Source organism: Mycobacterium sp. NGS51 (assembly GCF_059812525.1).
Genome location: NZ_JCALCV010000015.1, coordinates 54,950 through 109,404 on the forward strand (window position 1 = coordinate 54,950; position 54,455 = coordinate 109,404).

General features: G+C 66.1%; 60 protein-coding genes (2 of these 60 running past the window's edge). 29 read left to right on the forward strand and 31 right to left on the reverse strand.

The features are described 5' to 3' along the window. Positions 1-69: the 5' end (the start) of a DUF349 domain-containing protein gene (locus tag AC5Y5W_RS18085; protein WP_500009280.1), read on the reverse strand. The gene continues 1,242 nt to the left of window position 1, outside the view; only the first 69 of its 1,311 coding nucleotides appear in the window; the start codon lies at positions 67-69; its stop codon lies beyond the left edge, outside the window. A gap of 395 nt (positions 70-464) precedes the next feature. Between AC5Y5W_RS18085 and AC5Y5W_RS18090 the strand changes: the two genes are divergently transcribed. The 6 genes from AC5Y5W_RS18090 (at position 465) to AC5Y5W_RS18115 (ending at position 6,986) form a co-directional block, all read left to right on the forward strand. Continuing rightward, entirely contained in the window at positions 465-1,376 is a 912-nt protein-coding gene (locus AC5Y5W_RS18090; RefSeq protein WP_499897160.1) for a DMT family transporter, read from the forward strand. Between the two features lie 49 nt (positions 1,377-1,425). Then, positions 1,426-2,112: a class III extradiol ring-cleavage dioxygenase family protein gene (locus AC5Y5W_RS18095; RefSeq protein ID WP_500009281.1), complete on the forward strand. Its 687-nt coding sequence runs from the start codon at positions 1,426-1,428 to the stop codon at positions 2,110-2,112. After that, positions 2,109-3,014, forward strand: coding sequence for a tRNA (adenosine(37)-N6)-dimethylallyltransferase MiaA (gene miaA, locus AC5Y5W_RS18100; RefSeq protein WP_500009282.1), 906 nt, complete (start codon positions 2,109-2,111; stop codon positions 3,012-3,014). The genes AC5Y5W_RS18095 and miaA overlap by 4 nt, the downstream gene beginning before the upstream one ends. 4 nt (positions 3,015-3,018) lie before the next feature. Next, the gene (gene dapF, locus AC5Y5W_RS18105; RefSeq protein ID WP_500009283.1) at positions 3,019-3,891 is read left to right on the forward strand and encodes a diaminopimelate epimerase; all 873 of its coding nucleotides are present in this window, start codon (positions 3,019-3,021) and stop codon (positions 3,889-3,891) included. Positions 3,892-3,937: 46 nt separating this feature from the next. Beyond that, a complete protein-coding gene (gene hflX, locus AC5Y5W_RS18110) occupies positions 3,938-5,353 on the forward strand; it encodes a GTPase HflX (protein WP_500009285.1) in 1,416 nt (471 codons plus the stop codon). 265 nt (positions 5,354-5,618) lie between these two features. Next, positions 5,619-6,986 carry a DEAD/DEAH box helicase gene (locus AC5Y5W_RS18115; RefSeq protein WP_500009286.1) on the forward strand — a complete coding sequence of 456 codons (1,368 nt, stop codon included), beginning with the start codon at positions 5,619-5,621 and terminating at the stop codon, positions 6,984-6,986. A gap of 7 nt (positions 6,987-6,993) precedes the next feature. On the opposite strand, the gene AC5Y5W_RS18120 is transcribed toward AC5Y5W_RS18115, so the two are convergent. Beyond that, the gene (locus AC5Y5W_RS18120; RefSeq protein ID WP_500009287.1) at positions 6,994-7,497 is read right to left on the reverse strand and encodes a hypothetical protein; all 504 of its coding nucleotides are present in this window, start codon (positions 7,495-7,497) and stop codon (positions 6,994-6,996) included. A gap of 87 nt (positions 7,498-7,584) precedes the next feature. Here AC5Y5W_RS18120 and AC5Y5W_RS18125 point away from each other — a divergent pair, with 87 nt between their 5' ends. Continuing rightward, a complete protein-coding gene (locus AC5Y5W_RS18125; RefSeq protein ID WP_500009288.1) occupies positions 7,585-8,745 on the forward strand; it encodes an acyl-CoA dehydrogenase family protein in 1,161 nt (386 codons plus the stop codon). Here the strand turns inward: AC5Y5W_RS18125 and AC5Y5W_RS18130 are convergent. Then, positions 8,742-9,929 (reverse strand): TerC/Alx family metal homeostasis membrane protein, encoded by a 1,188-nt coding sequence (locus tag AC5Y5W_RS18130; RefSeq protein ID WP_500009289.1) that lies wholly within the window; start codon positions 9,927-9,929, stop codon positions 8,742-8,744. The two genes, AC5Y5W_RS18125 and AC5Y5W_RS18130, sit on opposite strands and share 4 nt — an antisense overlap. 153 nt (positions 9,930-10,082) lie before the next feature. Between AC5Y5W_RS18130 and AC5Y5W_RS18135 the strand changes: the two genes are divergently transcribed. Then, positions 10,083-12,095, forward strand: coding sequence for an LGFP repeat-containing protein (locus tag AC5Y5W_RS18135; RefSeq protein WP_500009290.1), 2,013 nt, complete (start codon positions 10,083-10,085; stop codon positions 12,093-12,095). Between the two features lie 7 nt (positions 12,096-12,102). Here AC5Y5W_RS18135 and lexA read toward each other — a convergent pair whose 3' ends face one another. Further along, positions 12,103-12,804: a transcriptional repressor LexA gene (lexA, locus tag AC5Y5W_RS18140; protein WP_499885826.1), complete on the reverse strand. Its 702-nt coding sequence runs from the start codon at positions 12,802-12,804 to the stop codon at positions 12,103-12,105. 198 nt (positions 12,805-13,002) lie between these two features. On the opposite strand from lexA, the gene AC5Y5W_RS18145 reads away from it, so the two are divergent. The 3 genes from AC5Y5W_RS18145 to AC5Y5W_RS18155 all read left to right on the forward strand — a co-directional run bounded on the left by AC5Y5W_RS18145 (position 13,003) and on the right by AC5Y5W_RS18155 (position 14,613). Further along, positions 13,003-13,458, forward strand: coding sequence for a LysM peptidoglycan-binding domain-containing protein (locus tag AC5Y5W_RS18145; protein WP_500009291.1), 456 nt, complete (start codon positions 13,003-13,005; stop codon positions 13,456-13,458). Positions 13,459-13,620: 162 nt separating this feature from the next. Continuing rightward, the gene (gene nrdR, locus AC5Y5W_RS18150; RefSeq protein ID WP_499886343.1) at positions 13,621-14,085 is read left to right on the forward strand and encodes a transcriptional regulator NrdR; all 465 of its coding nucleotides are present in this window, start codon (positions 13,621-13,623) and stop codon (positions 14,083-14,085) included. A 42-nt stretch (positions 14,086-14,127) separates the two neighbouring features. Further along, positions 14,128-14,613, forward strand: a complete 486-nt coding sequence (locus AC5Y5W_RS18155; RefSeq protein WP_500009292.1) for a peroxynitrite isomerase — start codon at positions 14,128-14,130, stop codon at positions 14,611-14,613. A 10-nt stretch (positions 14,614-14,623) separates the two neighbouring features. Here AC5Y5W_RS18155 and AC5Y5W_RS18160 read toward each other — a convergent pair whose 3' ends face one another. The 3 genes from AC5Y5W_RS18160 to AC5Y5W_RS18170 form a co-directional block, all read right to left on the reverse strand. Then, positions 14,624-15,310: a PhzF family phenazine biosynthesis protein gene (locus AC5Y5W_RS18160; RefSeq protein ID WP_500009293.1), complete on the reverse strand. Its 687-nt coding sequence runs from the start codon at positions 15,308-15,310 to the stop codon at positions 14,624-14,626. A gap of 46 nt (positions 15,311-15,356) precedes the next feature. After that, complete coding sequence (locus AC5Y5W_RS18165) at positions 15,357-16,376, reverse strand: alpha/beta fold hydrolase (RefSeq protein WP_500009360.1); 1,020 nt, start codon at positions 16,374-16,376, stop codon at positions 15,357-15,359. Between the two features lie 109 nt (positions 16,377-16,485). Next, on the reverse strand, positions 16,486-17,463 hold the full coding sequence (locus AC5Y5W_RS18170; protein ID WP_500009294.1) for a proteasome assembly chaperone family protein: 978 nt from the start codon (positions 17,461-17,463) through the stop codon (positions 16,486-16,488). 205 nt (positions 17,464-17,668) lie between these two features. Between AC5Y5W_RS18170 and AC5Y5W_RS18175 the strand changes: the two genes are divergently transcribed. Beyond that, positions 17,669-18,457: a trypsin-like serine peptidase gene (locus AC5Y5W_RS18175; RefSeq protein ID WP_500009361.1), complete on the forward strand. Its 789-nt coding sequence runs from the start codon at positions 17,669-17,671 to the stop codon at positions 18,455-18,457. Between the two features lie 16 nt (positions 18,458-18,473). On the opposite strand, the gene sthA is transcribed toward AC5Y5W_RS18175, so the two are convergent. Further along, positions 18,474-19,880 carry a Si-specific NAD(P)(+) transhydrogenase gene (sthA, locus tag AC5Y5W_RS18180; RefSeq protein ID WP_500009295.1) on the reverse strand — a complete coding sequence of 469 codons (1,407 nt, stop codon included), beginning with the start codon at positions 19,878-19,880 and terminating at the stop codon, positions 18,474-18,476. 146 nt (positions 19,881-20,026) lie between these two features. Here sthA and AC5Y5W_RS18185 point away from each other — a divergent pair, with 146 nt between their 5' ends. Then, positions 20,027-21,085: a DUF4192 domain-containing protein gene (locus tag AC5Y5W_RS18185; protein WP_500009296.1), complete on the forward strand. Its 1,059-nt coding sequence runs from the start codon at positions 20,027-20,029 to the stop codon at positions 21,083-21,085. Between the two features lie 15 nt (positions 21,086-21,100). Here the strand turns inward: AC5Y5W_RS18185 and AC5Y5W_RS18190 are convergent, their stop codons facing one another. The 3 genes from AC5Y5W_RS18190 to AC5Y5W_RS18200 all read right to left on the reverse strand — a co-directional run bounded on the left by AC5Y5W_RS18190 (position 21,101) and on the right by AC5Y5W_RS18200 (position 23,502). Then, the gene (locus AC5Y5W_RS18190; protein ID WP_500009297.1) at positions 21,101-21,793 is read right to left on the reverse strand and encodes an iron-dependent transcriptional repressor DtxR; all 693 of its coding nucleotides are present in this window, start codon (positions 21,791-21,793) and stop codon (positions 21,101-21,103) included. A gap of 178 nt (positions 21,794-21,971) precedes the next feature. Further along, positions 21,972-22,961, reverse strand: a complete 990-nt coding sequence (gene sigB, locus AC5Y5W_RS18195; RefSeq protein ID WP_499897191.1) for a sigma-70 family RNA polymerase sigma factor SigB — start codon at positions 22,959-22,961, stop codon at positions 21,972-21,974. 118 nt (positions 22,962-23,079) lie between these two features. Beyond that, a complete protein-coding gene (locus tag AC5Y5W_RS18200) occupies positions 23,080-23,502 on the reverse strand; it encodes a DUF3099 domain-containing protein (protein ID WP_500009298.1) in 423 nt (140 codons plus the stop codon). 84 nt (positions 23,503-23,586) lie between these two features. Here AC5Y5W_RS18200 and AC5Y5W_RS18205 point away from each other — a divergent pair, with 84 nt between their 5' ends. Continuing rightward, the gene (locus AC5Y5W_RS18205; protein ID WP_499885851.1) at positions 23,587-23,826 is read left to right on the forward strand and encodes a DUF3039 domain-containing protein; all 240 of its coding nucleotides are present in this window, start codon (positions 23,587-23,589) and stop codon (positions 23,824-23,826) included. Here the strand turns inward: AC5Y5W_RS18205 and AC5Y5W_RS18210 are convergent. Both AC5Y5W_RS18210 and AC5Y5W_RS18215 read right to left on the reverse strand, forming a co-directional pair. Then, on the reverse strand, positions 23,813-24,775 hold the full coding sequence (locus AC5Y5W_RS18210) for a YihY/virulence factor BrkB family protein (protein ID WP_500009299.1): 963 nt from the start codon (positions 24,773-24,775) through the stop codon (positions 23,813-23,815). The genes AC5Y5W_RS18205 and AC5Y5W_RS18210 overlap by 14 nt on opposite strands. Positions 24,776-24,838: 63 nt before the next feature. After that, positions 24,839-25,033 carry a DUF7455 domain-containing protein gene (locus tag AC5Y5W_RS18215; protein WP_499885854.1) on the reverse strand — a complete coding sequence of 65 codons (195 nt, stop codon included), beginning with the start codon at positions 25,031-25,033 and terminating at the stop codon, positions 24,839-24,841. Between the two features lie 126 nt (positions 25,034-25,159). Here AC5Y5W_RS18215 and AC5Y5W_RS18220 point away from each other — a divergent pair, with 126 nt between their 5' ends. Further along, a complete protein-coding gene (locus AC5Y5W_RS18220; protein ID WP_500009362.1) occupies positions 25,160-25,531 on the forward strand; it encodes a DUF952 domain-containing protein in 372 nt (123 codons plus the stop codon). A 49-nt stretch (positions 25,532-25,580) separates the two neighbouring features. Here the strand turns inward: AC5Y5W_RS18220 and AC5Y5W_RS18225 are convergent, their stop codons facing one another. Both AC5Y5W_RS18225 and ppgK read right to left on the reverse strand, forming a co-directional pair. Beyond that, a complete protein-coding gene (locus AC5Y5W_RS18225; RefSeq protein WP_500009300.1) occupies positions 25,581-27,143 on the reverse strand; it encodes an RNA polymerase sigma factor in 1,563 nt (520 codons plus the stop codon). 189 nt (positions 27,144-27,332) lie between these two features. Beyond that, the gene (gene ppgK / locus AC5Y5W_RS18230) at positions 27,333-28,142 is read right to left on the reverse strand and encodes a polyphosphate--glucose phosphotransferase (RefSeq protein WP_500009301.1); all 810 of its coding nucleotides are present in this window, start codon (positions 28,140-28,142) and stop codon (positions 27,333-27,335) included. Positions 28,143-28,237: 95 nt separating this feature from the next. Here ppgK and AC5Y5W_RS18235 point away from each other — a divergent pair, with 95 nt between their 5' ends. Next, positions 28,238-29,113 (forward strand): inositol monophosphatase family protein, encoded by an 876-nt coding sequence (locus tag AC5Y5W_RS18235; RefSeq protein ID WP_500009302.1) that lies wholly within the window; start codon positions 28,238-28,240, stop codon positions 29,111-29,113. Positions 29,114-29,175: 62 nt separating this feature from the next. Here the strand turns inward: AC5Y5W_RS18235 and cei are convergent, their stop codons facing one another. After that, on the reverse strand, positions 29,176-29,826 hold the full coding sequence (cei, locus tag AC5Y5W_RS18240) for an envelope integrity protein Cei (RefSeq protein ID WP_500009303.1): 651 nt from the start codon (positions 29,824-29,826) through the stop codon (positions 29,176-29,178). Positions 29,827-30,066: 240 nt separating this feature from the next. On the opposite strand from cei, the gene AC5Y5W_RS18245 reads away from it, so the two are divergent. Beyond that, positions 30,067-30,369, forward strand: coding sequence for a DUF4193 domain-containing protein (locus AC5Y5W_RS18245; RefSeq protein ID WP_045382353.1), 303 nt, complete (start codon positions 30,067-30,069; stop codon positions 30,367-30,369). A gap of 10 nt (positions 30,370-30,379) precedes the next feature. Here the strand turns inward: AC5Y5W_RS18245 and AC5Y5W_RS18250 are convergent, their stop codons facing one another. Beyond that, a complete protein-coding gene (locus AC5Y5W_RS18250; protein WP_500009304.1) occupies positions 30,380-30,856 on the reverse strand; it encodes a DUF3093 domain-containing protein in 477 nt (158 codons plus the stop codon). A 25-nt stretch (positions 30,857-30,881) separates the two neighbouring features. On the opposite strand from AC5Y5W_RS18250, the gene dut reads away from it, so the two are divergent. Continuing rightward, a complete protein-coding gene (gene dut / locus AC5Y5W_RS18255; RefSeq protein ID WP_500009306.1) occupies positions 30,882-31,346 on the forward strand; it encodes a dUTP diphosphatase in 465 nt (154 codons plus the stop codon). Next, a complete protein-coding gene (locus AC5Y5W_RS18260; RefSeq protein ID WP_500009363.1) occupies positions 31,346-32,089 on the forward strand; it encodes a DUF3710 domain-containing protein in 744 nt (247 codons plus the stop codon). Before dut ends, AC5Y5W_RS18260 begins: the two co-directional genes overlap by 1 nt. Here the strand turns inward: AC5Y5W_RS18260 and AC5Y5W_RS18265 are convergent. Further along, positions 32,086-32,784: an alpha/beta hydrolase gene (locus AC5Y5W_RS18265; RefSeq protein ID WP_500009307.1), complete on the reverse strand. Its 699-nt coding sequence runs from the start codon at positions 32,782-32,784 to the stop codon at positions 32,086-32,088. The genes AC5Y5W_RS18260 and AC5Y5W_RS18265 overlap by 4 nt on opposite strands. A 170-nt stretch (positions 32,785-32,954) precedes the next feature. Here AC5Y5W_RS18265 and AC5Y5W_RS18270 point away from each other — a divergent pair, with 170 nt between their 5' ends. Further along, positions 32,955-33,326, forward strand: coding sequence for an OB-fold nucleic acid binding domain-containing protein (locus AC5Y5W_RS18270; RefSeq protein ID WP_500009308.1), 372 nt, complete (start codon positions 32,955-32,957; stop codon positions 33,324-33,326). 27 nt (positions 33,327-33,353) lie between these two features. Further along, complete coding sequence (locus AC5Y5W_RS18275) at positions 33,354-34,022, forward strand: DUF3159 domain-containing protein (RefSeq protein WP_500009309.1); 669 nt, start codon at positions 33,354-33,356, stop codon at positions 34,020-34,022. Here the strand turns inward: AC5Y5W_RS18275 and AC5Y5W_RS18280 are convergent. Beyond that, positions 33,973-34,635 (reverse strand): potassium channel family protein, encoded by a 663-nt coding sequence (locus tag AC5Y5W_RS18280; RefSeq protein ID WP_500009310.1) that lies wholly within the window; start codon positions 34,633-34,635, stop codon positions 33,973-33,975. The two genes, AC5Y5W_RS18275 and AC5Y5W_RS18280, sit on opposite strands and share 50 nt — an antisense overlap. Continuing rightward, positions 34,632-35,303, reverse strand: coding sequence for a potassium channel family protein (locus AC5Y5W_RS18285; RefSeq protein ID WP_500009312.1), 672 nt, complete (start codon positions 35,301-35,303; stop codon positions 34,632-34,634). Before AC5Y5W_RS18285 ends, AC5Y5W_RS18280 begins: the two co-directional genes overlap by 4 nt. A gap of 77 nt (positions 35,304-35,380) precedes the next feature. Here AC5Y5W_RS18285 and AC5Y5W_RS18290 point away from each other — a divergent pair, with 77 nt between their 5' ends. Then, positions 35,381-37,375 (forward strand): APC family permease, encoded by a 1,995-nt coding sequence (locus AC5Y5W_RS18290; RefSeq protein WP_500009313.1) that lies wholly within the window; start codon positions 35,381-35,383, stop codon positions 37,373-37,375. Then, positions 37,372-38,550 carry a class I SAM-dependent RNA methyltransferase gene (locus tag AC5Y5W_RS18295; RefSeq protein ID WP_500009314.1) on the forward strand — a complete coding sequence of 393 codons (1,179 nt, stop codon included), beginning with the start codon at positions 37,372-37,374 and terminating at the stop codon, positions 38,548-38,550. The genes AC5Y5W_RS18290 and AC5Y5W_RS18295 overlap by 4 nt, the downstream gene beginning before the upstream one ends. Here AC5Y5W_RS18295 and AC5Y5W_RS18300 read toward each other — a convergent pair. Further along, positions 38,547-38,996: a GbsR/MarR family transcriptional regulator gene (locus tag AC5Y5W_RS18300; RefSeq protein ID WP_499885886.1), complete on the reverse strand. Its 450-nt coding sequence runs from the start codon at positions 38,994-38,996 to the stop codon at positions 38,547-38,549. The genes AC5Y5W_RS18295 and AC5Y5W_RS18300 overlap by 4 nt on opposite strands. A 152-nt stretch (positions 38,997-39,148) precedes the next feature. Here AC5Y5W_RS18300 and AC5Y5W_RS18305 point away from each other — a divergent pair, with 152 nt between their 5' ends. Genes AC5Y5W_RS18305 through AC5Y5W_RS18320 form a run of 4 tightly spaced genes read left to right on the forward strand, consistent with a single transcriptional unit; the run spans position 39,149 to position 43,055 of the window. Further along, the gene (locus AC5Y5W_RS18305) at positions 39,149-40,054 is read left to right on the forward strand and encodes an ABC transporter ATP-binding protein (protein WP_500009315.1); all 906 of its coding nucleotides are present in this window, start codon (positions 39,149-39,151) and stop codon (positions 40,052-40,054) included. After that, positions 40,051-40,761 carry a fluoroquinolone export ABC transporter permease subunit gene (locus AC5Y5W_RS18310; RefSeq protein ID WP_500009316.1) on the forward strand — a complete coding sequence of 237 codons (711 nt, stop codon included), beginning with the start codon at positions 40,051-40,053 and terminating at the stop codon, positions 40,759-40,761. Before AC5Y5W_RS18305 ends, AC5Y5W_RS18310 begins: the two co-directional genes overlap by 4 nt. After that, positions 40,761-41,525 (forward strand): Rv2686c family ABC transporter permease subunit, encoded by a 765-nt coding sequence (locus tag AC5Y5W_RS18315; protein WP_499885890.1) that lies wholly within the window; start codon positions 40,761-40,763, stop codon positions 41,523-41,525. Before AC5Y5W_RS18310 ends, AC5Y5W_RS18315 begins: the two co-directional genes overlap by 1 nt. A gap of 27 nt (positions 41,526-41,552) precedes the next feature. After that, entirely contained in the window at positions 41,553-43,055 is a 1,503-nt protein-coding gene (locus AC5Y5W_RS18320; RefSeq protein ID WP_500009318.1) for an FAD-dependent monooxygenase, read from the forward strand. Positions 43,056-43,159: 104 nt separating this feature from the next. On the opposite strand, the gene AC5Y5W_RS18325 is transcribed toward AC5Y5W_RS18320, so the two are convergent. From AC5Y5W_RS18325 to AC5Y5W_RS18350, 6 genes are all read right to left on the reverse strand, one after another. Beyond that, complete coding sequence (locus AC5Y5W_RS18325) at positions 43,160-44,674, reverse strand: DUF389 domain-containing protein (protein ID WP_499885894.1); 1,515 nt, start codon at positions 44,672-44,674, stop codon at positions 43,160-43,162. A gap of 72 nt (positions 44,675-44,746) precedes the next feature. Continuing rightward, on the reverse strand, positions 44,747-46,048 hold the full coding sequence (locus AC5Y5W_RS18330) for a PPE family protein, SVP subgroup (protein ID WP_500009319.1): 1,302 nt from the start codon (positions 46,046-46,048) through the stop codon (positions 44,747-44,749). 14 nt (positions 46,049-46,062) lie between these two features. Further along, positions 46,063-46,362 carry a PE family protein gene (locus AC5Y5W_RS18335; protein WP_499885897.1) on the reverse strand — a complete coding sequence of 100 codons (300 nt, stop codon included), beginning with the start codon at positions 46,360-46,362 and terminating at the stop codon, positions 46,063-46,065. A gap of 901 nt (positions 46,363-47,263) precedes the next feature. Then, positions 47,264-47,389, reverse strand: coding sequence for a hypothetical protein (locus tag AC5Y5W_RS18340; RefSeq protein WP_500022430.1), 126 nt, complete (start codon positions 47,387-47,389; stop codon positions 47,264-47,266). A gap of 38 nt (positions 47,390-47,427) precedes the next feature. After that, a complete protein-coding gene (locus AC5Y5W_RS18345; protein WP_500009320.1) occupies positions 47,428-48,717 on the reverse strand; it encodes an ArsB/NhaD family transporter in 1,290 nt (429 codons plus the stop codon). Between the two features lie 40 nt (positions 48,718-48,757). Continuing rightward, positions 48,758-49,195, reverse strand: coding sequence for a CBS domain-containing protein (locus AC5Y5W_RS18350; RefSeq protein WP_499885900.1), 438 nt, complete (start codon positions 49,193-49,195; stop codon positions 48,758-48,760). Between the two features lie 200 nt (positions 49,196-49,395). Between AC5Y5W_RS18350 and dxs the strand changes: the two genes are divergently transcribed. Together dxs and AC5Y5W_RS18360 are read left to right on the forward strand one after the other, a co-directional pair. Then, complete coding sequence (gene dxs / locus AC5Y5W_RS18355; protein ID WP_500009321.1) at positions 49,396-51,309, forward strand: 1-deoxy-D-xylulose-5-phosphate synthase; 1,914 nt, start codon at positions 49,396-49,398, stop codon at positions 51,307-51,309. A gap of 13 nt (positions 51,310-51,322) precedes the next feature. Next, positions 51,323-51,703, forward strand: a complete 381-nt coding sequence (locus AC5Y5W_RS18360) for a glyoxalase superfamily protein (RefSeq protein ID WP_500009322.1) — start codon at positions 51,323-51,325, stop codon at positions 51,701-51,703. Here the strand turns inward: AC5Y5W_RS18360 and AC5Y5W_RS18365 are convergent. From AC5Y5W_RS18365 to AC5Y5W_RS18380, 4 genes are all read right to left on the reverse strand, one after another. Further along, entirely contained in the window at positions 51,700-52,962 is a 1,263-nt protein-coding gene (locus AC5Y5W_RS18365) for an HRDC domain-containing protein (protein ID WP_500009323.1), read from the reverse strand. The two genes, AC5Y5W_RS18360 and AC5Y5W_RS18365, sit on opposite strands and share 4 nt — an antisense overlap. A gap of 1 nt (position 52,963) precedes the next feature. Continuing rightward, positions 52,964-53,500 (reverse strand): DUF3000 domain-containing protein, encoded by a 537-nt coding sequence (locus AC5Y5W_RS18370; protein ID WP_499886349.1) that lies wholly within the window; start codon positions 53,498-53,500, stop codon positions 52,964-52,966. Between the two features lie 110 nt (positions 53,501-53,610). Beyond that, on the reverse strand, positions 53,611-54,435 hold the full coding sequence (locus AC5Y5W_RS18375) for an enoyl-CoA hydratase/isomerase family protein (RefSeq protein WP_500009324.1): 825 nt from the start codon (positions 54,433-54,435) through the stop codon (positions 53,611-53,613). A 10-nt stretch (positions 54,436-54,445) separates the two neighbouring features. After that, positions 54,446-54,455, reverse strand: the end of a protein-coding gene (locus AC5Y5W_RS18380) for a GMC family oxidoreductase (protein ID WP_500009325.1). Its footprint extends 1,679 nt past the window's final position; the window shows 10 of its 1,689 coding nt (coding positions 1,680-1,689); its start codon lies off the right edge, out of view; its stop codon occupies positions 54,446-54,448.

Here is a 54,455-nt window from a genome sequence, read left to right on the forward strand (position 1 = left end):
CCTGGGCCCAGGTCGTGGCCCCGGCCGCGGAACCGGTCTGGACTCAGTGCTACGGGGCTCTTCCACCATCACCGTCACCTACCCTTCGCGCGGGTCCCGCGCACCTGCCGCGCATATTGCGGCGCCGACTGCTGCACCTCGGGAGTGCCCGTGCCCCTCGACGGGTTCCCCAATCAGTATTGAAGCAGCTTGCCAGGCGGCGCGCCCCCTCCTTTCGCGTTGCCGCCTGAGTGACCACTCCGTGGGATGTTGGCAGGCAACCGGTCGTGCTGACCGCGGCCCTGGCAGACCCGCGTTTGCATAGCAGATACATAGGCTATGGAGAGCGCGTAATGCCGTACGTGGCGAACGGGTTCGGCTAATGTTCGCGCGTTGTCCACCGCACTAGAGTGGCCACGGAGTGTGAACGAACAGCATGGATAGGTAACGGCTTCCGGGCCGAAAGACGGCCAAGGAGGTCTGTGATGTGGAGGGCTGATCTTGCGATCTTCCTCGCACTGTGCGCCGCGCTGGCATCCGCGTTCGGCGATGTGATCCGGCAGCGTTCCGCTCAGGAGATCACCGACAAGCAGGTCGGCCACCTCGAGTTGTTCCGCATGTCGTTGCGCGACACTCGTTGGTGGCTGGGCGGTATGGGCGCCGTCGCCAACTATGCGCTGCAAGCGGGAGCGTTGGCCCTGGCCTCGGTGATGTTGGTGACGTCGCTGCAGGTGGCGTCGCTGTTGTTCGCCCTGCTGATCTACGCGCGTCTGGCCCGTTACCGGGTGACCCGCTGGGAGTGGATGTGGGCGCTGGTGCTGGCTTGTGCGCTGGCCCTGGTCGTCAGCGTCGGTGACCCGACCGCCGGTCACTCACGGGCCTCGTTGGGCACCTGGATTGTGGTGGCCATCGTGATGGGCCCGGCGCTGGTGTTGTGTGTGCTGGCGGCGCGGATCTGGTCGGGCGGTCCGGCGGCGGCGGTGCTGCTGGCGGTGGTGGCGGGGTCGTCGTTGGCGGTATTCGCGGTGCTGACCAAGGGTGTCGTGGAACTGCTTGAAGGCGGCTTCGGACCGGTGCTGCGGGCGCCCGAGTTCTACGCGTGGATATCGGCCTCGCTGGCCGGGATGATCTTCCAGCAGTCGGCGTTTCGCGCCGGTGCATTGACTGCGTCGTTGCCGACGATCACCGTGGCCAAGCCCGTGGTGGCGTCGGCGCTGGGGGTTTTGGTGCTCGAGGAGAGACTGCAGGTCGACGGGCCGGAAATCTTCGTGCTGATCGCGGCGGTCGCGGTGGTGATCACCGCGACGGTGGCGTTGGCCCGTGGCGAGGCTGCCACCATCGCGTCCGGCGCCGGTCGCGATGTGAAAGGCACTTACGAGTCGACGGCGTCCGCATAGCGCCAGCCCTCCGAGACCTCACGCGCGGTGCGGAGGTTAGTTTGATGGCGTGTTGGGCGCCATCGCGATCATCCCCTCGGCGCCGGTGCTGGTTCCCGAGTTGGCCGGAGCCGCAGGCGCCGAAGTGGCCGATCTGCGGGCCGCGGTGATCGCAGCGGCCGCCGCGCTGCCGCCGCGCTGGATCGCGGTGGGCATGGGCGGCGCCGAGGCCGTCGTCGATGCATCCGCCGTAGGTACGTTCGCGGGGTTCGGCGCCGAGGTCATCGTCCGGCTCTCGCCGGGCGAGGACCGCGACCCGGTGGCGTTGCCGCTGTGCGCGTTGTTCACCGGCTGGGTACGGGAGCAAGCACAGCCTGACGCCTGCGCCGAGGTGCGGGTGTATGGCGCCGATCTCGACGTCGACGCCGCGCTGACCGCCGGCCGCCGATTGCGGGACGAGATCGAGCAGGCGCCAGATCCAATCGGCGTCCTGGTCGTCGCCGACGGCGCCAACACCTTGACCGCCGCCGCGCCCGGCGGTTACCGCCCCGGCGACGTCGAGGTGCAGCGGGCCCTGGATGACGCGCTGGCGGGCGGCGACGTGGCCGCCCTGGCCCAACTGCCCGACCAGGTCGTGGGACGGGTGGCGTTCCAGGTGCTGGCCGGCGTGACCGAGCCGGCACCACGATCGACCAAAGAGCTCTACCGCGGAGCGCCCTACGGCGTGGGCTACTTCGCCGGTCTCTGGCAGCCGTGAGGCCGCTGGCCGTCGTCGGCCCGACCGGCACCGGCAAGTCGCAGCTGGCCCTCGAGGCCGCCGAGCGGCTCGGCGGCGAAATCGTGAATGCCGACGCGATGCAGCTCTACCGCGGGATGGACATCGGCACCGCCAAACTGCCCGCCGCCGAGCGCCGCGGCATACCGCACCGTCAGCTCGACGTTCTCGACGTCACCGAGACCGCCACGGTTGCCCGCTACCAGCGCGAGGCGGCCGCCGACGTGGAAGCGATCGCTGCCGGCGGCGCGGTGCCGATCATCGTGGGCGGGTCGATGCTGTACATCCAGTCGCTGCTCGACGATTGGTCGTTCCCGGCGACCGACCCGGCGGTCCGGGCCGGCTGGGAGCGGCGGCTCACCGAGCTGGGGGTGGCCGCGCTGCATGACGAGCTGGCGGCCCGCGACCCGGCGGCGGCGGCGTCGATTCTGCCCACCGACGGCCGCCGTATCGTGCGGGCGCTGGAGGTCGTCGAGCTCACCGGACAACCGTTCGCCGCGTCGGCGCCGAGCATCGGCGCCCCCCGCTGGGACACCGTGATCATTGGGTTGGATTGCTCCACCGACATACTCGACGAGCGGCTGGCCCGGCGCACCGATGCGATGTTCGCGTCCGGCCTGGTCGAGGAGGTCATCGCCCTGCTCGGACAAGGGCTGCGCGAGGGCGTCACCGCGTCGCGGGCACTGGGCTATGCGCAGGTGATCGCCGACCTCGATGCCGGCGGCAACGGCGAGGGTGCGCGTGAGCCGACGTTTATCGGCACCCGGCGCTATGTACGACGGCAGCGGTCCTGGTTTCGCCGCGACCACCGCATCCACTGGCTGGACGCAACGGCCGGCGACCTCGCGGGTGACGTCGTACAGGCCTGGCGGCACGTATCCTGAGCAGGTGATCTTCTCGAAGGGTCACGGCACGCAGAACGATTTCGTGCTGCTGCCCGACCTCGACGCCGAACTGGCGCTGCGCCCCGAAGCGGTGGCCGCACTATGCGACCGCCGGCGCGGGCTGGGCGCCGACGGGGTGCTGCGGGTGAGCACCGCGGGCGCGGTGCTGACCGCCGGCGCGCTGGAGCGGCTGCCCGACGGTGTCAGCGCCGACGACTGGTACATGGACTACCGCAATGCCGACGGTTCCGTCGCCGAGATGTGCGGCAACGGCGTTCGGGTGTTTGCACACTATCTGCGGGCCAGTGGCCTGGAGTCGCGCGACGAGTTCGTCGTCGGGTCACTGGCCGGCCCGCGGCCGGTCGTGCTGCACGGGTTCGACGCCACCCACGCCGACGTCACCGTCGACATGGGCAAGGCCAACCGGCTCGGGGCGGGGGAGGCGGTCGTGGGGGGCCGCCGGTTCGAGGGCATCGCCGTCGACGTGGGCAACCCACATCTGGCGTGCGTCGATGAGCAACTGACCACCGAGGCGCTGGCGGCGCTGGATGTCGGCGCTCCGGTGACCTTCGACGCGGCGCAGTTCCCGGATGGGGTCAACGTCGAGGTTCTCACCGCGCCCACTGACGGCGCGGTCCGCATGCGGGTGCACGAGCGGGGTGTAGGCGAAACCCGCTCCTGCGGCACCGGGACAGTTGCGGCCGCCGTCGCCGCGCTGGCCCACGCCGGGACGGCCAGCGGCTCACTGATCGTGCGGGTGCCCGGCGGCGACGTCGTCGTCACCATCACCGAAGCCACCAGTTACCTGCGCGGGCCGTCGGTTCTGGTGGCCCAGGGCGAAATCAGCGAGGAATGGTGGCAGGGCGCGCAGCGTTAATTCGGATGCACGTCGCCGATTCGGCGTGCACCATGTGTTATTGCCTATGACATATCCGGAATTTCCCGAAGAGAACACTCCCAGCACGGGTGAGCTTGCGCTCGACGACCGGTCGGCGCTGCGCCGCGTCGCTGGGCTGTCCACCGAACTTGCCGACGTCTCCGAGGTCGAGTACCGGCAGCTGCGCCTCGAGCGTGTCGTGCTGGTCGGCGTGTGGACCGACGGCAGCGCCGCCGACGCCGAGGCCAGCCTCGCCGAGTTGGCGGCGCTCGCCGAAACGGCCGGCTCACAGGTCCTCGACGGGATGATCCAGCGCCGCGACAAACCGGATGCCTCGACATATATCGGCTCGGGCAAGGCGCAAGAGCTGCGCGAGGTGGTGTTGGCCACCGGCGCCGACACCGTCATCTGCGACGGCGAGCTGTCCCCGGCTCAGCTGACCGCGTTGGAGAAGGCCGTAAAGGTCAAGGTCGTCGACCGCACCGCGCTGATTCTGGACATCTTCGCTCAGCATGCCACCAGCCGGGAGGGCAAGGCGCAGGTGGCCCTGGCACAGATGGAATACATGCTGCCGCGACTGCGGGGTTGGGGTGAGTCGATGTCGAGGCAGGCCGGTGGCCGCGCCGGCGGCAGCGGCGGCGGGGTGGGTCTGCGCGGCCCCGGCGAGACCAAGATCGAGACTGACCGGCGCCGCATCCGAGAGCGAATGTCCAAGCTGCGCCGCGACATCAAAGCGATGAAGCAGGTCCGCGATACTCAGCGCAGTCGCCGGCTGGACAGCGACGTTCCGTCCATCGCGATCGTCGGCTACACCAACGCCGGCAAGTCGAGTCTGCTCAACGCGCTGACCGGCGCGGGTGTGCTGGTGCAGGATGCACTGTTCGCCACCCTCGAACCCACCGCCCGCCGCGGAGAATTCGAGGACGGGCGGGCATTCGTGGTCAGCGACACGGTCGGCTTCGTCCGGCATCTGCCCACCCAGCTGGTCGAGGCGTTCCGCTCGACGCTGGAAGAGGTTGTCGACGCCGATCTGCTGGTCCATGTCGTCGACGGTTCCGACGTCAATCCGCTGGCCCAAATCAGCGCGGTGCGCCAGGTGATCTCCGAAGTGATTGCCGATCACGACAGTCGTCCGGCACCTGAACTGCTGGTGGTCAACAAGGTCGACGCCGCAGGCGATTTGGCGCTGGCCAAGCTGCGTCGCGCGCTGCCCGGGGCGATGTTCGTGTCGGCCCGTACCGGAGATGGCGTCGAGGCGCTGCGCCGGCGGATGACCGAACTGGCCGCCCCGACCGATGCAGCCGTCGACGTGGTAATCCCTTATGACCGTGGTGATTTGGTGACTCGTGTACACGACGAGGGCAGGGTGCAGCACGCCGAACACAACGCCGAGGGCACCCGGATCAAGGCGCGGGTGCCGGTGGCCTTGGCGGCCAGCTTGACGCAATTTTCGGCGACCTGAGTCACTCCGCGTCGAATGCGGCCGAGCGGGTAGGTGTTTCGTTCGTGCGGTATGCTTGCCCGGAACGTTGGCGTCACGAGGAATGATGCCAATACGTCGTGGAACGCTTTCGCCCTCGGCTGCCTGCCGATTAGTGCGCCCCGCACAAGCTCTTCTCGCGGCGATCGATTTTGCCGACCGGCAATCTCGCCAACCTGTGCGCCAGCGCCGCTTGACGTCAATCGTCGCGGCTGCGCCGCACCACCATGCCTGAAAGGCACCCCCAATGACCACATCATTTGCCGACCTCGGCGTGCGCGAACCACTTGCCGGGGCGCTCACCGCCCTCGGTATCAGCACGCCATTTCCGATCCAGGTCAACACCCTTCCGGACACCCTCAAGGGCCACGACGTGCTGGGACGAGCCAAGACGGGCAGCGGGAAGACGCTGGCCTTCTCGATCCCGCTGGTGGCCCGGCTCGCCGACCGCAAACGACGCCCGTCGCGACCGACCGGGCTGGTATTGGCGCCGACTCGCGAACTGGTCAGCCAGATCTGCGCGACGCTCGAGCCGCTGGCGGCGGTCTACGGGCTGACGGTCACCCCAGTCTTCGGCGGCGTCTCGCAGAGCCGGCAGGTGGCCGCGCTCAACAGCGGTATCGACATCGTGGTGGCCTGCCCCGGCCGGCTCGAAGACTTGATGAAACAGCGTCTGATCAGCCTCGACGCAGTCGAGATCAGCGTGCTCGACGAGGCCGATCACATGGCGGATCTGGGCTTTCTGCCAGGCGTCACCCGCATCCTGGCGGCGACACCGGCCGGCGGTCAGCGGCTGCTGTTCTCCGCGACCCTCGACAACGGGGTCGACAAGCTGGTTCGGCGCTTTCTGCGCAACCCGGTGTCGCATTCCGTCGATGAGATCAGCGCGCCACCCGCGGCGATGACACACCATGTGTTCCACGTCACGGGAACCGAGGCGAAAAGAGAACTGGTGCACCGGCTGGCGTCCGGCACCGGTCGCCGCATTCTTTTCATGCGCACCAAACACCAAGCCCGCAAGCTTGCCAGGCAGCTCACCGAATCTGGGGTGCCGGCGGTCGACCTGCACGGCAACCTCTCGCAGCCCGCACGGGACCGTAACCTCGCCGCATTCACCGCGGGTGAGGCGCGTGTGCTGGTCGCCACCGACATCGCCGCTCGTGGGGTGCACGTCGACGGCGTCGAACTGGTGGTGCACGTGGACCCCCCGGCGGAGCACAAGGCCTATCTGCACCGCTCGGGTCGCACGGCGCGGGCCGGCAGCGCAGGCCACGTGGTCACCGTCGTATTGCCCGAGCAACGCAAAGACACCCGGCTGCTGCTGCGGAAGGCCGGAATCACCGTTACGCCTCAACAGGTGGCGGCCGACTCCGCGTCGGTGCAGGCACTGGCCGGCGAGGTTGCGCCGTTGCGGCGGCCCGCTGCCAAGGATGCGCCGCCCGCGGGTGCGCCCACGGATGGCCGCCCGGGTCGGCGATCCCGGCGCGCTCGAGAACAACGGCGCGGTGGCGGCGCAGAACACGGTCATCCCCGGCAGCGCAGTCGCCGCGACGCTGGCACTCCGCGCGCCGAGGCCCGGCGCAGAGCTGTCCGCCCCCAGCCAAGCGCTCGGTGATCCTTGCTTACTCGACGTCGTAGACGTCAGTATCAGCTGTTTCGATGATCCGTTGTGCCAGCTGCGCTTTCAGCGCGTCGAGGCGGTGCTCCTGCTCGGGTGTGCGATCCTGACTTCGGGCCAGGTCGACGAACTCGTCGGTGACAAACCCATCACGCAACAGCAGGGTCACGGTGCTGTCATTGATGCTTACCTGGAAGACGAAGTCCTCCAGCAATCGGCCCCGGTCGGATCTGACCAGTGTGCGGTCGACGGCGTAGCGCCCGTCAGAGACAGCGCGCGTCACTGCCTCGAAACCATCGCGAGCACCGGGGCCTCGAAACGCCGTGCGGATCACGATCGATCGCCGCGGGGGCAGCCCATCAGGGCACAGGACGGCAAATGCGCGCCGCATCGCTGTGAACGCGGTGGCCACGCCGGCCGGCGAGTACGGCCCGGCGTAGCGCAGCATGTCGGCGAACGAAAACTCCAGCGTCTGTCCGCGTTCGTGCACCCGGATCATCTCGGCCATTCGCCGAGGGTAGGCCGGCGCAGTCCAACCAACCACCCGGTTGGTATATCTTGGGCGGCAGAGTCCCCATTCGCCGGAGGTTGATCCATGGGTAGCGCCGTCAAGTACCAGCGCACGTTGTTTGAGCCCGAGCACGAATTGTTCCGCGAGTCCTTCCGGGCTTTCCTCGATCGCCACGTCGCGCCGCATCACGACGAGTGGGAGCAGGCCAAGATCGTCGACCGCGGGGTCTGGCTGGAAGCCGGCAAGCAGGGCTTTCTGGGCATGGCGGTACCGGAGGAGTACGGCGGCGGTGGCAACCCCGACTTCCGCTACAACACGATCATCGTCGAGGAAATCACCGCGGGCCGCTACAGCGGGATCGGATTCGGTCTGCACAACGATGTGGTGGCTCCGTATCTGCTGCGGTTGGCCACCGAGGAGCAGAAGCAGCGCTGGCTGCCTAAGTTCTGCACCGGCGAACTGATCACCGCTATCGCGATGACCGAGCCCGGCACCGGCAGTGATCTGCAGGGCATCAAGACCCGCGCGGTCAAGCAGGGCGACCACTACGTGCTGAACGGGTCGAAGACGTTCATCACCAACGGCATCAACTCCGACCTGGTGATCGTGGTGGCGCAGACCGATCCCGACAAGGGTTCGCAAGGCTTCTCGCTGCTTGTCGTCGAACGCGGTATGGAGGGCTTCGAGCGCGGCCGGCACCTCGACAAGATCGGCTTGGACGCCCAGGACACCGCCGAGCTGTCGTTCACCGACGTCAAGGTTCCCGCGGAGAACCTGCTCGGCAAGGAGGGCATGGGCTTCATCTACCTGATGCAGAATTTGCCACAGGAACGGATTTCGATCGCGATCACTGCGGCTGCTGCCATGGCGGCGGTGTTGGAGCAAACCGTGCAATATGCCAAGGAGCGCAAGGCTTTTGGCCGATCGATCGGAAGCTTTCAAAACAGCCGATTCCTGCTCGCAGAACTGGCTACGGAAGCCACCGTCGTTCGGATCATGGTCGACGAGTTCATCCGTTTGCACCTCGATGAGAAACTGACGGCCGAGCAGGCAGCGATGGCCAAGTGGTACTCCACCGAAAAGCAGGTGAATTTGATCGATCGCTGCCTGCAGCTGCACGGCGGCTATGGGTACATGCGTGAATATCCCGTCGCGCGTGCCTATCTCGATTCCAGGGTGCAGACCATCTACGGCGGTACCACCGAGATCATGAAGGAGATCATCGGCCGCGGCCTCGGGGTCTAGCCGTTGGTGTGCGCGTCGTGCGCGTGATGAGCGCGCTGCAGCAGATCCATCAGTTCATCCTCGTTGCGGATCTTGGCCCGATATTTCATTGGGAGCGCCCTGATCTGATTTTCTTCGCTGACGAGCCGGTCGAAGATCTTCCTCCGCTCTGCGGGGTCGATGGCGTAGTGCCGGTCGAGGTACTCGGTCGCATGCCGACGTGCGCCGGCGACGGCGTTTTGGGCCCGCCCTCGCGCCGACAGTAACGAGGCCGCGGTCGTGATGACCAGGATGACGATGATCACCGTCAACGACGCGGCCGTGCTCACCTCGGCGACGGGAATCGGCTTGCCGCCGTGGATAAACGGAACGCTGTTCTGGTGCAGCGCCTGCAGCATCAGCTTCACGCCGATGAAGCCCAGAATGGCGGCCAGGCCATAGGACAGGTAGATCAGCCGGTCCAGCAGCCCATCGATGAGGAAGTAGAGCTGGCGCAGTCCCAGCAGCGAAAGCGCTGTGGCGGTGAATATCAGGTACACGTTCTCGGTGAGCCCGAACAGCGCCGGGATGGAGTCGAACGCGAACAACAAGTCCGCGCCGCCCAGGGCGACCATCACCACCAGCAGCGGTGACATGACCCGTTTGCCGTTGTCGATGATGAACAATCGGTCGTCGTCGTAGCTGTCGGTGGTGCGCAGGAACCTTTTGGCGACACGGATGATCACCGTGTCGGCGGTGCGGCCTTCCGATTCCGAAGGCTTGACCAAACCGGCCGCCGTGATCAACAGGACAATGCCGAACAGGTAAAACGCCCAATCGAAGATCGTGATGAATGCCGCGCCGACAAAGATGAATCCGGTACGGGCGACCAATGCGATCACGATGCCGAACAACACCGCCTTTTGCTGGGCCACCCGGGGTACGGCGAAGCTCGCGATGATCACCAGAAACACGAATAGGTTGTCGACCGAGAGCGCTTCGTTGCTCAAGTAGCAGGCGAAATATTCCACGGCCGGCGCGATGCCGCCGAGGATCAACACACCGGCGCCGAACACAATCGCGATACCGGTATAGATCGCCGACCAGATGGCCGCTTCACGCAGCGTCGGTACATGTGCGCTGCGGACATGGAAGTAGTAATCGAACAACGTCAAGCCGGCGAGTACGACGACTGTCAGCGCCCAAATCAGCCCGGAAACTCCCATGTCCGATGCATTTCCTCCCCGCGCGTTGCTCGGCCGCCCGTTCCGGCACGGTAACGCACCGACAGTTGGTGTGCACTCGACCATCCACGACACGCACGCGTTCGGGGGGCATTTAGACATCGGCTGGATATTCGGTTCCGTAATGTCTGCAAGATGACTTCGCAATTCTCGTTCGCCGACGCCCATTGGAGGCGCCGCCGGGGAGGTGTGGTGAAAGGGCAACATCGGCTTGTCGGTGCGGTGGTTTCCCGCGCGGCCCTTGCTTTGGTGGCTGTGGCGGCCGCCGCCGCGCTGTTGTCCCCGACGGCCGCGGCGTCACCGGAGAGCGACGCTGACGACGCGATTACCGCGGCGTGGGAGGACGCCGGCGGCGAGAATTCGGATCTCGGCGCCAGGCAGGGCGACGTGTATGCCGTTGGCGCCGGATTCGCCCAGGACTTCGCCAACGGCAAAATGTTTTTCACCCCGGACACCGGTGCCAGATCCATGTACGGCGCGGTTCTGGACAAGTACGAGTCCCTCGGCGGGCCTGCCAACAGCGACCTGGGTTTTCCCACGATCGACGAGGTGCCGGGGCTGGCCGGGCCCGATAGCCGAAACAGCACATTCTCGGCCGGCGACAAACCGGTGATTTTCTGGACGCCCGACCACGGTGCATACGTTGTGCGCGGCGCCATCAACGCCGCCTGGGACAAGCTCGGAAGCTCCGGCGGAGTGCTGGGCGTGCCGGTCGGCGACGAAACCTATGACGGCCAAGTCGCCACCCAGCTCTTCAGCGGCGGCCAGGTGTCGTGGAACCGGCAGACCAAGGCGTTCACCACCACTCCGCCCGAACTGGCCCAGCAACTGACCGGCCTGCAGGTGCCGATCGACCCGACCGCGGCCATCAACATGGCCTGGCGGGCCGCCGGCGGGGCATCCGGCCCGTTGGGCGCCAAGCAGGGCGGACAGTACCCGGTCGGCGACGACGGACAGGGCCAGAACTTCGTCGGCGGCAAGGTCTTCTTCAGCCCGGCCACCGGCGCCAATGCCGTCGAAAGCGAAGTGCTGGCCAAATACGAGTCGCTGGGCGGACCGGTCGGCAGCGACCTGGGCTTTCCCACCGCGAATGAGGCCGACGGCGGAATCAAGCCGGCCAGTCGGATCAGCACCTTCTCCGGCGCGGACAACCCGGTGATTTTCTGGACGCCCGACCACGGTGCGTTCGTCGTGCGCGGCGCCATGAAGGCCGCCTGGGACAAACTGGGCGGGGCAACCGGCCAACTCGGCGCCCCGGTGGGCGACGAGACGGTGGACCGCGACATCGTCGCGCAGAAGTTCACCGGGGGCAAGATCGCCTGGGACCGGGCGAAAAACACCTTCAGCACCGAACCGACCCAGCTGGCGTCGGCGTTGTCTGGACTGCAGGTACCGGGCCAGAACTTGCCTGCCGGATCGGCACAGCCTGCCGACACCGGCGCAAAGCGGGCCTGGCACGCGTGGTGGCTGTTGGTCATCATCCCCGTCCTGCTGCTGATCGCGCTGGTCGTGCTGGCCGCGCCGTGGTGGAGCCGTCGCCGCATGGCTCGCCGAGAGGGCCCGGTTTACGAGCCCGATCACGACATGGACGCCGGCTATGACGCCGAGCCGAAATCCCGTGTGCGCTGGGCAGCCGACGACGGCGAACCCGGCTCGTCGCCGTTCTCCGGCGGATACTCCGAAGCGGCTCCGGCGGCCGCCGCTGCCGGTCCGCCGGACAGCGGCTGGATGTCACCGGCCAGCGCTGGTTTCGATGAGCCACCGCCGAGCGCCGAAACCCCCAGTGGGGTAGCAGCTTCCGAGTTCGAGAGCGAGGCTGAGGCCGAGGACCCCGACGCGGTGGACACCGCGCCGACGCGAATCCCCACCGAAAGCGAAATAAGCGGCGGGCGACACGCGGCTACCGACGGCGCCGCGGAGGCCGAGAGTGAGGCTGACTCAGTGGCGCCGGTTGCCGCCGACCAGCCCGCGATTCACCTTCCGCTGCAGGACGCGCACGAAGCGCCCGACGGGTATCCGATCAAGGGCAATGTCAGCTTCGGCCTGTACTACACACCCGACAGCGCGCTGTACGACGACGCGTTCGCCGAAATCTGGTTCACCACCGAGGAAGTCGCCCAAGCCAACGGCTTCTCCAAGGCGACTTGACCCCGTTTCAGATTTTGCGAATGACGGTGACGACCTTGCCCAGTACGGCGGCGTCATTGCCCGGGATGGGGTCGAACGCCGGGTTGTGCGGCATCAGCCAGACCTGGCCGCCGGTGCGCTTGAACGTCTTGACGGTGGCCTCTCCGTCGATCATCGCCGCGACGATGTCGCCGTTGTCGGCCACGTTCTGCTGACGCACCACCACCCAGTCGCCGTCGCAGATCGCGGCGTCGACCATGGAGTCGCCGACCACCTTGAGCAGGAAGAGCGCACCCTCGCCCACCAGCTCACGAGGGAGTGGGAAGACGTCCTCGACGGCTTCCTCGGCGAGGATGGGGCCACCGGCAGCGATGCGCCCGAGGACGGGCACGAACGTGGGTTCCGGCAGCGCGTCCGAGCCTGACACGTCGGTGAGAACGGTGGGTCCGCTCGCGTCGTCGGCGCCACGGACGTCCACGGCGCGGGGCCGGTTGGGGTCTCGGCGCAAGTAGCCTTTGCGCTCCAGGGTGCGCAGTTGGTGAGCCACCGACGAGGTTGACGTCAGGCCCACGGCATCACCGATTTCCCGGATGCTGGGGGGATATCCGCGGCTGGTGACCGATGCGCGGATGACGTCCAAGATCGTGCGCTGCCGTTCGGTCAGCGTCGAATCCACGGATCGCTCGCGGCGGCCGCTACCGGCACCCGGGGTATGGCTGCTGTCGCTCATAGGTCCGAATGTAGCCGCGATCCAACGGAAACTCAAACATGTGTTCGAGGCGTGTCGCCACGGCGCTCCGGGGTTGTCGGACCCCCGTCTTATCGTGCTGCTGAGTATGCAACGAATCGATCACATGTTCGGAATTCGAACGTGCTATCGATTATAGTTCGAACAAGCGATCGATCAGCTGCGACGGAAGGGGTTCCCATGACAGTCATCGAGACGACCCGGCCCGGTACACCGCGTCGCAGTCAACCGGTCCGGATCCGCCCGGCCGGCCAGCAGAACCGGCCGCGGCCATCGAGGCCGCCCGTCGCGCCGCCGCGCTACCGGGGCACCGGTGTGCTGATGTCGACGGCGCCGCACCGGCCACGTCCCGTAACGCCGGCGACGACGGTGGCGCTGGCGCTGCTCGCCGGGGTGATCACCGTGTGGCTGGGCTTGGTGGCACAGTTCGGCGAGGCAGTGCAGAACCCGTCCGCGGACATGCCCGACCAACTTGCCGTGGTGCGCGTCGAACCAGGGGAGACGCTGCAGCACTTGGCCGGCCGAGTCGCGCCCGGCGCCCCGAGCGGTCAGGTCGCCGACCGCATCCGGGAACTCAACGGTCTGGACACTGCGACGCTGGCCGCCGGCCAGACCCTGATCGCACCGGTCGGCTGACCGGCAGCCGTGGACGGCGAAAACCGCGGTGGGTCAACGGTAGCCGCCGCCGAGGGCGCGCGGTGGGTGCCGATCGCGACGGCGCTGGGCCTGCGGGGAGCCGCGCGGGTACGCTCAGAAGGTTCTGAGATACCCGGCTATCAGCGCGGCGAAGGAGCGGCCATGCACTGTCCGTTCTGTCGTCACCCCGATTCAAGGGTGGTCGACTCCCGGGAAACCGATGAAGGCCAGGCGATCCGGCGTCGCAGATCGTGCCCCGAGTGCGGACGGCGGTTCACCACCGTCGAGACCGCGGTACTGGCTGTGGTCAAGCGCAGCGGTGTCACCGAACCATTCAGTCGCGAGAAAGTCATCAGCGGCGTACGGCGAGCATGCCAGGGCCGCCAGGTCGATGACGACGCGTTGAATCTGCTCGCCCAGCAAGTGGAAGACACCGTTCGGGCCAACGGATCGCCGGAAGTCGCCAGCCACGAGGTCGGGTTGGCAATCCTTGGCCCGTTGCGTGACCTCGACGAGGTGGCCTATCTGCGATTCGCCTCGGTGTACCGGTCGTTTTCCTCGGCCGACGATTTCGAACGGGAGATCGAGGCGCTGCGCGCGCATCGCGAGATATCAACTCCCAGTTAAGCCGCCGGGGGTGGCGGTCGTCGACGGACGTAGGCTGACCGCATGCCGGCCGACCTGCATCCTGATGTCGAAGCACTCGCCCCGCTGCTGGGCACCTGGGCCGGCCGCGGATCGGGGAAATACCCGACGATCGAGCCGTTCGACTACCTCGAGGAAGTCGTGTTCACCCATGTCGGCAAGCCGTTCTTGGCCTACGGCCAAAAGACGAAGGCGGCTACCGACGGCAAGCCGCTGCACGCCGAGACGGGCTATTTGCGGGTGCCGCAACCGGGCCAGCTCGAACTTGTCCTCGCTCATCCCAGTGGGATCACCGAAATCGAAGTCGGCACCTACACGGCGGCCGGCGACGTCATCGAAATCGACTTGACCGCATCGAAGATCGGCCTGACACCCACCGCCAAAGAGGTGACTGCGCTTGGACGGCGCTTCCGTATCGACGGCAACGAATTGTCGTATTCGCTGCAGATGGGCGCGGTCGGATTGCCGTTGCAACATCACCTTGCTGCCGTATTGCACCGGCAAGCCTGACTACCGGTGGTTAGACAAAGCGGGTGACGCCCTCGTTGACCACGCGACCCGCCACTCGAACCCAGCCTTCCGGGTTCCAGGTGGTCTGGATCAGCGAGCCCTTGCCCTGGGTGATGGTCAGGTCGCGGCTGAGATAGTCGGTGATCCGGACCGCAGCAGATCCCGTCGCCTCGTCTTCGGGCACACCCAAACCCGGCGCGAACATTCTGGAACGCAGCGATCCCGCCGACTGGTCGGTCCAGGCCCACAGATAGTGCTGGATGTCGTCGGGAAAGTCGGCGGGGTTGGCCGCGGCGAGGTCATCGACTGAGTCGAGATCGTGGATCGCCAACTCCGGGGCCCACTCCGAGCGGGCGCTGATGGCGGTGACGTCGTCTTCGTAACTCACCTGCACAATCCCGGCCGGCAACTGCAGGGTGCGCAGCGGAATGCCCTGCTCGCGCAGCCACCACGACAGCCCGACGGCCGGGTGGCCGGCGAAGGCGAGTTCGGTCATCGGCGTGTAGATGCGGGCATGCGCGGTGGTCGAGCCTGCTTGCGGCATGTCGACGAATATCGTTTCGCTGTAGCCCAATTGGCTTGTCAGCTGTTGCCGTTCGGCGATTGGGACGGTACCCGAATCGACAATGCCGAGTGGGTTTCCGAAATTGCCCGCCGAGTCTGTGAAAACCCGCAACACCGTCACGTCGATGCTCATGGGGTGACTGTACGACGGTGCTTACCAGCGGCGTCCGCCGGACTGGTCAGGTGGCGCTGCGTTCGTCGGAACCCATGGCGCTCAAGACGGCAACGCGGGTGTCGTGCGGGCCCGAGACAGTCGGTTCACCGCTGCCGGCGCGCAACAGCTCACGCAGTGCGTCGGGATCGTATTCGGCGGGCTCGGTGGTGTCGATGAAGCGCTCGACGACTTTGACAAAGCGGTCGGGGTCGTCGTGGAACGGGAAGTGTCCGGAGCGCGCGAAGATCTCCAGTCGTGAACCGGGCATCGCCGCATGCGCCATCCGGGCATGGCTGACTGGTACCACCACATCTTCGGTGCCCCAAATGATTTGCACCGGAATAGATTCCATCAAGTAACACCGGTCCAGCATGGTGACCATCTGACCGCGCCAGTCCACCACGGCGCGCAAAGTCCGGGTGAATGCGGAGGAGGCCGTCGGCTCCGGCAAATCGGCCAGGATCCGCAACACATTTGGCAGGTCGTGGCCCAGTCTCGTCGACCCGAACACCATGCCCGCCGCACGTCCGGCGAACTGTACAGCCGGAAGCACCAACGGCAGCCGTAGTAATGACAGCGCCTCGCCGCCCAACGGCAGTGAGGCCAAGCGAAACACGAGGTTGACGTCCTTGGTGACACCGCCGGCGCCGACCAGGATCAGTCGCTCAACGAGCTGTGGGAACTGGTAGGCGAACTGCATCGCCACCCCACCGCCCAGCGAATGACCGACCACGGTGACCCGATCGATGTCGAGTACCGAAAGCAGATCACGCAGCCCGTTGGCGTAGGCCGCGGCCGAGTAGTCAGCGCGTGGCTTGTCCGACTGACCGTGACCCAGTAGGTCCACGGCGACGACGGTGAATCGCCGCGCCAGTTTGGCCTGCACCGTCTCCCAGGTGGTGGAGTTGTCGCCGATGCCGTGAATCAGCAGAATCGCCGGGCCCGAACCCGCGATCCGGTAGGCGCGTCGATAGCCGTGGATGGTGCGAAACTGCAACGAAGGCGCCGCCTCGCGCACCGGGCGCAGCTTTCGCTGTCGCCCGATGACATCGCCAACGTCGTTGTCGGCGGTCACAAGCGCCGCTCCTCTCCCCCCGCGAGTGGGCGGGTGTCGCCACCTCGCTTGCTCTGCATCCTCGCCGGAGCGTTAGGGCTCAAGTCCTGTCGTCGTCGTCGAACTTCTTCTCGGCCTGCTGAGCCAGGAATCGTTCGAACTCCGCGCCGAGTTCGTCACCGCTGGGCAGGTCTTCGTCACGCGTCAGCAGCGATCGGTTCTCCTGTGCGGCGACGAACGTATCGTACTGGCGCTCAAGTGCCGCTACGACCTGGGCCACGTCTGTGCTGGCCTCGACTTGTTCGTCGATCTTGGCCGCGATGTCGGCCGCCGCATCGACCAGCGCAGTCAGCGGCAATTGCAACGACCCGGTCTTGGCCACCTGCTCCAACAGCGCCTGCGCGGCAGCCGGGTAGTCGGTCTGGGCCAGATAGTGCGGGACGTGCACGGTGAAGCCGACGACCTCGTGGCCGTGCTGGGCCATCCGGTATTCCAGCAGGTTCGAAGCACTGCCCGGCACCTGGACCTCGGAGATCCACGGCGTGAAGTCGGCGATCAACTCGCGATTGTTCGAGTGTGCGGTCATCGTCACCGGCCGGGTGTGCGGAACCGCCATCGGGATGGTGCCCAATCCGATGGTCTGCCGTACTCCGAGGCGCTCGGCCAACAGTCGCACGGCACTGATGAATCGCTCCCACTTCAGATCCGGTTCCATCCCGGCCAGCAGCAGAAACGGTGTGCCGACGCTGTCGTGCAGCGCGTAGAGGCTCAACTCGGGATCGTCGTAGTGAGTGAAGTGATCGGTCTTGAACGTCATCAGCGGCCGGCGTGACCGATAATCCAGCAAGTCGTCGATGGCAAACGACGCCACCAACTCGGTGTCCAGGGCGTTTTTCAGGTGCGTCGCGGCCAGCCGGATGGCATGACCGGCGTCGGAAAACCCTTCCAGGGCATGGACCAGTACTGGGCCCCGGCCATCTGCAGACGACAACTGGGGCGCCGGGAACTCGAGCTCGTACATCCCGTTCTGCTCGGGCTGATAGTGCTGCCCGTGGTCCGCAGGCTGGTTGTGGCTCATCGTGTTGCCTCCTCGCCACGGCGCCGGATAGCGCACCGTGTCAAATAGTCTCTCTCAGGCGGGCGGGCTGGGTCTCACAGACCCCACTGGTTAGCTGACCCGCCCGTATGTTCGAAACGCGGCGGCACAAGTCCGCATTCCACGGGTACCCATTCGGGATAGCTGTTTCGCGCTTCCGCGGACGGGGGCATCATCGACAACGATGATGCGCACTGTTGTGGCGGCGGCAAGTGTGGCGGTCTTGGTCGTGTCGGGTTGCGGGCGCCATCCGGATCCTCCGCCGGCCACCAGTACAGCCCAACAGCATTTCCCTGGTCCCGCATCGTGGGTGGTGGCTGCGCCGGTAGATCCGGATCCCCGGGTGGGCGCCGTGTTCTTCGGTGCCGGTGATCTGCACACCTGTACCGGCTCCGTGCTGCATTCAGTCGGTGGCGACCTCATGCTGACGGCGGCACACTGCTTGGCCGCCGGCACAGCGGTGACGTTCGTACCCGGCCTTTCCGGAGCCGTCGCAGCGCCCGACAGCTGGACGTTGGACACGGTCTATCTCGATGCGCGGTGGACAACCGACAAGGACCCGCATGCGGATTATGCGATCGCGCGGGTCAGTCGGGCGGACGGTGCATCGATTGAGGCGGAGGTCGGTTCGGCGCTGACGCTGGGCACCGCGCCGCAGCCGGGCAGCGCGATCACTGTCGTGGCTTATCCGGCCGGGGTCGGCGGCACGCCGATCGGCTGCCGGGTCAAGAGCCAGACCGTGCGCGGCGGCTACCCGGCTGTGCCGTGCGCGGGGCTGGTCGACGGCACCAGCGGTGCGGCCTGGATCACCGGATCGACGGTGACCGGAGTGATCGGCGGCCTTGACGGCGGCGGCTGCGAAGAAAACGTGTCGTACTCCGCACCGTTCGACGAGCACACCGCGGCGTTGTTGGTGCGGGCCGAGGCCGGCGGTCCGGGCGACGCCGCTCCGCCGGCCCTGACCACCGAGTGTTAGCAGCCGGGGATGATGCTCAGCTGCGGAATTGGTTGAGCGCGCGCACCTTGTTGCGCACATCCAACGCCGCGACCTTGTATGCCTCGGAGAACGTCGGATAGTTGAACACCGCGTCGACCAGATAGTCGACGGTGCCCCCGCACCCCATCACCGCCTGCCCGATGTGGACCATCTCGGTGGCGTTGCTGCCGAAAATGTGCACTCCCAGCAGCGTCAGGTCCGCCGTAGAGACCAGCAGCTTGAGCATGCCGTAGGAATCGCCGGCGATCTGGCCGCGAGCCAGTTCCCGGTAGCGCGCCACCCCTACTTCGTAAGGAATCGCGTCTTTGGTCAGCTCCACCTCGGTGGCGCCAACATAGGAGACCTCCGGGATCGAGTAGATGCCGATCGGCTGCAACTCGGTCATGGGATCGGTCGGCTCGCCGAAGGCGTGGTAGGCGGCCAGCCGCCCCTGATCCATCGAGGTTGCCGCCAGCGCGGGAAAGCCGATCACATCACCGACGGCGTAGATGTGATCGACCTTGGTCTGGAACTGGTCGTCGACGAAAATCCTTCCGCGATGGTCGGTTTCCAGGCCGGCGTTCGCCAAGTCGAGGTCCTCCGTCTGGCCCTGCCGCCCGGCGGAGTACATCACCGTCTCGGCGGGAATTTGCTTGCCGCTGGCCAACGTGGTGATGGTGCCGGCAGCTCCGACGTCCACGGCGGTGACCTCCTCGCCGAACCGGAACGTCACGGCAAGGTCGCGCAGATGGAATTTCAGCGCCTCGACGATTTCGGGGTCACAGAAGTCGAGCATGGAATCGCGCTTTTCCACGACCGTCACCTTGGTCCCGAGCGCGGCGAACATCGATGCGTACTCGATCCCGATCACCCCGGCTCCGACGACGACCATCGACGCCGGCAGCGTCTTGAGGTCCAGGATGCCGTCGGAGTCGAGCACCCGTTCCTCGTCGAACTCGACCCCGCTCGGGCGCGCCGGCGTGGTTCCGGTAGCGATGACGACGAAATCCCCAGAGAGCGTGATTCGTTCGCCTCGGGAGACGTCCTCCACCAAGACGGTGTGCGGGTCGACGAAGCGACCGTGCCCGACAATCAGGTCGATCCGGTTGCGAATCAACTGCGAGCGCACCACATCGATCTGCTTACCGATCACGTGCTGGGTCCGCGACAACAAGTCGGCGGGGGTGATTTTGTCCTTGACCCGGTAGCTGGCGCCGTACAACTCGCGCTGGTTCATGCCGGTGAGGTAGACCACTGCCTCCCGCAAGGTTTTCGACGGAATCGTTCCGGTGTTGACGCAGACGCCGCCCAGCATCCGGCCGCGCTCGACAATGGCCACCGACTTACCCAGTTTGGCCGCCGCGATCGCCGCCTTCTGCCCACCCGGTCCTGAACCGATGACGATGATGTCGTACTCCCGCATCGAATTCACCATGCCATAGAGGTCTACGCCGGTTTCCTAGCCGCCGCACAGCGAACCGGCCAACAGTCGTGACTTCATCCACAGCAGATCGGCCCAGCCGGCGTTGCCGGTCATCCACTGACGGTCACCGTTGACAGCGTCGCCTCATGACAAAGCATCGAAAAGACTTTGAGTTGAATCGGCCAGGCGCGTTGATCGCCGCACTGCCCGCGGTTTTGGGGTTTGTGCCGGAGAGATCGCTGGTGCTGGTATCTGTCGACGGTGGCGAGCTGGGTTCGGTGATGCGCGTCGACCTATCCGCTCAGCTGACGCAGCGTCTCGGGCACCTCGCAGAGGTTGCCGCGGCAGCCGACCCGCAGGCCGCGATCGCGGTGATCGTCGACGCCGACGGAGCATCGTGTCCGGTGTGCAACGAGGAGTACCGCGAGTTGTGCACGACGCTCACCGAGGAGTTGTCCAGCCGCGACATCCTGTTGTGGGCCGCACATGTCGTCGATCAGGTGGCGCCCGGTGGTCGCTGGCACTGTGTCGACGGGTGTGGTTCCGGCGGCACGGTTGACGACCCATCATCGTCGCCGCTGGCCATGGCCGCCGTCCTGGACGGCCGGCGGTTGTATGCGCGGCGCGCCGACCTGCAGGCCGTCATCACGGCCGACGACCGGGCCGATAGCGACGAACTCGCCGCCGCACTCGACCGATACGCCGGATCGCGCGAGGCGGCCTATCGCGCGGATCCCGACGGCTGCACCCGTCGCGACGTTGAAGATGCGATGGCGGCCGCCGCGCGCGTGGCCGACGGGCAACCGCTTTCGGAGGTGGAGCTGGCCAAGCTCGGCTGCGCACTAGGTGATGTGCACGTTCGCGACACGCTCTATGCCCTTGCGGTGGGGGATAACGCGGGCGAGGCCGAGTCGCTGTGGGCGCTGCTCTCCCGTGCGCTACCTGAGCCCTGGCGGGCCGAAGCGCTGGTCCTACTCGCGTTCAGCGCGTATGCGCGTGGCGACGGACCGCTGGCCGGAGTGTCGCTGGAGGCCGCGCTGCATTGCCAACCGACTCACCGGATGGCGGGCATGCTGGACACCGCGTTGCAGTCGGGATTGCGACCCGAACATATCCGGGAACTCGCGCTGACCGGGTACCGGCTGGCCAAGCGGTTCGGTGTGCGCCTGCCGCCCCGGCGGTCGTTCGGCCGGCGTGCGGTCTAGGGCGCAACAGCCAGGTCAGACCTTCTCGACCTTGACGGCGTGAGCCATCTCGTGCGGCAGGCTGACGTTTTCGTGGCCCGGGATCACGATTGTCACGCCACCGGCCGGGTTGGTCTCCACGGTCACCCGTGCGTTGGGGACGACGCCGGCGTCTTTGAGGCGGCTGATCAGGTCGATGTCGCCTTGGACGTGCTCGGTGAGCTGCCGGACCACCACGGCGACCGGCGATCCGCCCGGCAGCTCGGTCAGCCGCACCAGGTTGGCGTCTTCGGCGCCGAACCCAGGCCCCACGCCCAGGTCCAAAAGCCCGGGAATCGGGTTGCCGAACGGCGAGGTCGTCGGGTTGTTGAGCACCTGCACAAGCCGACGCTCGACGTCTTCACTCATGACGTGCTCCCACCGGCAGGCCTCGGCGTGGACGTCTTCCCACGGCAACCCGATCACGTCGACCAGCAGCCGTTCGGCCAGCCGGTGCTTGCGCATGACGGCGATCGCCAGTGTCCGCCCCTTGTCGGTCAGCTCCAGGTGGCGATCACCGGCCACGTGCAACAGCCCGTCGCGCTCCATCCGCGACACCGTCTGGCTGACGGTAGGCCCACTCTGGTCGAGCCGCTCGGCAATCCGGGCACGCAGCGGGGTTACACCCTCTTCTTCGAGGTCGTAAATGGTCCGCAGGTACATCTCAGTGGTATCAACCAGGTCGTTCATTCCGCACCCTTCGTTGCACCTGAGTCTACTTGCCCAGCTGCGTGAATGGTCTGCTAACACACACGCACGGTCCTGGGGACGTACGCGCCGACGCGCCCTCTAGGATTCGCCGCGCTTGCCATCCCTACGGCAGCAGTATGCCCGCCGCAACGCGGCGGGCATACCCCCGTGACAGGTCTTAGCTGGCGTACGACCGCAACCGGTCGGCGCGCTCGCCGTTGCGGAGCTTGGCCATCACCTCGCGTTCGATCTGGCGCACCCGCTCGCGCGACAAACCGAACAGCTTCCCAATCTGGTCGAGTGTGCGGGGCTGGCCGTCGTCGAGGCCGAAGCGCAGCCGGATCACCTGATGCTCACGCTCGTCCAGCGTGGCCAGCACGCTGCGGATGTCAGTGTGCAGCAGCTCGGCGATCACCGCGTTCTCCGCGGACATCGCTTCAGCGTCTTCGATGAAGTCGCCCAGCGGGGCCTCTTCCTCCGAACCGACCGGCATGTCCAGGCTGACCGGATCGCGGCTGTGCTCGAGCAAGTCGTTGATTTTGTCGACCGGAATTCCCGACTCGTTGGCGAGTTCCTCGTCGGTGGCTTCGCGACCGAGGTTCTGGTGCAATTCCCGCTTGATCCGCGCCAACTTGTTCACCTGCTCCACCAGGTGAACCGGCAGCCGGATGGTGCGGCTCTGGTCGGCCATCCCGCGGGTGATCGCCTGGCGAATCCACCACGTGGCATACGTCGAGAATTTGAATCCCTTTGCGTAGTCGAACTTCTCCATCGCACGGATCAGCCCCAAGTTGCCCTCCTGGATGAGGTCCAGCAGCGGCATGCCGCGGCCGGTGTAGCGCTTGGCCAACGAAACCACCAGCCGCAGGTTGGCTTCCAGCAGATGCCGGCGCGCTGCTTCGCCGTCGCGCACCACAGTCGCCAGGTCACGCTTGCGCTTCTCGCCCAGGCGCTTGCGGGTATCGAGCAGATGCTGAGCGTAGAGCCCGGCCTCGATGCGCTTGGCGAGCTCGACCTCGTCGGCGGCAGTAAGCAACGCCGTCTTGCCGATGCCGTTCAGATACACGCGCACCAAATCCGCGGCAGGACTCTGAGAATCCAGATCGCTCTCAACCCGGCTGGTAGTGGCATTTGCCATAGCGGCCTCCTGATCGGCTTGAACTGTCATGTGGTCCAACGACTAACCCGTGACAAGAGTTCCCACCCGGCGGTGATCTCACACCCGTTGACGTGCGGGAATGTGCCGACGCCCTGAGAATGTGCTGAGAAGGTCAGTCCACGCCCAGTTATTCGGAGCCGGCACCGTCCGCGGTTGGTGATTCGGGTTGCGGCGCTGGACGAATGTCTCGCTCGAGTGCGGGACGCTCGGCGGTCGGGAACAGCGGGGTATGCCGGCGGGAAGGATCGAACCGGCGGGGTTCGTCGGCGCGGCGCGGCGGCCGGTCGTTGGCGATCAGCACCGCCATCCACGGCAACGGAATCGACGCGACGAGAATCAGCAGCGAGATCAATCCGTTGTGCCACGCGCCGTACGCGAGGGCGGCCAATACCAGCGCAGGAATCCGGAACGACATCAGCGTCAGGTACTTGCGTACCCGCTGACGATGCTGCACCTCGTAGGAGGGTGCGGCTGCTGTGATGAGCACCGGCCGACCGTCGCCGTCGAAACCCAGCTCGGAGCCGTGCTTCATCCATCCACTGTCCCACATTCGGCCCATTCCGGCACAGGTGCCTATTGCCCCGAGGCGGGCTCAGAGTCGGCTCAACGACCGGTTTCCGGCACAATGAGACGCATGCAGACCCAGACGATCGAACGCACCGATACCGACGAACGCGTCGACGACGGGACCGATAGCGACACCCCGAAATACTTTCACTACGTCAAGAAAGACAAGATCGCCGAGAGCGCGGTGATGGGCACACATGTCGTTGCGTTGTGCGGTGAGGTGTTTCCGGTCACCCGATCGGCCAAGCCGGGGTCGCCGGTCTGCCCGGACTGCAAACGGATCTACGAACAGCTCAAGAAGAGCTGACCCGCTCGTCGCTGACACGGCCCGAATCCTGATCGTCGGTGGTGCCGTTCTGTGCCCGGGATTTCAGCCAGCGTCGCATCCGATGCGCATGGGTCGCCGGCGCCGGCCACTCCTCCTGGATGGCGGCGTTGAGTTCGGCGCCCAGCATGATCGCGAAGCCCCCGAAGAAGGCGAATAACAAAAACGCGATCGGCGTGGCCAGTGCGCCGTAGGTGTAGCCGGTGGCGGTGATCCAGGTCAGATAGATGCGCAATCCCAAGGTGGCGATCAGAAACACCACGGTCGCCAGCACTGCGCCCAGGACCAGCCGGTGGGTCGGCAGCGCTTTGGGCAGCGCCACCCGATACAGGATCATCGCCGCGACCATCAACCCGGTGATCAGCGCCGGGTAGTAGCCGATGTCCAGCCAGCTGTCCGGGATGAACTGCGCCACCTTCCACTCGCCCCGCACCAAAAGCGGGGCAGTCGCGATCACGAACAGCAGCATCACGACATAGAGCAAAAGGGCGAACAGGCGCTGTCGCACCGGGTGGCGCAGCGGGGTCTGGTCGTGGGCTTCCACCACCGCATCGACGAACGCCGAGATCGCCGACGATCCGGCCCACAACGAGATCACGAAGCCCAGCGACACCACCTCACCCCGCGCACCCTTGTCGATGTCGCTGATCGTCGGCTTGATGATCTCGTTGACGACGTTCTCGGAAAAAAAGCTGTGCGCCAGCGTCACCAGGCGGTGCTCGATGACGGGCAGAGTGTCGGGACCGAACAGCGGCGCCACGTAGGCGAGGCTGCCCAGCATGCCCAGCAGCAACGGCGGCAACGACAGCGCCGACCAGAAGGCCGCCTGCGCTGACTCGGAAAAGATGGAGTCGTCCCAGCTTTTCGACAGCGTCCGGCGTGTGACACGCCAGACGTGATGCCGCGACGGCTTAACCCGTTGATCGCTCATGACCAACCCAGCATTCCTGACGAGTTGTCCTGCCGTCCGGATTGCCGGTAGGTGAGTTGTGTCTCAAGACTCCACAGGAGCGCTTACTTGCAGCACCGCCGCCAACTCAACCAACTTCGCCTCGTGCTCATTGGCGTGATGCTGGCAGAAGAGAAGTTCGGCGCCAGAGGGCAGCGTGGCGCGCACCCGGGCGGCCGCGCCGCACCGGTCGCAGCGATCAGCCCTAGTCAACTCCGGACTGGTCAAGGTCGCGTTCATGGCTACTCCGTTTCTGGCCTATCTCCACTGTCTCAGATGTCGGGGCGTTTGGCCTTCTTCCCCGAGTGGTTACCCGCTGTGTCGTTTCTCACGCCCTACCGGTTACACCTCGGGCAGGGTGGTTTTGTGAACCCTGATCCCGCGGTGCTGGTCCACCTCTGTTCAGCCGACCAGTGGTCTGCTGCCCAGACTCTCGGTGCCCTCCACCCCGAACCGACCGACGGCGCCGGATTCATCCATCTTTCGACACCGGGCCAGGTACATCTGCCGGCCAACCGCCTCTTCAGTGGACGCGTCGACCTGGTGCTGCTGTACATCGATCCGCCCCGGCTGGATGCACCGGTGCTTTGGGAACCGGGAGTTGCAACGGACCCGGAGTCAATGCTGTTCCCGCATCTGTACGGATCACTTCCGGTCGGTGCTGTGTTCAAGGTCACCGACTACCGGCCCGGCCCCGACGGAGCCTTCCCGGCGGCTTCGGAGTCGGAGTCGGCATAGACGCTTTGCCCGCGCCGTCGGCGCACCGGCCGGCATCGCCGGCCATAGCTCAGTCGAGGTAGTCGCGCAGAACTTGAGAACGGCTGGGGTGGCGCAACTTCGACATCGTTTTGGACTCGATCTGGCGGATGCGCTCCCGGGTGACGCCGTAAACCTGCCCGATTTCGTCGAGGGTCCGGGGCTGGCCGTCGGTGAGCCCGAAGCGCAGCCGCACCACGCCGGCCTCGCGCTCCGACAACGTCTCCAATACCGACTGCAGTTGGTCCTGCAGCAGAGTGAACGACACCGCGTCGACGGCGACGACCGCTTCGCTGTCCTCGATGAAGTCGCCGAGCTGACTGTCGCCCTCATCGCCGATCGTCTGGTCCAGGGAGATCGGCTCGCGCGCATACTGCTGGATCTCCAGCACCTTCTCCGGCGTGATGTCCATTTCCTTGGCGAGCTCCTCCGGGCTGGGCTCACGGCCCAGGTCCTGCAGCAGCTCACGCTGGATGCGGCCCAGCTTGTTGATCACCTCGACCATGTGGACCGGGATGCGGATGGTGCGCGCCTGGTCGGCCATCGCCCGAGTGATCGCCTGGCGGATCCACCACGTCGCGTAGGTCGAGAACTTGTAACCCTTGGTGTAGTCGAACTTTTCGACCGCACGGATCAGACCCAGGTTGCCTTCCTGGATCAAGTCGAGAAATGCCATGCCGCGACCGGTGTAACGCTTGGCCAGCGAGACCACCAGACGCAGGTTGGCTTCCAGCAGATGGTTTTTCGCCCGGTCGCCGTCCCGGCAAATCCATGACATGTCACGCCGCTGGGCTGCGGGCAACTTCTCGCCGCGCTCGACCAACTCGGTCATCAGCTGGGTGGCATAAAGCCCGGCCTCTATTCGCTTGGCCAGCTCCACCTCTTCTTCGGCGTTAAGCAGCGCCACTTTGCCGATCTGCTTGAGGTAAGCGCGTACCGAGTCCGCCGACGCAGTGAGCTCAGCATCCTTTCGGGCTTGGCGCAACGCCTCGGACTCGTCCTCATCCCATACGAAATCGCCTGAGGCCTTGTCCTTTTCGGTGGGTTCAGCGATTTCCTCGTCGTCGTCGGTGGAGCCCTCAGCGGGCGCCTTCTTGGTCGAGGCGGTCTCCGAGTCGTCGGTTTCGGCTTGTTCGTTGTCGGTATCGTCGTCGCCGTCGGAGGACGCATCCTCCTCGAGGTCGTCGAGGTTCAGCTCGGCGGCGTCGATCTCGATATCGTCGCCGGGTTCACCGTCGAGTTCCGGCTCGGTGTCGAGGTCCTCATCGACGGCATCTTCGGCAACGACCTCGCGGTCCTTCGGGGTGTCCTTGGGCGAAGCTGCCTTCTTCCCACGCCCACTGGCCGGCGAGGACTTGGCAGCGGCGCTTTTCGCCGGTGTGCGGCTCTTCTTGGCGGCGTCAGCACCGTTGGCTTTGGCGGCTTTGGCCGGCGCCTTACTGGCGCGTGTCGTTGTCTTGGAGGCCCGTTTGGCGGGGGCGGCGCCGTTTGCGGATTTGGCCGCGGGTCGCTTCGCCCCGGCTTTGACGGGGGACTTGGTAGCGGAGCGCTTCACCGGCTCGTCGGTCGCCGGGCTTGCCTTGGTCGCTGCCACGTAAACCCCTTCAGTAGGACTCAGTCTTCAAGCCGAGCCTTCGGTGCTCCTGGGCGTGCGTTACCGAAAGTGTCGGCTATGTCGGATGTCGGTCTTGATATCAGCTTGGATGCTCGCCGCTATGGGTTGGGCGGCTGCCGGTGACCAGTGTAACGACCGGGCGCGGCCACATTGCCCGGAGCGCGCAATTCAGTGGGTGACATCCCTGGTCGCCGCCATCGCCGCGCCGACGATTCCCGCTGTGTTCTGCAGGGCGGCGGCGACAACCGGCGTCCGGTTCTCGAGCAGTGGCACCCATTTGTCGGCCTTGCGGCTGATTCCGCCACCGGCGATGAACAAATCGGGCCAAAAGGCGTTCTCGAAAGCGACCAGTACTTTCGTCACCTGTTTCGCCCATTTCTTATAGCTCCAGCCGTGCTTGTCCCGCACCGACGACGCGGCACGGTGTTCGGCTTCTTTGCCGCCGACCTCGAGGTGACCGAATTCGGTGTTGGGCAGCAATATCCCGTTGTGGATGACCGCCGACCCGATTCCGGTGCCGAATGTGAGCAGCACCACAACGCCGGTTTTGTCTTTGCCCGCGCCGTAGCGCTCCTCGGCCAGCCCGGCCGCATCTGCGTCGTTGAGGACGACGATTTCTTGGCCAGCCAACTCCCCGCCGATGACGTCGCGTGCGTTGGTCCCGATCCACCCCTTGTCCACATTCGCTGCTGTCTGGACGACGCCCTCGGTGACCACGCCGGGGTAGGTCACCCCCAGCGGGCCCGACCAGCCGAATTCGTTGACCACGGCGGCGATGGTCTTCGCGACTGCCGACGGCGTGGCCGGCTGTGGCGTCGGCAGCTTGAATCGGTCGCCGACGAGCTCACCGGTGTCCAGATCGACGATCCCGCCCTTGATCCCGCTGCCGCCCACGTCGACGCCGAAGCCGCGCCGCTGGGGCGTCGCGCCAGGCCCGTCGGTCGCAGACGAAGCCGTGGTCGAGTCGCTACTGGTCATCGCATCTCCTCGGCGGGATGTGGCTGTGGCCCACACCCTAATGGGATGCCCCCGCCGCGGGGATCCCCCAGCGACGATTGTGATGCGATAGAGCGGTGACGACACCTGACAACAGTCCTGCTCAGCTGCGTTCGGTGGCCGAAGCGCTGGCCGGCGAGGCGGCTGAGTTCGTGCGCCGTCGTCGCGCTGAGGTGTTCGGCGCCGACGCGAGTGTCTCGGCAAGCGAGGCGGTGCAGACCAAGTCCACTCCGACGGACCCGGTGACCGTCGTCGATACCGAAACCGAGCGGTTGCTGCGTGATCGACTGGCGCAGCTGCGATCCGGCGACCCCATTCTCGGTGAGGAAGGCGGTGGGCCGGCCGATCCCTCAGCGAGCCGTGCCGACACGGTCACCTGGGTACTTGATCCGATCGACGGCACGGTGAACTTCGTCTATGGCATCCCGGCCTACGCGGTCTCGGTGGCCGCGCAGATCGACGGCGTGTCGATTGCCGGCGCGGTCGCCGACGTCGTCGGCGGCCAGGTGTATTCGGCTGGGACCGGACTCGGTGCGCACCTCGCCGACGGGCAGGAAACCCGTCGGCTGCGATGCACCGATGTCGACGATTTGTCGATGACACTGCTGGGCACCGGGTTTGGCTATTCCAGGCGGCGCCGCACAGCCCAGGCGGCGCTGGCGGCCCGGATGCTGCCGGTGGTCCGCGATGTGCGCCGCATCGGTTCTGCCGCACTGGATTTGTGCATGGTCGCGGCGGGCCGACTGGACGCCTATTACGAGCACGGGCTACACGTGTGGGATTGTGCCGCCGGCGCGTTGATTGCTGCCGAGGCGGGAGCGCGGGTAGTGCTGCCGGATCCTGGGGCGCCAGCCGGCGGCGCCGGGCTGGTTGTGGCGGCGGCACCGGGGATCGCGGACGAATTGCTTGCTGCCCTCGACCGATTCGGCGGGCTGGCGCCGATCCCGGGCTGAGGTCTGATTCACCGGCTTCTGCTCGCGCCCCGCCGCGGCGCGCATCGTCCGCTGGACCGAAATCAGCAGCTGTTGGCGTGGATCTTCGACAGCAGCGCAGGATCTGGTGGCTCGCCGGGCCCTGGCCGTAAGCCGGCGAGCACCGCTTCGATGTCATCGCTGTGGGCCAGCGCGGTGAACTCGGTACCCAGCGCCAGATCGACAGAGTCGTCGGAGCGGTCGTCGCGGAACAGTTCGGTGCATGGCGCCACCACCCACAGGGCAGCCGCCGCAGCCTGCCCGACCTCGCCGAAGCGGATCTGGCCCTGGCAGGCCAGTCGGGTGTTGGCATAGATCGGGTCGTTGGCGGCGGTCGGTTGGGCGAAGCCCAGGTCGCGCAGCGTGCCCGCGACGTCGCCGGCCTGGCCGCCGCGCCCGCTGGCATTGAGGACCCGAATCTTGGTATCGGCCAGTTTGGCCGGGGTGACGTTGATCATCGTGCTGTACGGGACCGGCTCACCCAGCCGTGGTTGGCCCGGATCGGTCTGCGGCGGCGGGGGATTGCAGATCGCGACCTCGTCGACGTCGGACGGACGGGTCAGTGCAATCGTCCAGATAAAGCCGGTTGCCAGCACCAAAAAAATCAGCAGGAACATAGCGGGCCGGATGTTGCGGCGGCGAAATGGGCGACCATGTTTGTCGAACGCGGTGCCTTCGGTGATTTGCGCGACCACGGGAGCACTCTAGCGGCGATCACGAGCGCGGCGTAGCCGGGCGCGGTGGGTCGCCGACCACGGGACTAGCGGCGATCCGAACGCGATGTTTAGAACGAGATAGGGCGGTCAAGATACGTGTGTGACGTAAATCACACTTGAACAAACCGGGTTACGGGCACGAATCGTTTGGCGGATGCGTTCGACGCTGGTACAAAGCGTTGCTTGCAGGGTTTATGAGGGGAGCGAGGGGAAAGGCCGATGGCTACCGACTATGACGCCCCAAGGCGCACAGAGACCGATGACGTTTCAGAGGATTCGTTAGAGGAGCTCAAAGCGCGGCGCAATGAAGCGGCGTCGGCCGTAGTCGACGTCGACGAATCCGAGTCCGCTGAGTCGTTCGAACTGCCTGGCGCCGACTTGTCCGGCGAAGAACTGTCGGTTCGTGTTGTTCCTAAGCAAGCTGACGAGTTCACCTGCTCGAGCTGCTTTCTGGTGCAACACCGCAGCCGGCTGGCCAGCGAGAAGAACGGCGTGATGATCTGTACCGACTGCGCGGCCTGAGCGGGTTGGGTCAGCTCCGCAATGCTGACAGCACCCGCTGCGGGTGACGGCAGCTCACCAACCAGTACGGCGTCGGGTCGTCGGGGTCGTCGAGCACGACCAACACCATCGGACCGACCCAGCCTCGGTGCAGTACGTAGGCCGCGGGATCGAGTTGGCGCCCTAATGCCGCAGACTTGGCCGAGCGTGGGACCTCCGCGGAACGGGCGATCGCCGTGACAGGCAGATGCGCCTCACCGGCCCACAGCTCGACGCCGTCGTCGGCGACGGTGACCCGAATCTCCATCCGGCCCAGCCACAGCAACGCTCCGGCGGCCACCCCGAACAGGACCGCAAATGGCAACCAGTCGGGAAGCGTCGGCACGCCGTGGTTGACCTCCAACGCGATGAGGGCCGCAGCCGCGAAACCCAGTGGCCACCACCACCATGGCACCCATAAATGCTCGCGATACCGCACACTTTGCGGCGCGACGCGCGTACCCGACACGCGGTCAAGGGTAGTCTGTGCCCCCGTGTCGACCAGTCTGGCGATCGTCCGCCTCGATCCGGGACTCCCACTGCCTAGTCGCGCCCACGAGGGGGACGCCGGCGTCGACCTCTACAGCGCCGAGGACATCGAACTGGCGCCCGGTCACCGTGCCCTGGTGCGCACCGGCATTGCGGTGGCCATCCCGCTCGGAATGGTCGGGCTGGTGCATCCGCGCTCCGGATTAGCTGCGCGAGCGGGGCTTTCGATCGTCAATAGTCCCGGGACCATCGACGCCGGCTACCGCGGGGAGATCAAGGTTGCGTTGATCAATCTCGATCCTGCGGCCCCGATCCTGGTGCACCGCGGCGATCGCATCGCCCAGCTGCTGGTGCAACGGGTGGAGTTGGTCGAGCTGATGGAGGTGGCGTCGTTTGACGAGGCCGGCTTGGCGGTCACGTCTCGTGGCGACGGCGGTCACGGCTCCTCCGGCGGACACGCGAGTTTGTGATCATGGCATTCGGTAAAAGCAAACCCCAAGACGACTCGGCCGAGGCGGAGGTGGCGGTCCCAGTGGAAAACCCGGAGCCGACAGCCGAAGCCGAATCCGACGTCGAACTCGACGGCCCATTCGACATCGAAGATTTCGATGATCCCGCGGCCGCTGAAGTGGCCCGCCTGGACCTCGGCTCGGTGCTGATCCCGATGCCCGGGGACGGTCAGCTGCAAGTCGAACTCACCGATACCGGCGTCCCGAGTGCGGTGTGGGTGGTCACGGTCAACGGCCGGTTCACCATCGCCGCGTATGCGGCGCCGAAGACGGCCGGATTGTGGCGGGAAGTGGCCACCGAACTCGCTGATTCACTGCGCAAAGACGGCGCGAAAGTGACCATCCAGGACGGCCCCTGGGGCCGGGAAGTTGTCGGCAGTGCGGCCGGAGAGGTGCGTTTCATCGGAGTCGACGGCTACCGCTGGATGATCCGTTGCGTGGTCAACGGAACACACGAGACCATCAACGCGCTCACCGAGGAAGCCCGGGAAGCGCTGGCGGACACCGTAGTCCGTCGCGGCGATACACCACTGCCGGTGCGGACGCCGCTGGTGGTGCAGTTGCCCGAGCCGATGGCAGCGCAGCTGCGGGAGGCCGCCGCCCAACAAGCGGCCGCGCAGCAAGATGACCCCGACCCGGCCGCTCGGCGCAGCGCCCAGGGGTCGGCCATGCAGCAATTGCGCAGCACCAGCACCGGAGGCTAAACGGCCCCCAGCGCCGCCAGACACGCGGCGCCCAGCGCAGCCGGGTCGGCGCCGATCTGATCCAGCGTCACGGTGCGCAAGGCGGCTCGCGGTGCGGCGGCCGCCCATTGCACGCCGACCTCGACCGGATGGATCGGGTCGTCGACGGCCGCCGCCACCGCCAATGGCGCTGCCAGACCCGCGAGCTCTGTACAGGTTGGTGCGACGTAGTCCGCCGCCTCGTCCATCGCGTCGGGGAGTTGTGGCCACTGCCCCAACCATGAACGGGCCAGCTCGTCGCCCAGCCACGGCGGGCTGGACTCCCGCATCTGTGCCGTCGTCGCGGCCAATCCCTCCCGGCGAAGTTGCGCCGCGGAATGCCGCGCCGCGTGCGCGGCCGGCGCATCGTCGGGCGCACCCCCCCAGGCGGGCAGCGCGGCCAGCACCGCTACCGCGCGATCGGGATGGGCCAGCGCCCATGCGGCGGCCACCGCGGCGCCGATCGAAACACCGCCGACGGCGATCGGCCCGCCGCGCGCCGCGTCGTCCAGGGCGGCGAGATAGCCGCGCACCAAGCCGCCCGCCCGCGGAGGTGGTGCCACAATCAGCGCGCCGGCCGCACGCAACGGGTCACCGAAGGCCCGCCGGATGTAGTCGTCGTCGGAGCCCGTGCCGGGCAGTATGACGGCGGAAACACCACTCAAGTCGACGGTCACAGCTTGATACTGCCTGCCGTTCGCGGGGTATCCACCCGACACCCCAGGCGCTGCGTGGCGTTGAGGAACCAACGGGTCTACGGTGTCCGTTGGTATAGCAGGGTTACGGTTTCGGCCGCCAGCCGCGGATTGGTTCCCGCGGGAAGCGACCGAAGTGATCAGAAGAGGTGATGGCGACGCCCGAAGGCTATCTGCGCCGGCTCACTCGGCGCTTGACAGAGGACCCCGAGCAGCGCGACGTCGAGGAGTTGTCCGACGAGGCAACCAACACCGGCGCACAGCGCGCGATCGACTGCCGCCGTGGCCAGGAGGTGACGATGGTGGGGACCTTGCGCAGCGTGGAAGCCAACGCCAAGGGCTGTGCCGGTGGGGTTCGTGCCGAGTTGTTCGACGGCACCGACACCGTGACGCTGGTGTGGCTGGGGCAGCGTCGTATTCCGGGCATCGACTTGGGCCGCATGCTGCGAGTGCGGGGTCGCCTGGGCAAGCTGGACAACGGCACCAAGGCGATTTACAACCCGCATTACGAAATTCAGCGCTGAGATGAATCCTGACGGGCGGGAATGACCATGGCAGATGACCGCACCGGCGCCGCCGAACGGGTGATGGCACACCTGGGCGGTGTGAGCGGAATGGTCTACTCTTCGCTGCCTGTCGTGGTGTTCGTCGTCGTGTCCGGTATGTCGGGAGTGATCCCGGCCACCGGCGCGGCGCTTGGCGTGGCGGCACTGATCCTGCTGTGGCGACTGATCCGGGGGGAGTCCACCCGACCAGCGGTATCCGGATTCATCGGCGTTGCCATCTGTGCGTTGATCGCCTACGCGCTCGGAGAGTCCAAGGGGTATTTCCTGCTGGGCATCTGGGTGTCGCTGGTGTGGGCGACAGTCTTCGCGGTGTCGGTGCTGATCCGCCGGCCCGTTGTGGGCTACTTGTGGAGCTGGTGGGCCGGAGATGACCGCAGCTGGCGTGACGTGCGTCGCGCTGTCTACGCCTTCGACCTCGCGACCCTGACCTGGGTGCTGGTCTTCGGGGCCCGTTTTGTGGTGCAGCGGCTGCTTTACGACGCCGACGAGACGGGTTGGTTGGGTGTTGCGCGGATCGCAATGGGCTTGCCGCTGACCGCTGCGGCCGCCGTGGTGACCTATCTGGCGATCAAAGCCGCGCAGCGTGCATCGAGTCCGGTCCTGGTCAGTGTGCGGGCAGAAGCAGCTGGCGCAGCTCCGCCTCCACCTCAGTAATGGCGACGAAGAGCAACTCGTCGCCGCCCTCCAGCGGTTCGTCGCCCTGCGGCACAATGACGCGCGGCCCGCGCAGGATCGTCACCAGCGCCGCGTCACGCGGCAGGTCCAGCTTGCGTACCGGCTTGCCGCCCCACGGCGTGTCGTCGGGCAGCGTGATCTCGACGAGGTTGGCCTGGCCCTTGCGGAACTCCATCAGCCGCACCAGATCTCCGACTGCGACGGCCTCTTCGACCAGGGAGGCCAGCATCCGCGGGGTGGATACCGCGACGTCGACGCCCCAGGCGTCGGTGAAAAGCCATTCGTTGCGGGGATCGTTGACCCTTGCCACCACCCGAGGTACCGCGAACTCGGTTTTGGCCAACAGGCTGAGGACCACGTTGGCCTTGTCATCACCGGTAGCGGCGATGACGACGTCGAAGTCCTCGAGGTGGATCGATTCCAGCAAGCTCAACTCGCAAGCATCGCCCAGCCGCCAGTGCGCTGCCGGGATTGCATCGACATCGAGGTGTTCGGGGTTGCGCTCGACCAGGCTGACTTCGTGGCCACTTTCGATGAGTTCCCGCGCGATCGAGCGGCCCACCGCGCCGGCGCCGGCAATCGCGACTTTCACGACTCGAGATCTTCGCTCGGCGGCAGAGCGGCAATGGCCACCGCCTCGGCGGCGCGGCCGGATATCGCGGCGACGTAGACCTGATCGCCGGCCTGAATGACCGTCTTCGGTTCGGGTAGCAGCCCGCTTCCGAACCGGATCAAGAACGCCACCCGGGCTCCGGTCGCTGTTTCCAGATCGGTCAGCCGATGTCCCACCCAATCCTCATGCAGCACCACTTCGACGACGGCGACGGTGCCCGTCGGATCGCGCCACTTGCTGGTTTCAGACTCCCGCGTCAGCGCGTTGAGGAGGCGATCGGTAGTCCACGGCACGGTGGCGATCGTAGGGATGCCAAGCCGCTCATAGACCGCGGCGCGTTTGGCGTCGTAGATCCGTGCCACCACACGCTGCACGCCGAAGGTTTCCCGGGCCAGCCGCGCCGAGATGATGTTGGAGTTGTCGCCGGACGACACCGCGGCGAAGGCATCGGTCTCCTCGATGCCCGCCCGCAACAGCACATCACGGTCGAAGCCCAGGCCCAGCACCCGGTCGCCGGCGAAATCCGGGCTGAGCCGGTTGAAGGCAGTCCCGTCGCGGTCGATGACCGCGACATCGTGGCCGATCCGGGACAGGCCGTCGGCGACCGAAGACCCGACCCGGCCGCACCCCATCACCACTACCCGCACCTGAGGTCCTTTCGGCTGCGTTCTGCTCGTCTACGGAACGCTACCGCCAATCGCCGGTGGGCTTACTCTTGGCTCTCGTGTCCAAACTTTCGACGGCGGCGCGCCGGTTGGTGTTGGGTCGGCCGTTTCGCAGCGACCGGCTGAGCCATACCCTGCTGCCGAAGCGGGTCGCGCTGCCGGTGTTCGCCTCGGATGCGCTGTCCTCGGTGGCTTACGCCCCTGAGGAAGTATTTCTCATGCTTTCGGTGGCCGGCCTGGCCGCCTACTCGCTGACGCCGTGGATCGGGTTGGCGGTGGCCGCGGTCATGTTGATCGTGGTGGCCAGTTACCGGCAGAACGTGCACGCCTACCCGTCGGGTGGTGGCGACTACGAAGTAGTCACCACCAACCTCGGTGAGCATGCGGGTCTGACCGTTGCCGCCGCGCTGATGGTGGATTACGTTCTGACCGTTGCTGTTTCGACAGCATCAGCCATCTCGAACATCGGCTCGGCGATTCCGTTCATCGCCGATCACAAGGTGTTGTTCTGCGTCATCGCAATCCTTTTGGTGATGGCGATGAATCTGCGCGGTATTCGGGAATCCGGGACGGCGTTCGCGATTCCGACCTATCTGTTCATCGTCGGCCTGAGCATCATGCTGGCTTGGGGACTATTTCGGATCTACGTGCTCGGCGATCCGCTGCAGGCTGAATCAGCCGGTTTCGGCATGCGGGCCGAACACGGCCATATCGTCGGATTCGCACTGGTATTCCTGGTGGCCCGGTCGTTTTCCTCGGGGTGTGCGGCATTGACCGGTGTGGAGGCGATCAGCAACGGCGTGCCGGCATTCCGGAAGCCCAAGTCGCGCAACGCCGCAACGACTCTGCTGATGCTGGGCATGATCGCGGTCAGCCTGCTGATGGGCATCATCCTGCTGGCCGAGAAGACCGGGGTCAAAATCGTCGACGATCCCGCGCGTCAACTGATCGGTACCCCCGAGGATTACCAACAGAAAACCCTCGTTGCCCAGATTGCCCAAGCGGTGTTCGGCAGCTTTCAGATCGGGTTTTTGCTCATCACCGTGGTGACCGCGCTCATCCTGGTGCTGGCGGCCAACACCGCATTCAATGGCTTCCCGGTGTTGGGTTCGGTGCTTGCCCAACACAGCTATCTGCCGCGCCAGCTGCATACCCGCGGCGACCGGTTGGCTTTCTCCAACGGCATCTTGTTCTTGTCCGCGGCGGCTTTGGCCGCGATCATCCTGTTCCGCGCCCAGGTGACTGCCCTGATCCAGCTCTACATCGTCGGGGTGTTCTGGTCATTCACACTCAGCCAGATCGGCATGGTGCGGCACTGGACGCGGCTGCTGCGCACCGAAACCGATCTGGCGGCACGGCGCAAGATGATGCGCTCACGGGTGGTCAACACGATCGGTCTGGTTTCCACCGGAACGGTGCTGTGTGTCGTGGTGGTCACCAAGTTCGCCGCCGGCGCCTGGATTGCTGTCGTCGCGATGACATCGCTGTTCCTTGTCATGAAGTTGATCCGCAAGCATTACGACGCGGTCAGCCGGGAACTGCAGCAGCAAGCCGCCGAGAACGAGGGTGTGGTGTTGCCCAGCCGCAACCACGCCCTGGTGCTGGTGTCGAAATTGCACCTGCCGACCTTGCGGGCACTGGCCTATGCCCGGGCCACCCGTCCCGACGTTTTGGAGGCCGTCACGGTCAGCGTCGACGACGGCGAAACACGCGAGCTGGTGAGCAAATGGGAAGACAGCGACATCAGCGTGCCGCTCAAGGTCATCGCCTCGCCCTACCGCGAGGTCACCCGCCCGGTGCTCGAGTACGTCAAGCGGGTCAGCAAGGAGTCGCCGCGCACCGTGGTGACCGTGTTCATTCCGGAATATGTCGTGGGCCGCTGGTGGGAACAGGTGCTGCACAACCAGAGTGCGTTGCGGCTCAAGGGACGGTTGCTGTTCATGCCGGGCGTGATGGTGACTTCCGTTCCATGGCAACTGTCTTCGTCGGAACGCCTCAAGACGCTGCAGCCCCACATCGCTCCCGGAGACGCTCGGCGGGGAATCTTCGATTGACCGAGCTCACGCTGACGGTCGGTGCGCCGGCGAATGGAGGCAGCTGTGTGGCCCGGCATGACGGTCGAGTGGTGTTCGTCCGCTATGCGCTTCCCGGTGAACGAGTACGGGTGCGGGTCACCGCGGATCGGGGTTCCTACTGGCACGCCGAGACCATCGAGGTGATTGAGTCGTCGGATTACCGGATCGCGTCCTTGTGTCCGATCGCCGGAGTCGACGGGTCCGGTTGTTGCGACTTGGCATTCGCCGAACCGGAGATGGCGCGGGCACTCAAGGGCGAGGTGGTGGCCAATCAGCTGGCGCGCCTAGGCGATCAGCAATGGTGCGGTGTGGCCGAACCGCTTTCCGCGGCGGGTCCGACGGGGTGGCGCACCAGGGTCCGGCTGGCGGTGGACGCCGACGGCCGCGCCGGCTTTCATCGTTACCACAGCGACGAGTTGATCACCGATATTCGTTGCGCGCAGCTGATTGCCGGGATGGTTGACGGGCTGGCCGCTGCGAGTTGGCCGCCGGACGCGCAACTGCATGTGGCCGTTGACGACGACGCGCAGCGTCATGTGGTGTGCACCGCGCGGCAAGGCCGACGCACCGCGACCGATGTGGTCGAGGGCAGCTATCAGGCCGTGCAGCGGGCCGGTGAGCGCAGCTGGAAGGTGCCGGTGACGGCGTTCTGGCAGGCCCACCGAGACGCGGCGCGGTTCTACAGCTCGTTGGTCAGCGATTGGGCGCAGGCCGGCGCCGGCCAGACCGCATGGGATCTCTACGGCGGCGCAGGGGTTTTCGCGGCGGCGCTGGGGGAGGCGGTGGGTGAGTTCGGGCGGGTGGTGAGCGTCGACACCTCCCGCGCGGCGTCGCGCGCAGCTCGAGCCGCGTTGTCCGACCTGCCCCACGTGAGTGTGGTCAACGATTCGGTGCGCCGGGCGCTGACCGCGCAACGTACGCGCGCCGACGTAGCGGTGCTGGATCCGCCGCGCGCCGGCGCGGGCCGCGACGTCATCGGCCTGCTGGCCGCTGCCGATGTGCCTCGAGTGGTGCATATCGGCTGCGAGGCAGCGTCTTTCGCGCGTGACATCGGCCTGTACCGCGGCCATGGCTACGTCGTCGAGAAAATCCGGGTGTTCGACTCGTTCCCGCTGACCCACCACGTGGAGTGCGCCGCGCTGCTGACCCGCTAGCCGCTCTGATGCCAACGTTCCAACACCGCAGGGAGTTCGGTGAGCAGGAAGTCGTAGAAGTCGTGCATCTGCGTGAGGCGGTGCCGCGCCGGGCTGTTCGGTCCGGTGGTCGCGATACCGGCCTCGGCTGCCGTCTGCATGGCGGAGATGACGGCGTTCTGATTGGTGAACAGCACCGCCCAGGCGTCGTCGCGTAGCCGGAAATGGTCGCGGCGGCTGGCCGGCGCCGGCACCCGCTCGGCCAGCCCGACGGACGTGAGCATTTTGACGGCGCCGGAGATCGCACCGGAACTGGCCTGCAGCTGGTCGGCCAGCTCACCCATCGTCATGGTGGGCTGCTCGGTGAACAACAGGGTGGCCAGCACCCGAGCGGTCATCCGTTGCAGCCCGTGGCTGGTGAGGATCACAGCGAGCTGCTCGGCCGCGTGCTGTTGGTCTGAGGCCACGCCAACTCCCTACAGAGACTTCAAAGATTTCTGAATATTCAGTATAGTGAATCACGGCGTGCCGGGAAGTCTGGTCGGCAAATGTGATATCCGACTGTGCGGTACGTCCATCGGCGCACCGCGCTCGACCCGAAAGGGATTGGGCGATTTCCATGCAGAACGTCTCGACCGTCGCAGCATCCGCAGCAGTAATTACCGAGGTGATCCGCGTCCGCGACCTCACTTTCCGCTATCCCAAATCGCCCGGGCCCGCGATCCGCGGCATGGAGTTCGCGGTGGGCCGGGGCGAGATCTTCGGGTTCCTGGGCCCCAGCGGAGCGGGCAAATCGACCACCCAGAAGATCCTGATTGGCTTATTGCGTGGTCACGGTGGCGAGGTCTCAGTCTGGGGGAGGGATCCGCTGGCGTGGGGATCCGACTACTACCAGCGCGTCGGGGTCTCGTTCGAGCTGCCCAACCACTATCAGAAACTGAGCGGCCTGGAGAACCTGCGCTTCTTCGCGTCGCTGTATGACGTCGCGACCCTGGATCCGATGACGCTGCTGGACGCCGTGGGTCTGACCGACGATGCCAATACCCTCGTCAGCAAATACTCCAAGGGCATGCAGATGCGGCTGACGTTCGCGCGGGCGCTGATCAACGACCCGGAACTGCTGTTCCTCGACGAGCCAACCTCGGGACTGGACCCGGTGAACGCACGCAACGTCAAGAACATGGTGCTAGACCTCAAGGCCCGCGGTCGCACGGTCTTTCTCACCACCCACGACATGGCCACCGCCAACGAACTGTGCGACCGGGTCGCCTTCGTGGTCGACGGCAGGATCGTCGCCCTGGACACCCCGACCGAGCTGAAAATCGCCCGCAGTCAACGGCTGGTCCGCGTGGAGTACCGCGGCGAGAACGGTCGGCTCGACACTGCCGATTTTCCCCTGGACGGGCTGGCGGACGATCCCGCATTTCACGCCGTGCTGCGTGACCACCACGTCGAGACCATCCACAGCAAGGAAGCCACCCTCGATGACGTCTTCGTGGAGACCACCGGACGGCAGTTGTCGTGACCCGATTGGTGAGCGCGCTGCGGCTGGAACTGACACTGCAAGTGCGGCAAAAGTTTCTGCACGCCGCCGTTTTCTCCGGGCTGATCTGGCTGGCCGTGCTGCTACCGATGCCGGCCGGCCTGCGTCCGGTCGCCGAACCCTACGTGTTGGTAGGTGATATCTCGATCATCGGGTTCTTCTTCATCGCGGGCACCGTGTTCTTCGAGAAGCAGGAACGCACACTCGGCGCAGTCATCTCCACCCCGTTACGTTTCCGGGAGTATTTGACCGCGAAACTCGCGCTGCTGGTGTTGATCTCGTTGCTCGCGGCGGTGGTGGTGGCGACGGTGACGCGCGGTTTGGCGTACGCCGTGATGCCAGTGCTGGTCGGGGTTGTGCTCGGGACACTGTTGATGCTGCTGGTGGGGTTCATCACCTCGCTGCCGTTCGCATCGATCAGCGACTGGTTTCTGGCGGCGACGATCCCGCTGGCGGTGATGACGTTGCCGGTGCTGAATTATTCGGGTGTGTGGCCGAATCCGCTGCTCTACATCATCCCGACGCACGGGCCGTTGCTGCTGTTCGGCGCCGCGTTCGAGCAGGTTGCGTTGCAACCGTGGCAGCTCGGGTATGCGGTGCTGTATCCGGTGGTGTGCGTGGCGGGGTTGTGTTGGACGGCGAAGGCGATGTTCGACCGCTACATCATCGCACGATCGGGAGGTCTGTGATGTCGGGTGTGCGAGTGCTGACCGCATTCGGCCGCAATGATATTCGAGGTTCCTACCGCGACCCGCTGCTGGTGATGATCGTGGCCGCGCCGGTGATCTGGACCAGTGGCGTCGCGCTGCTCACGCCGCGGTTCACCAGGATGTTGGCGCACCGCAACGGGTTCGATCTGGTGCCGTACTACCCGTTGATTCTGACCGGGTTCCTGCTGCTGACCAGCATCATCATCGCAGGTGCGTTGGCAGCGTTCCTCGTGTTGGATGAGGTCGACGCCGGCACACTGGTCGCGTTGCGGGTGACGCCGGTTCCGCTGTCGGTCTTCTTCGGCTACCGGGCGGCCACGGTGATCGCAGTGACCACGGTCTACGTGATCGCGACGATGTCGTTCAGCGGAATCCTGCAGCCCGGCCTGGTCGGGGCGTTGATCCCGATCGGGCTGCTGGCCGGGCTCTCCGCAGTGGTGACGCTGCTGCTGATACTGGCCGTGGCCAGCAACAAGATTCAGGGCCTGGCGGCCGTCCGCGCCCTGGGCATGCTGATCGCCGGGCTGCCCTGCCTGCCGTGGTTCATCGATTCCAATTGGAATCTGGCGTTCGGGGTGTTGCCGCCCTACTGGGCCGCCAAGGCGTTCTGGGTGGCCAGCGACCAGGGCACGTGGTGGCCGTACCTGCTGGGCGGCGTCGGGTACAACCTGGCGATCGCCTGGCCGTTGTTCCGCCGCTTCCTCGCCAAGACCGCTCTCGGCAAGAGTGCTGACGGCGGCTGACCGCCAGTGGTCCGTACCTTTGCCTGTGTGGACACTGTCGATGTCGTTGTGGTGGGCGCGGGCCCTACCGGCCTGACGTTGGCGTGCGGATTGTTATTGCACGGCGTCTCAGTGCGTGTCGTCGATCGCGCGTCGGGTCCGGCAGTGACGTCGCGGGCCAACTTTCTGCACGCGCGCGGTTCGGAGGTGCTCGACCGGGTGGGTGCGTTGGGGACGTTGCCCGATGAGTCGCTACGAGCGATGCGGGTTACGACCTATCTCGGCGACCAACCGGTCATGAAGCTGCAGTTCGGTGATCCAGGGCTGCGCACGGCCGCGCCGCCAATGCTGGTGTCGCAGGCCAAGGTCGAGGCGGCACTGCGCGATCGGTTGGCCGAGCTTGGCGGTGTTGTGGAATGGGGCCGGCCGTTGCGTGCTGTGACGCCGGACGACGAGGGCGTCACTGCGGTGCTGGGTGCCGATCAGAGCGTGCGGACGCAATGGGTCGTGGGCTGTGACGGCACCGGCAGCACCACTCGCGCACTGGCGGGTATTGGCTTTCCGGGCGTGCAGCTCAGCGAGCGTTTTCTGCTGGCCGACGTGCACCTTGATTGGGACATGGACCGTGGCGGGACGACCGGTTGGATTCACCCGGCGGGGATGATCGGCGTGATGCCGATGCCCGACCCGGATGGGCGCAACGACTTGTGGCGGGTAATCGCCTACGACCCGGGGGGTGACGAAAAGCCAAGCGAGCACCAGATTCTCGACCGTCTCGAGCAGATCCTGCCGGAGCGGACCCAGCGCCCAGTGCGGATCGGGGATGCGGTGTGGCTTTCCCAGTTTTCGGTGCACCGGCGCCTCGCCGATACCTACCGTCGGGGCCGGATTGTGATCGCCGGCGATGCGGCGCACGCGCATGCTCCCTTCGGCGGGCAGGGAATGCTCACCGGTGTCGGGGATGCGGAAAACCTGGCGTGGAAGCTTGCGTTGGTGGTCAGTGGTTGTGCGGCTGATCGACTGCTCGATAGCTATGAGGCCGAGCGCCGCCCGCTGGCGATGGAGGTGCTGCGCGGCACCAGCGCGATGACCCGCGTCAACGTGCTGAGTAACCCGATTGGTCGGTTTGTGCGAGATCGGATCGTGGTGCGGTTGGTCGGTTTGGCGGTGGTGCAGCGTTGGGCGACCTACTCGGCGTCACAGCTGTGGGTGAGTTACCGCAAAGGACCGCTCGGCGGGCGAGGCCGAAAGCCGCGTCCGGGTGATCGGATCAGTGATCTGCCGTGCATCCGCGAGGACGGCGCAGTGTCGCGCCTGCACGCCGAACTGGGCGGTCGTTGGGCGTTGCTCGCGCCGCGCGACGGCGATGTGGGGGGCGCCGAAAGTGTTCAGAAACGACTCGGCGGTCATCTGAGTGTGCTGCGCTACGACGGCAAGGAAGCGATGCTGGTTCGGCCGGACGCGCACCTGGGGTGGCGGGGTGATCCCGACGACGTGCTTAGTCTCGACCGATGGCTGGCCAACGCGTTGGAGACTGGACGAGCCCGATAACCCCGTAACGCAGTGCACCAGCGGTAGCGCCCAAATTTCGGGCCTGCGGCAAGTTCTCAGAAAAGCATTCGCATTGCGGCAGCATGCGTCTCGTACGCAGGTAGTTACCGCGGCGGTGTCGGTGTAGGCGTCGATGCGGGCGTGGCAATGACCAACAGGCCGCCGGATACCCACTGAATGGTGATGGTGGTCTGCGGCAGCGCGGTCTGCAGGTCAGCTTGCAGTGCGCCGACATCCGGTTCGGTTTGCCCAATCAAGGTGACAGTGATCGCCGTAGCCGATCCGGTAATACTCAAGATCGCGCTGTCCGGTCTGGACGATGCCCATTTGGCGGCGGTGCCACGCGCGGTGGCAAGTGCAGTTTCGCTGCCATTGGGTTCGATGGCTCCGCGGGTGCGTGTCCAGGCGAGGCTGACCGGAATGCGGTAGGTGAACCGTGCGTTGAGCAGCGCGGTCAGGTCTTCGGAATTTTTTGGCGGATGTGGTCCGGCCGCGGAAACAACCAGCGTCCCGGACTGATAGCTGAGTCCGTTGAGGCTCAATGATTGCCCGGCCAGCCACTTCTCGACCACGGGGCTTAGCTCGATCAGCGGCAGTTGCGGCATGTCGGGCTGGTCGTCCTCAGGATCCCGCATGGGTATCCAGCCCAACTGCACCGTAACCGGATGGCCCAATGCGCGACCGAGAGTGGCCGCCACATTCTGCACCGGTGGGGGCGACGTGGGGCCCGCGATGTCGGCGCGAATCGCGTTGTCAGCGGCTGTGATACGGGTAAGTCTGCTACCGGAGTCGAGAAGATCTGTGATTGTCTGGGTGGCTACTTTGAGTTCGTGGGCTTGGCGCGTGATGGCGAGATAGCGCGGCGTGAGGATCAATGCGAGTGCCAATACGCAAATGGCCGCCACAGCCAGAGAAGTAAGAATCTGGCCGCGACGGGTCCGCAACATGTCTCCGGGAACCAAGCCAGTCAGCAGGAATACCACAGCCGCCATCAACACGATGCCGATCAGGTTCGTCAGAAACAACAACGCGGCGCCCCGAGCCAACTCTGGCTGCCCCCGACCCAGGAGCACACCGGCTGCCGCCAGAGGCGGGACGACCGCGACAGCGACTGCGACGCCGGGCAGCGCTGCGGAAATCTGTTTGTGTACGGTAGCGATCGCCCCGGCGGCGCCAGCCCCGAGCGCAACCAGTAGGTCACGTATATCTGGGCTGGACCGGGCAACTACTTGGGCAGGCAGCCCGGTCCCGGCTGGGGGCAGCAGTGTTGCGAAGAGCCATCCCACGGCGACGGCGCACGCCGCAGAGACCGATACCAGCATCAGAGCGCTCACAAACCGCTGCGCCCATCCCATGACCAGACAAGCGGCAATCCCCATGATCGGTGCCATCAGCGGTGCAATCATCATTGCGCCGATCACGACCGCCGCGGAATTCTGTAGCAGCCCGATCGCCGCCACCAGGCTCGAGAGAAACATCAGCACCGCGAATCGCGAAACTGCTGCACCCGACGGGGCCACCATCAGGGCGACCATCACCGAATCGCGGTCTTCGATCGGTAACCGATTCAGCGGCCACGTCACGGTCGACACCACGCGACTCTTCAGCGCGGTCAGCATGTCGTTTCCCCCTCGCGCCCCAGCGCCATCCCGAATCGCCACGTGCAAGCGCGATGACGGGCGCTGCGAGTTTTACGGCTCGAGAAGGCGTTGCTTTTGTTGAGTGAATTCCTCCTCGGTCAGTATCCCGGAGTCGCGGAGGTCGGCGAGTTCGCGCAGCTCGGCGGCGATTCCCGTCACTGGCCCGGTGAGTGGTCTCGGCGCCAACTCCGTGCGCTTCCGCCCCGTCGATACGGCCGGCTGCCCGCGGCGCAGACCGGCGGTACTGCCAAGGGCGCGTCCGGCCATCCCCGCCGCAGCCATCTCCGCGTAGGGGATTTCCGATTCGCCGGCCGCGACGGCTGCCGCGGCAGCAGCGCTGGAGCCCGGCGACACCATGGCGACTTGCCGAATCGCCGGCGGGGCAGCAGTGGTCCAGGATTGCGGCACCGACAATCCGCCGACTGAGTTGGCTTGACCCATACCTGCCGCCACGGGCACACCACCTAAGCCCAATCCTGGGTAGACGCCGCCCGTCTCTATCTCGGCGGCCTGGAGCGCAACACCTACGCCGGCCACATCCACACCGAACGAACCGGCCGAATCAATGACGAACGAGCCGAATAGGTCGGCACCCAGGCCTGCCAGCGCCACGGTCAAGGCCGGACTGGCGCTCAACGCCGGCGCCAGCGCGCCAATTGGAGCAGCCGAGGCGGTTGGCGCCGCGGCGCCTAATGCCGGCAGCCCCGCCGCGGGCGACGTCAGGCTTTGCAGCGCTTGCGGCACTGCCGAGATCGCGGTTTGGGCGCGGGTGCCGGCTGCGGTGCCGGTGGCCTGCGCTACCGCTGCTGCTTGGTCGGACATGCCGGCTGGATTGGTGGTCTGTCCCGGCGGCGTGAACGGTGCCAGCGTCGCGGCCGCGGCCGAACTGCCGGCGTACCCGTACATGGCGGTGGCATCCTGGGCCCACATCTGGGCGTAGTGAGCCTCGGTGGCCGCGATCGCCGCGGTGTTTTGACCCAAGAAGTTGGTCGCCACCAACGCAGCCAGCTGGGCACGATTGGCCGCGACGGCCGGTGGCGGCACCGTCATCGCGAACGCGGCCTCATAGGCGGCCGCGGCGGCGCTCGCCTGCGCAGCGGTCTGCTCGGCCTGGGCGGCGGCCGCGTGCATCCACGCCGCATAAGGGGTGGCGGCGAACGCCATTGACGTCGACGCCGGCCCCAGCCAGCTGCCGGTTAGTTGAGCGATCAGCGATTCGTAGGATGCGGCCGCCGTGCCCAAGTCGGCAGCCAGACCGTTCCAGGCAGTTGCGGCGGCGAGCATCGGTGCCGAGCCGGGACCGGAATACATCCTGGCGGAGTTGACTTCCGGTGGCAGCAGCGCGAATTCCATTGCTTGACAACTCCTCAGCTTGCTGAGACGGCATTGGCCGCCTCGGTGGCTGCATAGGAACCGGCGCTGGTTTGCAACGTGGTGACAAACTGCTCGTGGATAGCCGCAGCCTGCGCGCTGATCGCCTGGTACATCTGGGCCTGCGCAGCGAATTGTGCTGCGGTCAGCGCTGATACCTCGTCTGCGGCGGCGGGAATTACTCCAGTCGTCGGTGGCGCTGCCGCCGCATTTCCTGCGCTCACTGCAGAACCGATACCCTGCAAGTCACCGGCCGCAGCCGTAAGCAGTTCTGGCTGTGTGGTTAAGAAGGACATCTGTACTTCCCCTCTCTATATTCAGTCGGACCACCTTTGGGTGGCTTCAGACGAAGGTGCGCTGGAGTGCACGCAAAATGGTGCAGCCGCGACCGCCATCGCCGGCGACGCCCCGGGATCGGCATACATTCTGCTGGAATTGATCTCTGACGGTAGAGCCACATAATCCATGTTCGGTAACCCCCGGTGAGTTAGGTGAGTTACTGGCGCGTGTCTCGCCGGTCAACGTGGCGCCCGTCAATGAGCGCCGAGGCATGTGGCGGCCGCAAACTTCCATGCTGGTCTCTGGCTATTTGGTAACGCGACGGAGAAACCAGTCCGCGCAATCTAGCCAATTGCATTCCATCAACTGCGCGATCCGAGTCGGGATTGAATTGGTTCAGCCGATTCTGCTGAGAAGCGCTGCTGCCGGATTTTCACGCTCACCCGGACGCAGGCAGTCAAGGCTCAGCCAGCAACCTGAATGTTGAAGAGTTCACCTGGACATCGCATTTGTACAGACGCAAACGTCAGCAGCTTATGATCCGCGGTTCCGCCATTGCCGATGTTGTCGGCGCTGCAAATACGCCTCAACGCCGCGGTTATGTTGTCGCGCACCGTGCCACGGCGTGAGCGTTGAGTAACGGCAGCAGCACGGCGCACCAGTTATCCGCCGTACCTCGCCGGATGTCCCCCGCACTTCGTGCCTCCATGCCACTATCGCTCATCTGACGCGCCGCCACGATTGTCGCAGCGCTAAAGTCGATGGCATACCCGCCGATCGAGACGGGCAAACCGGTCCATCCAATACTGCCGACGGCGCACTGCTACCGCGGACTCCGGTGCCCGCGCTCGTCTTCTTCCGGTTCGTCGCGTACTAAGTGCGAGTCCCTGCTAGTCGCGGTCCGTGCCCTCGGCATGCTCATCGCGGGCTGCCTTGCCAGCCCGAGTTGGTCAACGGAACCAGGTTCATCCGAGTTTCCAGTCCGCAACCCAGTTCCACCACCACAGCATTCGGATGGGCGGCGATGAAAGTTATCTCCTGCATCGGGATCGAACTCGCCGCTTTTGCGAAGCATCGGACTATTAGCCCAAAACGAAGTAGCGCACCCACAGATAGACCGCGGACAGCGCGATCGACACGATGGTCACCACCGCGCCTTTGCGGGTGAATTCCCAAAACGAGATGGGACTCTCGGCGCGACGGGCGATTCCGAGCATGACGACGTTGGCGCTGGCTCCCACGGCGGTCAGGTTGCCGCCGAAGTCGGCACCGAGGGCCAACGCCCACCACAGCACGTCGGGGTGGACGTGGTCGTGGATGGTGGCCGCCAGCTCGCTGACGATCGGGGTCATGGTCGCGACGTAGGGGATGTTGTCGATGACGCCGGATACCGGTGCGGATACACCGAGGATCAGCATTGCGGTGACGAGCATGTTGCCGCCGGTTGCGGTGGTCGCGGAGCGTGCGAGCTGTTCCACGACACCGGTTTTCACCAGGGCGCCGACCATGACGAACAGGCCGGCGAAGAACAACAGCGTTTCCCATTCCACGCTGGACAGATAGTCGGAGCGCTCCAGCCTGGAGATCACGACCAGGACGCCGGCGCCCAGCAGCGCCACGACGGAAGGCTCCATGTGCAGCGCCGAGTGCGCGATGAAAGCCGTGAAGACCAGTGCCAGGACAACCCCGCACTTGATGAGCAGCCCGTGATCGCGAATGGCCTCGCGCTCTTCCAGTGACATGACATCGGCGACCCGCTCCGGATCGACCGTGAACGACCCACGGAACAGCAACGGCAACAACCCGACAAAGACGACGATGACGATGAGGACGATCGGCAACATGTGCACCAGGAAGTCGTTGAACGTCAATCCAGCGCGGCTGGCAATGATGATGTTGGGCGGATCACCGACCAACGTCGAGGCGCCGCCGATATTGGAGGCGAATACTTCCGCCATCAGAAACGGGGCCGCGTTGATCGCCAGTCGATCGCACACCAATAAGGTGACCGGCGCGATCAGCAAGACCGTCGTGACGTTGTCCAACAGGGCCGAGGCGAGCGCCGTGATCAGCACCAGCAGGACCATGATGCGCAGTGGGGAGCCGTTGGCACGTTTGGCGGCCCAGATGGCGAGATACTCGAAGACACCGGTTTGGCGCAGCACGCTGACGATGATCATCATCCCGAGCAACAGAAAGATGACGTCCCAATCGATTCCAGTCTCATGGGAGTAGAAGACGTCATCGGACCTGATCAACGGCAAGCAGACCACGATCGCTGCGCCCGCCAGCGCTACCAGCGTCTTGTTGATGCGGTCGCTGGCGATCAGCGCATAGGCGGCCACGAACACCGCAATTGCGACGACGCTCATCGACGACCCCGCCGGCGACGTTGCGCCGCTGTCGCCGGGATCAAGTTTTCAGCGCCGCTGCCAGCAAGCGCGATGCGGTGATCACTCCGTGTAAGGTGCCGTCCTTGACCACCGCGATCAGCGGGCTTCTCAGCCGCGCCATCACCGCGGCCACCTCGATGATGGTGTCGTCGGCGTCGGCCGACGGTACGTTGCGTAGGTGATCCGGCAGCACATCGCGCACCGTCTTGCCACCCAACTTTTCCGCGGCACGGTCGGCCATGGATTCGTCGAGTACACCGGCAAGCGACGGATCGTCTTGCACGTAGCGGGGAACGATGAAGCGGACGACCTGGGATGCCGGTAGGACGGCGTACGACTTTCCAGACGTGACCACAATCCCGGGCAAGCGGTGTTCGGCGAGCATGCGGGCGGCATCGAGTGCGTCGGCATCGATGCTCACAACCGGAAAGTCCTCGGCGATGTCCTCTGCGTGCATACGGTGACAATACGTCCGCTGCGGGCGGGCTTGTTTGGTCTCCGACCATGATGGCGATGGCGCGCTCCCGGGTCGCTAGACGTTGCAGGACACGAACGCCGACCAGGCTTCCCGGCTCACCGAAAACCGACCCTATCAGCGTCGGCGGCACCCCATGTCATCAACGCGACGCGTGGCCCGTGCCTGCGTAGGATGGCGGGATGCTTGAACAGATCCGCGGGCCCGCCGATCTGCAGCACCTTTCCCAGTTGGAATTGCGCGATCTGGCTCACGAGATTCGTGAGTTTTTGATCCACAAGGTCGCGGCCACCGGGGGGCATCTGGGGCCTAACCTGGGCGTCGTCGAGTTGACGCTGGCGCTGCACCGGGTGTTCGACTCGCCGCACGATCCGATCGTGTTCGACACCGGTCACCAGGCTTACGTGCACAAGATGCTGACCGGCCGCGCCGCCGACTTCGAAACGCTGCGCAAAAAGGGCGGGCTGTCGGGTTATCCGTCCCGCGCCGAAAGCGAGCACGACTGGGTGGAGTCCAGCCATGCCAGTGCTGCCTTGTCGTACGCCGACGGGCTGGCCAAGGCTTTCGAGTTGGCGGGGCACCGCAACCGGCATGTCGTCGCCGTGGTGGGCGACGGCGCGCTCACCGGCGGGATGTGCTGGGAGGCGTTGAACAATATCGCCGCCGCGCGCCGGCCGGTGATCGTGGTCGTCAATGACAACGGCCGCAGCTACGCTCCGACGTTCGGCGGCCTCGCCAATCACCTGGCCGCGCTGCGGCTGCAGCCGAAGTATGAGCAATTGCTGGTCCGGGGGCGCGCCACGGTGCGCGGGATGCCTGTCATCGGTGAGTTGGTCTACCACTTCATGCACAGCGTCAAAGCCGGCGTGAAGGACGCGCTGTCGCCGCAGCTGCTGTTCACCGACCTCGGGCTGAAGTATGTCGGGCCGGTCGACGGCCACGACGAACACGCCGTGGAGACGGCGCTGCGCAGTGCCCGCGGGTTCGGCGGCCCAGTGCTCGTGCACGTCGCCACCGGCAAGGGACACGGCTACGGCCCGGCTGAGGCCGACGAGGCCGAACAGATGCATTCCTGCGGGGTGATCGACCCGGCGACCGGGTTGGCCACGAAGGTGCCGGGGCCGGGCTGGACGGCAGCGTTCTCCGAGGCGCTGATCGAACTGGGTGCCAAACGCCGTGACGTGGTCGCGATCACCGCGGCGATGCCCGGCCCCACCGGGCTGACGGCCTTCGGGCAGCGCTTCCCCGACCGGCTGTTCGACGTCGGCATCGCCGAGCAACACGCGATGACGTCGGCGGCCGGCCTGGCCATGGGCGGGTTGCACCCGGTGGTGGCGATCTATTCGACGTTCCTCAACCGGGCATTCGACCAGATGATGATGGACGTGGCGCTGCACAAGCTGCCGGTCACCATGGTGCTCGATCGGGCCGGGATCACCGGGCCCGACGGCGCCAGCCACAACGGCATGTGGGATCTGTCGATACTGGGCATCGTGCCGGGGATGCGGGTGGCAGCGCCCAGAGACGGTGCCCGGCTGCGCGAAGAGCTCGGCGAAGCCCTCGACGTCGACGACGGTCCCACCGCGATCAGGTTCCCCAAAGGGGATGTGGGCGAGAACATTCCGGCCGTCGAGCGGCACTCCGGCGTTGATGTGCTCGCGCTGCCGGCCGAAGGGCTGAACCATGACGTGCTGCTGGTCGCGGTCGGCGCGTTTGCGTCGATGTCGTTGGCGGTGGCCGAGCGGCTGCATAACCAGGGCATCGGCGTGACCGTGATCGACCCGCGGTGGGTGCTGCCGGTCTCTGATGTCGTGCGCGACTTGGCGGTGACGCACAAGCTCGTCGTCACGCTGGAGGACAACGGCGTGGCCGGCGGGGTCGGTTCGGCGATCTCGGCGGCGTTGCGGCGCGCCGAGATCGACGTGCCGTGCCGCGACGTCGGGCTGCCGCAGCAATTCTTCGACCACGCCTCCCGTGGTGAGGTACTCGCCGAGGCAGGCCTGACCGATCAGGACGTGGCGCGCCAAATCACCGGCTGGGTTGCGGCGTTGGGCAGCTCGGTCACCGAAGCTGAGATCCGCGAGCATCTGGACTGAGGGCCGCAGCGAAATGGGCGGCTCGCGGCTCGATCTCGGACCACCGGTGCCGCTGCTGCGGATCTTCGACGTCGCCGGCGCGCTGGAGTTCTACTGTGATTACCTCGGTTTTCGCCGCGACTGGGAGCATCGCTTCGAGGCAGACCTGCCCGCTTATATCCAGGTGAGCAGGTCGGATGTGGTGCTGCACCTCACCGAGCATTACGGCGACGGCAGCCCTAACACCGTGCTGTGGATTCCGGTCGGTGATATCGACGCGCTGCACGCCGAGCTGATCGTCCGGCGCCACGGTTACTCCAGGCCGGGAATCGAGAACGGTGCCCCCGGCGGGCCGACAATGACCGTCATCGATCCGTTCGGCAATCAGTTGAGGTTCTGCCAGCGCGCCAGCTAGTCGGGCGTCGGCTGCAATGCCGCGGCCAACTCCGGCACCACTAGCTGACGCTGCCAATTGCGGGCGCCGCCGGCACGGAGAAAATCGTCGATGGCCGTCGCCGCGTCGGCGGCGCCGTCCCAGACCCAGCACAGCCGTCGTACCAGGTCGGGGGAGATCAAGTTCTCCGTCGGCACCGCCACCCGCTCCGCGACTTTCGTCAGCGCGGCGCGGGCCGCATCCAGCCGCGCGGCGGCTTCGGGTCTGCGCCTAGACCAGCGCGCCGGCGCCGGCGGGCCGTTCGGTGGTTCGGTTTCCTCGACCGGCTCGTGGTTCTGCCGGGCGGCCTCCAGCGCCGCAAACCACATTGCCGCGCTGCGGCGCTGCTTGCGCCCGCCGAATATGGGCAGATCGACGAGGTCGTCGACGGTTTTCGGGTCGGCCATGGCGGCCGCGACGATCGCCGAATCGGGCAGGATCCGGCCCGGCGCGATGTCGCGGCGTTGGGCGATGCGGTCGCGCGCTGTCCACAATTCCCGCACAGCGGCCAGCCCGCGTTGGTTGCGCACTTTGTGGATCCCCGACGTGCGTCGCCAACGGTCGCGCCGGGTGGGCTGCGGCTCGCCAGCGGACGTCCGCAAGTATTCGAATTCCTCTGCCGCCCAAGAACTTTTATCTTGTTCTGCCAGCACTCCGGCGATCGCCTGGCGCAGCTCGATGAGCAACTCGACGTCGAGGGCCGCATAATTTAGCCAGGCCGCCGGTAGTGGACGTTTGGACCAGTCGGCAGCGCCGTGGCCTTTGACCAAGCCCAGGCCCAACAGCCGCTGCACCTCCGCCGCCAGATTGACCCGGTCGAAGCCGGCCAGGCGGCCGGCCAACTCGGTGTCATACAGGCTCGGCGGCCGCATGCCAACCTCGGCCAGGCAGGGCAGATCCTGGTCAGCGGCGTGCAGGATCCACTCATCGTCGGCGAGCACCTCGGCGACCGGTCGCAGCACCGTCAGCGGGTCACCGCCGTGGCTTACCGGGTCGATGAGCACGGTGCCGGCGCCGGCGCGCCTGATCTGGATCAGGTAGGCCCGATTGGAGTAGCGAAATCCCGACGCCCGCTCGGCGTCTACCGCGAACGGTCCGTGCCCGCCGGCCAGCAGCTCCGCGGCGGCCGTAATTTGGTCCGCGGTCGCCGAGAGGTCCGGCACCCCCTCGGCGGGATGCAGCAACGGCGTGACGTCGGCTTCGACTTCCGTGCTATCGGGTTGAACGGGAGCGTCGGACATCTCAGGCGCGGGACCGCGACCCGAGGTCGGTCACCCCCACCGGCGGAAGTCCTGCAGCGTGCTCGAGCACTTCGCAAAACGCCTCGACGTGGGTGCCGATGTCGGGGGTGATCGCGGTCCAGGAGGCCCGCAGTTCGAGTTGGTGGGCGCGGGGCGGTCCGGAGATGTCGCCGTAACGCACCGACGTGGTGGCGGTGACGGTGCCGCCGAGAGCCGTCACGTCCTCGGCGCGTGCCTCCAAGGCGTCGACCAGCCAACTCCACGCCACTTCGGGTAGCAACGGGTCGATGGCCTCGCTGGAGTCCAGGTCGGCCTGGATGTAGGCGACGAGCCGCATCGTGCCGTCCCAGGCGTCGGCGCCGTCAGGGTCATACAGCAGAATCAGCCGGCCGAAGGCGTCACCCTCGGAGCGCTCCGGGACGATCGCGACGTCGGGGTGCTTGACCTCGGCGCCCAGCGCGTAGCTGTACGGCGCGAGACGCTGCGGCGGCCGGATGGGGCCGAGCTCGATCTCCGGCCGCACGGTTGCGGCGTTCATCGCCGTCACCGCCTCGCGGAATGGGACCGGTTCGGCTGCAGTCACAACCTCTGACGCTAGACCTATCCGCAGATGCGTGGAAACAGGCGCGCCGCAGTCTGCTCGGGCGGCTAAGACTCGCTGGGGAAGCGAGCCGGCCGCTTTTCGCGGTGCGCGGCCAGACCTTCGGCCACGTCCGGCCCGCTGAAGCCGAGAAACTCCAGGCCAAGCGCGGTTTCGAAGGCCGGCGCGAACATCCGGTACCAGTGGTTGAGGCTGTGTTTGGTAAACCGGATCGCCGATTGCGCGCCCTGCGCCAGGTCGCCGGCGATGCGGGTCGCGGTGGCCAGCACCTGGTCATCGTCAACGCAGGTCGAGACCAGTCCGATCCGCTCGGCTTCCTCGCCGGTCAGCGGCTCGCAGGTGAGCAGGTAGTACTTGGCCTTGGCCATGCCGACCAACAACGGCCAGCAGATCGCGGCGTGATCACCGGCGGCCACGCCCAGCTTGGTATGGCCGTCGATGATCTTGGCGTTGCGGCCCGCCACCGACACGTCGGCGAGCAGTGCCACCACCAGTCCGGCGCCGACTGCCGCACCGTGAATCGCCGAGACCACCGGCTTGTCGAGGTTGACCATATTGAGTACCAGGTCGCGGGCTTCGCGCATGATGCGCATCCGGTCGGGAAACTCGCCCATGGTCTCGGCGATCAGGTCGAAGCTGCCGCCGGAGGAGAACGCTTTACCTTCGCCGCGGACCAGGACCACCCGCACGTCGGGGTCGCGATTGATTGCCGGCCAAATCTCGGCGAGATCGCGATGCATCTGCGGACCCACCGAGTTCAGTCCGGGAGCGTCGAGAATCACCTGCAGCACGCCGTCATCGCCGGGTTCGATTCGCAGACTTGGGAATTCCGAATAATCGGCGGAGTTTCCGCCGGGTTGCTGTACTGGCATACCGACGAGGTTACGCACGC

Excerpts from the sequence above, each read along its gene's own strand:
- AC5Y5W_RS18090 (WP_499897160.1), top strand. The coding sequence starts at position 465 with ATGTGGAGGGCTGATCTTGCGATCTTCCTCGCACTGTGCGCCGCGCTG.
- hflX (WP_500009285.1), top strand. The coding sequence starts at position 3,938 with ATGACATATCCGGAATTTCCCGAAGAGAACACTCCCAGCACGGGTGAG.
- AC5Y5W_RS18115 (WP_500009286.1), top strand. The coding sequence starts at position 5,619 with ATGACCACATCATTTGCCGACCTCGGCGTGCGCGAACCACTTGCCGGG.
- AC5Y5W_RS18120 (WP_500009287.1), bottom strand. The coding sequence starts at position 7,497 with ATGGCCGAGATGATCCGGGTGCACGAACGCGGACAGACGCTGGAGTTT.
- AC5Y5W_RS18125 (WP_500009288.1), top strand. The coding sequence starts at position 7,585 with ATGGGTAGCGCCGTCAAGTACCAGCGCACGTTGTTTGAGCCCGAGCAC.
- AC5Y5W_RS18130 (WP_500009289.1), bottom strand. The coding sequence starts at position 9,929 with ATGGGAGTTTCCGGGCTGATTTGGGCGCTGACAGTCGTCGTACTCGCC.
- AC5Y5W_RS18135 (WP_500009290.1), top strand. The coding sequence starts at position 10,083 with ATGACTTCGCAATTCTCGTTCGCCGACGCCCATTGGAGGCGCCGCCGG.
- lexA (WP_499885826.1), bottom strand. The coding sequence starts at position 12,804 with ATGAGCGACAGCAGCCATACCCCGGGTGCCGGTAGCGGCCGCCGCGAG.
- AC5Y5W_RS18145 (WP_500009291.1), top strand. The coding sequence starts at position 13,003 with ATGACAGTCATCGAGACGACCCGGCCCGGTACACCGCGTCGCAGTCAA.
- nrdR (WP_499886343.1), top strand. The coding sequence starts at position 13,621 with ATGCACTGTCCGTTCTGTCGTCACCCCGATTCAAGGGTGGTCGACTCC.
- AC5Y5W_RS18155 (WP_500009292.1), top strand. The coding sequence starts at position 14,128 with ATGCCGGCCGACCTGCATCCTGATGTCGAAGCACTCGCCCCGCTGCTG.
- AC5Y5W_RS18160 (WP_500009293.1), bottom strand. The coding sequence starts at position 15,310 with ATGAGCATCGACGTGACGGTGTTGCGGGTTTTCACAGACTCGGCGGGC.
- AC5Y5W_RS18170 (WP_500009294.1), bottom strand. The coding sequence starts at position 17,463 with ATGAGCCACAACCAGCCTGCGGACCACGGGCAGCACTATCAGCCCGAG.
- AC5Y5W_RS18175 (WP_500009361.1), top strand. The coding sequence starts at position 17,669 with ATGCGCACTGTTGTGGCGGCGGCAAGTGTGGCGGTCTTGGTCGTGTCG.
- sthA (WP_500009295.1), bottom strand. The coding sequence starts at position 19,880 with ATGCGGGAGTACGACATCATCGTCATCGGTTCAGGACCGGGTGGGCAG.
- AC5Y5W_RS18185 (WP_500009296.1), top strand. The coding sequence starts at position 20,027 with ATGACAAAGCATCGAAAAGACTTTGAGTTGAATCGGCCAGGCGCGTTG.
- AC5Y5W_RS18190 (WP_500009297.1), bottom strand. The coding sequence starts at position 21,793 with ATGAACGACCTGGTTGATACCACTGAGATGTACCTGCGGACCATTTAC.
- sigB (WP_499897191.1), bottom strand. The coding sequence starts at position 22,961 with ATGACAGTTCAAGCCGATCAGGAGGCCGCTATGGCAAATGCCACTACC.
- AC5Y5W_RS18200 (WP_500009298.1), bottom strand. The coding sequence starts at position 23,502 with ATGTGGGACAGTGGATGGATGAAGCACGGCTCCGAGCTGGGTTTCGAC.
- AC5Y5W_RS18205 (WP_499885851.1), top strand. The coding sequence starts at position 23,587 with ATGCAGACCCAGACGATCGAACGCACCGATACCGACGAACGCGTCGAC.
- AC5Y5W_RS18210 (WP_500009299.1), bottom strand. The coding sequence starts at position 24,775 with ATGAGCGATCAACGGGTTAAGCCGTCGCGGCATCACGTCTGGCGTGTC.
- AC5Y5W_RS18215 (WP_499885854.1), bottom strand. The coding sequence starts at position 25,033 with ATGAACGCGACCTTGACCAGTCCGGAGTTGACTAGGGCTGATCGCTGC.
- ppgK (WP_500009301.1), bottom strand. The coding sequence starts at position 28,142 with ATGACCAGTAGCGACTCGACCACGGCTTCGTCTGCGACCGACGGGCCT.
- AC5Y5W_RS18245 (WP_045382353.1), top strand. The coding sequence starts at position 30,067 with ATGGCTACCGACTATGACGCCCCAAGGCGCACAGAGACCGATGACGTT.
- AC5Y5W_RS18270 (WP_500009308.1), top strand. The coding sequence starts at position 32,955 with ATGGCGACGCCCGAAGGCTATCTGCGCCGGCTCACTCGGCGCTTGACA.
- AC5Y5W_RS18275 (WP_500009309.1), top strand. The coding sequence starts at position 33,354 with ATGGCAGATGACCGCACCGGCGCCGCCGAACGGGTGATGGCACACCTG.
- AC5Y5W_RS18305 (WP_500009315.1), top strand. The coding sequence starts at position 39,149 with ATGCAGAACGTCTCGACCGTCGCAGCATCCGCAGCAGTAATTACCGAG.
- AC5Y5W_RS18315 (WP_499885890.1), top strand. The coding sequence starts at position 40,761 with ATGTCGGGTGTGCGAGTGCTGACCGCATTCGGCCGCAATGATATTCGA.
- AC5Y5W_RS18325 (WP_499885894.1), bottom strand. The coding sequence starts at position 44,674 with ATGCTGACCGCGCTGAAGAGTCGCGTGGTGTCGACCGTGACGTGGCCG.
- AC5Y5W_RS18330 (WP_500009319.1), bottom strand. The coding sequence starts at position 46,048 with ATGGAATTCGCGCTGCTGCCACCGGAAGTCAACTCCGCCAGGATGTAT.
- AC5Y5W_RS18335 (WP_499885897.1), bottom strand. The coding sequence starts at position 46,362 with ATGTCCTTCTTAACCACACAGCCAGAACTGCTTACGGCTGCGGCCGGT.
- AC5Y5W_RS18340 (WP_500022430.1), bottom strand. The coding sequence starts at position 47,389 with ATGCAGGAGATAACTTTCATCGCCGCCCATCCGAATGCTGTGGTGGTG.
- AC5Y5W_RS18345 (WP_500009320.1), bottom strand. The coding sequence starts at position 48,717 with ATGAGCGTCGTCGCAATTGCGGTGTTCGTGGCCGCCTATGCGCTGATC.
- AC5Y5W_RS18350 (WP_499885900.1), bottom strand. The coding sequence starts at position 49,195 with ATGCACGCAGAGGACATCGCCGAGGACTTTCCGGTTGTGAGCATCGAT.
- dxs (WP_500009321.1), top strand. The coding sequence starts at position 49,396 with ATGCTTGAACAGATCCGCGGGCCCGCCGATCTGCAGCACCTTTCCCAG.
- AC5Y5W_RS18360 (WP_500009322.1), top strand. The coding sequence starts at position 51,323 with ATGGGCGGCTCGCGGCTCGATCTCGGACCACCGGTGCCGCTGCTGCGG.
- AC5Y5W_RS18365 (WP_500009323.1), bottom strand. The coding sequence starts at position 52,962 with ATGTCCGACGCTCCCGTTCAACCCGATAGCACGGAAGTCGAAGCCGAC.
- AC5Y5W_RS18370 (WP_499886349.1), bottom strand. The coding sequence starts at position 53,500 with ATGAACGCCGCAACCGTGCGGCCGGAGATCGAGCTCGGCCCCATCCGG.
- AC5Y5W_RS18375 (WP_500009324.1), bottom strand. The coding sequence starts at position 54,435 with ATGCCAGTACAGCAACCCGGCGGAAACTCCGCCGATTATTCGGAATTC.